This window comes from Dyadobacter sp. 676 (assembly GCF_040448675.1).
Lineage (GTDB): Bacteria > Bacteroidota > Bacteroidia > Cytophagales > Spirosomataceae > Dyadobacter.
This window is the reverse complement of sequence record NZ_CP159289.1, coordinates 2,994,280-3,051,950: the sequence shown is the minus strand read 5'-3', so window position 1 is coordinate 3,051,950 and position 57,671 is coordinate 2,994,280. Positions and strand designations below refer to the sequence as shown.

At 50.9% G+C, this 57,671-nt stretch carries 50 protein-coding genes, 1 tRNA gene and 1 pseudogene (2 of these 52 only partly in view); 20 read left to right on the top strand and 32 right to left on the bottom strand.

The genetic code is table 11. From position 1 onward, the window contains the following. A protein-coding gene (locus tag ABV298_RS13720; RefSeq protein ID WP_353722646.1) for a VWA domain-containing protein crosses the window boundary here: on the top strand, window positions 1-817 show its 3' portion. Its footprint begins 203 nt before the window's first position; 817 of the gene's 1,020 nt are visible here — the last part of the coding sequence; the start codon falls outside the window, past its left edge; the stop codon is at window positions 815-817. After that, window positions 817-1,443 carry a ribonuclease HII gene (locus tag ABV298_RS13715; RefSeq protein ID WP_353722645.1) on the top strand — a complete coding sequence of 209 codons (627 nt, stop codon included), beginning with the start codon at window positions 817-819 and terminating at the stop codon, window positions 1,441-1,443. Before ABV298_RS13720 ends, ABV298_RS13715 begins: the two co-directional genes overlap by 1 nt. Here the strand turns inward: ABV298_RS13715 and ABV298_RS13710 are convergent. The 8 genes from ABV298_RS13710 to ABV298_RS13675 form a co-directional block, all read right to left on the bottom strand. Continuing rightward, entirely contained in the window at window positions 1,404-1,937 is a 534-nt protein-coding gene (locus ABV298_RS13710; protein WP_353722644.1) for a DUF2480 family protein, read from the bottom strand. The genes ABV298_RS13715 and ABV298_RS13710 overlap by 40 nt on opposite strands. Window positions 1,938-2,012: 75 nt before the next feature. Then, window positions 2,013-2,708: a tRNA (adenosine(37)-N6)-threonylcarbamoyltransferase complex dimerization subunit type 1 TsaB gene (tsaB, locus tag ABV298_RS13705; protein ID WP_353722643.1), complete on the bottom strand. Its 696-nt coding sequence runs from the start codon at window positions 2,706-2,708 to the stop codon at window positions 2,013-2,015. Between the two features lie 109 nt (window positions 2,709-2,817). Continuing rightward, window positions 2,818-4,470, bottom strand: coding sequence for a S41 family peptidase (locus ABV298_RS13700; protein ID WP_353722642.1), 1,653 nt, complete (start codon window positions 4,468-4,470; stop codon window positions 2,818-2,820). 6 nt (window positions 4,471-4,476) lie between these two features. Next, a complete protein-coding gene (locus ABV298_RS13695; protein ID WP_353722641.1) occupies window positions 4,477-4,881 on the bottom strand; it encodes a ribonuclease P protein component in 405 nt (134 codons plus the stop codon). 109 nt (window positions 4,882-4,990) lie between these two features. Beyond that, window positions 4,991-5,149 (bottom strand): 50S ribosomal protein L34, encoded by a 159-nt coding sequence (rpmH, locus tag ABV298_RS13690; RefSeq protein ID WP_035333740.1) that lies wholly within the window; start codon window positions 5,147-5,149, stop codon window positions 4,991-4,993. A 124-nt stretch (window positions 5,150-5,273) separates the two neighbouring features. After that, window positions 5,274-6,686, bottom strand: coding sequence for a hypothetical protein (locus ABV298_RS13685; protein WP_353722640.1), 1,413 nt, complete (start codon window positions 6,684-6,686; stop codon window positions 5,274-5,276). Between the two features lie 151 nt (window positions 6,687-6,837). Beyond that, on the bottom strand, window positions 6,838-7,062 hold the full coding sequence (locus tag ABV298_RS13680; RefSeq protein ID WP_353722639.1) for a hypothetical protein: 225 nt from the start codon (window positions 7,060-7,062) through the stop codon (window positions 6,838-6,840). Window positions 7,063-7,446: 384 nt separating this feature from the next. Next, window positions 7,447-7,519 (bottom strand) — tRNA-Met (locus tag ABV298_RS13675). Window positions 7,520-7,628: 109 nt separating this feature from the next. Between ABV298_RS13675 and ABV298_RS13670 the strand changes: the two genes are divergently transcribed. The 4 genes from ABV298_RS13670 to ABV298_RS13655 all read left to right on the top strand — a co-directional run bounded on the left by ABV298_RS13670 (window position 7,629) and on the right by ABV298_RS13655 (window position 12,647). Further along, window positions 7,629-9,584: a sulfatase-like hydrolase/transferase gene (locus tag ABV298_RS13670; RefSeq protein WP_353722638.1), complete on the top strand. Its 1,956-nt coding sequence runs from the start codon at window positions 7,629-7,631 to the stop codon at window positions 9,582-9,584. 45 nt (window positions 9,585-9,629) lie between these two features. Then, a complete protein-coding gene (gene era, locus ABV298_RS13665; RefSeq protein ID WP_353722637.1) occupies window positions 9,630-10,556 on the top strand; it encodes a GTPase Era in 927 nt (308 codons plus the stop codon). A gap of 65 nt (window positions 10,557-10,621) precedes the next feature. Further along, window positions 10,622-11,932 carry a ribosome biogenesis GTPase Der gene (gene der / locus ABV298_RS13660; protein ID WP_353722636.1) on the top strand — a complete coding sequence of 437 codons (1,311 nt, stop codon included), beginning with the start codon at window positions 10,622-10,624 and terminating at the stop codon, window positions 11,930-11,932. 325 nt (window positions 11,933-12,257) lie between these two features. Continuing rightward, window positions 12,258-12,647, top strand: a complete 390-nt coding sequence (locus ABV298_RS13655) for a hypothetical protein (protein ID WP_353722635.1) — start codon at window positions 12,258-12,260, stop codon at window positions 12,645-12,647. 60 nt (window positions 12,648-12,707) lie between these two features. Here the strand turns inward: ABV298_RS13655 and ABV298_RS13650 are convergent, their stop codons facing one another. The 6 genes from ABV298_RS13650 to ABV298_RS13625 form a co-directional block, all read right to left on the bottom strand. Beyond that, a complete protein-coding gene (locus ABV298_RS13650) occupies window positions 12,708-13,544 on the bottom strand; it encodes a fumarylacetoacetate hydrolase family protein (RefSeq protein WP_353722634.1) in 837 nt (278 codons plus the stop codon). Between the two features lie 121 nt (window positions 13,545-13,665). Then, window positions 13,666-14,130, bottom strand: coding sequence for an RES family NAD+ phosphorylase (locus ABV298_RS13645; RefSeq protein ID WP_353722633.1), 465 nt, complete (start codon window positions 14,128-14,130; stop codon window positions 13,666-13,668). An 11-nt stretch (window positions 14,131-14,141) separates the two neighbouring features. Continuing rightward, window positions 14,142-14,576 (bottom strand): antitoxin Xre/MbcA/ParS toxin-binding domain-containing protein, encoded by a 435-nt coding sequence (locus ABV298_RS13640; RefSeq protein ID WP_353722632.1) that lies wholly within the window; start codon window positions 14,574-14,576, stop codon window positions 14,142-14,144. 50 nt (window positions 14,577-14,626) lie between these two features. After that, window positions 14,627-17,506 (bottom strand): excinuclease ABC subunit UvrA, encoded by a 2,880-nt coding sequence (gene uvrA / locus ABV298_RS13635; protein ID WP_353722631.1) that lies wholly within the window; start codon window positions 17,504-17,506, stop codon window positions 14,627-14,629. 103 nt (window positions 17,507-17,609) lie between these two features. Further along, window positions 17,610-18,407: a nicotinamidase gene (locus tag ABV298_RS13630; RefSeq protein ID WP_353722630.1), complete on the bottom strand. Its 798-nt coding sequence runs from the start codon at window positions 18,405-18,407 to the stop codon at window positions 17,610-17,612. Between the two features lie 13 nt (window positions 18,408-18,420). Further along, window positions 18,421-18,972 (bottom strand): hypothetical protein, encoded by a 552-nt coding sequence (locus tag ABV298_RS13625; RefSeq protein ID WP_353722629.1) that lies wholly within the window; start codon window positions 18,970-18,972, stop codon window positions 18,421-18,423. 196 nt (window positions 18,973-19,168) lie between these two features. Between ABV298_RS13625 and ABV298_RS13620 the strand changes: the two genes are divergently transcribed. From ABV298_RS13620 to ABV298_RS13605, 4 genes are all read left to right on the top strand, one after another. Next, window positions 19,169-20,146: a glycosyltransferase family 2 protein gene (locus tag ABV298_RS13620; RefSeq protein WP_353722628.1), complete on the top strand. Its 978-nt coding sequence runs from the start codon at window positions 19,169-19,171 to the stop codon at window positions 20,144-20,146. A gap of 15 nt (window positions 20,147-20,161) precedes the next feature. Next, on the top strand, window positions 20,162-20,914 hold the full coding sequence (locus ABV298_RS13615) for a DUF5672 family protein (RefSeq protein WP_353722627.1): 753 nt from the start codon (window positions 20,162-20,164) through the stop codon (window positions 20,912-20,914). 84 nt (window positions 20,915-20,998) lie between these two features. Then, window positions 20,999-21,508, top strand: a complete 510-nt coding sequence (locus tag ABV298_RS13610; protein ID WP_353722626.1) for a hypothetical protein — start codon at window positions 20,999-21,001, stop codon at window positions 21,506-21,508. Then, window positions 21,450-22,241, top strand: coding sequence for an OmpA family protein (locus tag ABV298_RS13605; protein WP_353722625.1), 792 nt, complete (start codon window positions 21,450-21,452; stop codon window positions 22,239-22,241). The genes ABV298_RS13610 and ABV298_RS13605 overlap by 59 nt, the downstream gene beginning before the upstream one ends. Window positions 22,242-22,472: 231 nt before the next feature. Here ABV298_RS13605 and tpiA read toward each other — a convergent pair whose 3' ends face one another. Next, on the bottom strand, window positions 22,473-23,234 hold the full coding sequence (tpiA, locus tag ABV298_RS13600; RefSeq protein WP_353722624.1) for a triose-phosphate isomerase: 762 nt from the start codon (window positions 23,232-23,234) through the stop codon (window positions 22,473-22,475). Between the two features lie 364 nt (window positions 23,235-23,598). On the opposite strand from tpiA, the gene ABV298_RS13595 reads away from it, so the two are divergent. From ABV298_RS13595 to ABV298_RS13575, 5 genes are all read left to right on the top strand, one after another. Beyond that, window positions 23,599-24,804 (top strand): aspartyl protease family protein, encoded by a 1,206-nt coding sequence (locus ABV298_RS13595; protein ID WP_353723183.1) that lies wholly within the window; start codon window positions 23,599-23,601, stop codon window positions 24,802-24,804. 28 nt (window positions 24,805-24,832) lie between these two features. Beyond that, the gene (mnmD, locus tag ABV298_RS13590; protein ID WP_353722623.1) at window positions 24,833-25,483 is read left to right on the top strand and encodes a tRNA (5-methylaminomethyl-2-thiouridine)(34)-methyltransferase MnmD; all 651 of its coding nucleotides are present in this window, start codon (window positions 24,833-24,835) and stop codon (window positions 25,481-25,483) included. 17 nt (window positions 25,484-25,500) lie between these two features. Then, on the top strand, window positions 25,501-26,085 hold the full coding sequence (lpcA, locus tag ABV298_RS13585) for a D-sedoheptulose 7-phosphate isomerase (RefSeq protein ID WP_353722622.1): 585 nt from the start codon (window positions 25,501-25,503) through the stop codon (window positions 26,083-26,085). A gap of 250 nt (window positions 26,086-26,335) precedes the next feature. Continuing rightward, window positions 26,336-26,779 carry an NUDIX domain-containing protein gene (locus tag ABV298_RS13580; protein ID WP_353722621.1) on the top strand — a complete coding sequence of 148 codons (444 nt, stop codon included), beginning with the start codon at window positions 26,336-26,338 and terminating at the stop codon, window positions 26,777-26,779. 89 nt (window positions 26,780-26,868) lie between these two features. Next, window positions 26,869-30,654: an SNF2-related protein gene (locus ABV298_RS13575; RefSeq protein WP_353722620.1), complete on the top strand. Its 3,786-nt coding sequence runs from the start codon at window positions 26,869-26,871 to the stop codon at window positions 30,652-30,654. 40 nt (window positions 30,655-30,694) lie between these two features. Here the strand turns inward: ABV298_RS13575 and ABV298_RS13570 are convergent, their stop codons facing one another. The 6 genes from ABV298_RS13570 to ABV298_RS13545 form a co-directional block, all read right to left on the bottom strand. Then, window positions 30,695-30,994 carry a hypothetical protein gene (locus ABV298_RS13570; protein WP_353722619.1) on the bottom strand — a complete coding sequence of 100 codons (300 nt, stop codon included), beginning with the start codon at window positions 30,992-30,994 and terminating at the stop codon, window positions 30,695-30,697. 151 nt (window positions 30,995-31,145) lie between these two features. Next, window positions 31,146-31,529, bottom strand: coding sequence for a RidA family protein (locus tag ABV298_RS13565; protein WP_353722618.1), 384 nt, complete (start codon window positions 31,527-31,529; stop codon window positions 31,146-31,148). Between the two features lie 50 nt (window positions 31,530-31,579). Further along, entirely contained in the window at window positions 31,580-33,727 is a 2,148-nt protein-coding gene (gene recQ / locus ABV298_RS13560) for a DNA helicase RecQ (RefSeq protein WP_353722617.1), read from the bottom strand. Between the two features lie 60 nt (window positions 33,728-33,787). Next, window positions 33,788-35,887, bottom strand: coding sequence for a helix-hairpin-helix domain-containing protein (locus tag ABV298_RS13555; protein ID WP_353722616.1), 2,100 nt, complete (start codon window positions 35,885-35,887; stop codon window positions 33,788-33,790). Between the two features lie 36 nt (window positions 35,888-35,923). Beyond that, the gene (gene nadC / locus ABV298_RS13550; protein WP_353722615.1) at window positions 35,924-36,787 is read right to left on the bottom strand and encodes a carboxylating nicotinate-nucleotide diphosphorylase; all 864 of its coding nucleotides are present in this window, start codon (window positions 36,785-36,787) and stop codon (window positions 35,924-35,926) included. Between the two features lie 17 nt (window positions 36,788-36,804). After that, on the bottom strand, window positions 36,805-38,574 hold the full coding sequence (locus tag ABV298_RS13545) for a capsule assembly Wzi family protein (protein WP_353722614.1): 1,770 nt from the start codon (window positions 38,572-38,574) through the stop codon (window positions 36,805-36,807). A gap of 126 nt (window positions 38,575-38,700) precedes the next feature. Between ABV298_RS13545 and upp the strand changes: the two genes are divergently transcribed. Then, window positions 38,701-39,345 (top strand): uracil phosphoribosyltransferase, encoded by a 645-nt coding sequence (gene upp, locus ABV298_RS13540; protein ID WP_353722613.1) that lies wholly within the window; start codon window positions 38,701-38,703, stop codon window positions 39,343-39,345. 13 nt (window positions 39,346-39,358) lie between these two features. Here the strand turns inward: upp and ABV298_RS13535 are convergent, their stop codons facing one another. Continuing rightward, window positions 39,359-42,442, bottom strand: a complete 3,084-nt coding sequence (locus ABV298_RS13535) for a carboxypeptidase-like regulatory domain-containing protein (RefSeq protein WP_353722612.1) — start codon at window positions 42,440-42,442, stop codon at window positions 39,359-39,361. A gap of 284 nt (window positions 42,443-42,726) precedes the next feature. On the opposite strand from ABV298_RS13535, the gene ABV298_RS13530 reads away from it, so the two are divergent. Next, complete coding sequence (locus ABV298_RS13530; RefSeq protein WP_353722611.1) at window positions 42,727-43,794, top strand: mannose-1-phosphate guanylyltransferase; 1,068 nt, start codon at window positions 42,727-42,729, stop codon at window positions 43,792-43,794. Window positions 43,795-43,898: 104 nt separating this feature from the next. Here the strand turns inward: ABV298_RS13530 and recF are convergent. Further along, window positions 43,899-44,997, bottom strand: a pseudogene (recF, locus tag ABV298_RS13525) (DNA replication and repair protein RecF). A gap of 130 nt (window positions 44,998-45,127) precedes the next feature. On the opposite strand from recF, the gene pdhA reads away from it, so the two are divergent. Together pdhA and tatC are read left to right on the top strand one after the other, a co-directional pair. Beyond that, entirely contained in the window at window positions 45,128-46,159 is a 1,032-nt protein-coding gene (gene pdhA / locus ABV298_RS13520; protein WP_353722610.1) for a pyruvate dehydrogenase (acetyl-transferring) E1 component subunit alpha, read from the top strand. Between the two features lie 138 nt (window positions 46,160-46,297). Then, on the top strand, window positions 46,298-47,182 hold the full coding sequence (gene tatC, locus ABV298_RS13515; RefSeq protein WP_353722609.1) for a twin-arginine translocase subunit TatC: 885 nt from the start codon (window positions 46,298-46,300) through the stop codon (window positions 47,180-47,182). Here the strand turns inward: tatC and ABV298_RS13510 are convergent. The 5 genes from ABV298_RS13510 to ABV298_RS13490 all read right to left on the bottom strand — a co-directional run bounded on the left by ABV298_RS13510 (window position 47,083) and on the right by ABV298_RS13490 (window position 51,848). Continuing rightward, window positions 47,083-48,285 carry an aminotransferase class I/II-fold pyridoxal phosphate-dependent enzyme gene (locus ABV298_RS13510; protein WP_353722608.1) on the bottom strand — a complete coding sequence of 401 codons (1,203 nt, stop codon included), beginning with the start codon at window positions 48,283-48,285 and terminating at the stop codon, window positions 47,083-47,085. The two genes, tatC and ABV298_RS13510, sit on opposite strands and share 100 nt — an antisense overlap. Window positions 48,286-48,293: 8 nt before the next feature. Then, on the bottom strand, window positions 48,294-49,316 hold the full coding sequence (locus tag ABV298_RS13505) for a dipeptide epimerase (protein ID WP_353722607.1): 1,023 nt from the start codon (window positions 49,314-49,316) through the stop codon (window positions 48,294-48,296). A 27-nt stretch (window positions 49,317-49,343) separates the two neighbouring features. Then, window positions 49,344-50,219 carry an NAD kinase gene (locus ABV298_RS13500; RefSeq protein WP_353722606.1) on the bottom strand — a complete coding sequence of 292 codons (876 nt, stop codon included), beginning with the start codon at window positions 50,217-50,219 and terminating at the stop codon, window positions 49,344-49,346. 94 nt (window positions 50,220-50,313) lie between these two features. Then, the gene (locus ABV298_RS13495) at window positions 50,314-50,985 is read right to left on the bottom strand and encodes a CBS domain-containing protein (protein WP_353722605.1); all 672 of its coding nucleotides are present in this window, start codon (window positions 50,983-50,985) and stop codon (window positions 50,314-50,316) included. 89 nt (window positions 50,986-51,074) lie between these two features. After that, window positions 51,075-51,848, bottom strand: a complete 774-nt coding sequence (locus ABV298_RS13490; RefSeq protein ID WP_353722604.1) for an alpha/beta hydrolase — start codon at window positions 51,846-51,848, stop codon at window positions 51,075-51,077. A gap of 408 nt (window positions 51,849-52,256) precedes the next feature. Between ABV298_RS13490 and ABV298_RS13485 the strand changes: the two genes are divergently transcribed. Further along, window positions 52,257-53,168 carry an alpha/beta hydrolase gene (locus ABV298_RS13485; protein ID WP_353722603.1) on the top strand — a complete coding sequence of 304 codons (912 nt, stop codon included), beginning with the start codon at window positions 52,257-52,259 and terminating at the stop codon, window positions 53,166-53,168. Here the strand turns inward: ABV298_RS13485 and ABV298_RS13480 are convergent. From ABV298_RS13480 to nuoL, 4 genes are all read right to left on the bottom strand, one after another. After that, a complete protein-coding gene (locus ABV298_RS13480; protein WP_353722602.1) occupies window positions 53,100-54,308 on the bottom strand; it encodes a polysaccharide biosynthesis protein in 1,209 nt (402 codons plus the stop codon). The genes ABV298_RS13485 and ABV298_RS13480 overlap by 69 nt on opposite strands. Window positions 54,309-54,422: 114 nt before the next feature. Further along, the gene (locus tag ABV298_RS13475) at window positions 54,423-55,817 is read right to left on the bottom strand and encodes an NADH-quinone oxidoreductase subunit N (RefSeq protein WP_353722601.1); all 1,395 of its coding nucleotides are present in this window, start codon (window positions 55,815-55,817) and stop codon (window positions 54,423-54,425) included. 9 nt (window positions 55,818-55,826) lie between these two features. Continuing rightward, entirely contained in the window at window positions 55,827-57,275 is a 1,449-nt protein-coding gene (locus tag ABV298_RS13470; protein WP_353722600.1) for an NADH-quinone oxidoreductase subunit M, read from the bottom strand. A 54-nt stretch (window positions 57,276-57,329) separates the two neighbouring features. Continuing rightward, on the bottom strand, window positions 57,330-57,671 hold the 3' portion of the coding sequence (nuoL, locus tag ABV298_RS13465; protein ID WP_353722599.1) for an NADH-quinone oxidoreductase subunit L. The gene runs 1,578 nt beyond the window's last position; the window shows 342 of its 1,920 coding nt (coding positions 1,579-1,920); its start codon lies beyond the right edge, outside the window — the gene reads right to left on this strand; the stop codon is at window positions 57,330-57,332.

Below are 57,671 nucleotides of genomic sequence, written 5' to 3'. Positions count from 1 at the left end.
GTTTGTGCAACCCATTTGCGTCGGACTGGCGATTTGCCTGATCCTCGTCGCGTTGGCCCGGCCGCAGGTGGTTTCGGAGCGCAAAGACCAGTATTCGGAAGGAATCGATATTATGCTGCTGCTGGATATTTCGGATTCCATGATCGAGAAAGATTTGAGCCCTAACCGCCTGGAAGCGGCCAAGAAAATGGCGCGGCAGTTTATCAAAGGCAGGTTGCAGGACCGTATCGGGCTGATCATCTTCGCGGGGGAAGCAGTTTCCCTATGCCCGCTGACGACCGACTACGAGCTGTTGTACGGCTTTCTTGACGAGGTGAACCCGAGCCTTATTCCTACCCCCGGAACCGCCATCGGCAGCGCGCTCGCCGTAGCCGTGAACCGCATGCGCGATATGCCCGGCGAAAGCAAAGTCGCGATCCTGATCAGCGACGGCGACAATACCTCCGGAAACCTGGGGCCTACCACGTCGGCCCAGCTGGCGAATGCATTTGGTGTAAAGGTGTACACCATTTCGGTGGGAAGGCCCAAAAATGTATCGAAAGCCGATACCACCGCCCATGCGGGGGCCTTGATGGATGAAGGAGAGTTGAAAAATATTGCGGGAATCGGTAACGGGAAGTATTTTCGTGCTACCGACAACACGGCGCTGGAAACGGTTTTCAAACAGATCGACCAGCTCGAAAAAGTGAAATCGCGCGATGTACTGTCGCGGGATGTGAAAGATTATTACCGCGTTTATCTCTATTGGGCGGTTACTTTACTGCTTGTGGCGATCGGAACGAAGAGTACATTCATGGCCAATATTCTGGAAGATTGATGCTGAAAGCTTATTACAATTTCGACGCCGTCGAGGCAGGACTGGATGAGGTGGGGAGAGGTTGCCTGGCCGGGCCGGTTGTGGCTGCTGCGGTAATCCTGCCGCGCGATTATAAGCACTCGTTCCTCAATGATTCCAAGCAGCTTACCAGGGCACAACGCCTGGAACTGGAAAAGGAAATCATCCGCGAATCGATATCGTGGGCGGTGGCGGAGGTCGATAACCTGGAAATCGACCGGATCAATATCCTGAAAGCAAGTTTCCTCGCCATGCACCGGGCGGTGGATAAGCTACGGGTACGTCCCGAGCATCTGCTCGTCGACGGCAACCGTTTTACGCCTTACCCGATGATCCCGCATACGTGCATCATCAAAGGCGACGCGCACTACCTGTCAATCGCGGCTGCTTCGGTTCTGGCCAAAAATTACCGGGACGAGTTGATGGCCAACCTTTCCCGGCAATTCCCGCATTATGGCTGGGAGCACAATGTGGGTTATCCCACGATCCATCACCGCAAAGCCATCATGCTGCACGGACCATGCTCCTATCACCGGATGTCGTTTAAGCTGATCCGCGAAGACGACGATCAGTCGGTAGAGGAAACCGAAGATTTGGGCTTTTTATAAAGCGGCACAGTGCTGCAGGGTTCGCCGAACATCAGGCTCTGCACGACGGGTTTCAGTAATTTGCTTACTGCCACGTATGCTGAAACCGGCACATTGACCTTGCTGCAACCCTTTACCACCACCCGCTTTCCTGCAAATTCATCCGCATTCAGCTTCGCGATGGCGTCGGCGAATAGCTTATCCTCCAACGCAGTCAAATCACCGAAAACGAATGCGTTCGCATAAGGTTCGAGATGTACCGCGAGGAGCATGTATGCCCAGGTCGGCACGATGGCGTCTTCCGAGCAGATAATCGCGACGTTCTTGCCCTCGTACTGCGACCAGTCGTGCGATTTGAGAAAATCCCTGAAATCCTTTTCGCGCAGGATCATACCCTGCCAGAGGTTGTCTTTAATGTCGTAAACAATGCGTTCACCGGGGTGATACAGTTCTTCAAGGTCCAGCGAGACAATGCCGCTGGCTGCGACCCGGTTTACTATTTCGTCAGTTTCCATCCTAAAAATCCATTTACAAAAGGCTAACAACAAAAAGCGGACGATTGTTTGTAGAAATCACCCGAAATCCGCAGGTTATTGTACAAGCGCGCCCGCTTTTCTGGGAGCGTGAGACATGAAATCTTTCAGATAGTAAGGTTCAAAAGCCGCCACGTCCTCGAATTGCCCGTTCGCGAATGCAATTGCGCCCAGTTGGCCGACGGTCCGTGCGGATGGTTTGATATCCGCCGAAGGGAAGACGGCATTGGGGTACGGCTCCAGTACCGGCCGGCATTTGGCGGCGCCGTCACCGAAGAACACCACTTTTTGATCCCCAAGCAAGTCCCGAAACGAAGAATCGTTTATAATTACCGCCTGCGTTTGCTGTACGAATGCATTGTTTTCATCGAGCACCGCCGCATAAACTTCCATTCGCCGTGCGTCGATCATCGGGCAGAACAAATGGCCCGGGTAGAACGGCGCCAGCTGCAAAGCCATGGCCTGCAGAGTGTTGATGGCGATCAGGGGCTTGTCGAGCGCATAGCAGAGGCCCTTGGCCGTAGACACGCCCACGCGCAGGCCCGTGTACGAGCCGGGACCTTTGGCGACCACTATCGCATCGATGTCCGGCAACTGGTATCCCGCGTGCGCCACGCTGTCGCGCATGAGCGTTGTAAGCATCGCGGAGGAGGATTTATCGGTAAAAAGATCATAGGCCGCCAGCAGGCCGGAATCGTTGTGAATGGCCACCGAGCATCCGCGGATCGAGGTGTCGATACTGAGTAGGAGCATATAAAAGCAAAAGGAGGTGTATCAAAAGCGGTTAATCCGTCACCCCGAGCGTAGCCGAAGGTAACTGCGAAGTGTGATTTTGCTCTTTTGATACAGCCTCCGGGTGGTATTATTTCTTCTTCAAAATCTGGTTGTAACGCGCAGGGTCCTTAAACAGCGCCAGCGCGGCTTTTATTTCGGGATCTTCATTGAACGAAGCTTCCCGCATGCCTTTTTCCAGATAATAATGTTTGATAATCTCTTCTTCGAGGATTTTTTTGATCTCGGGTTTGAAGATTTGCAGGTCGTTGTCTTTGCTATGTGAAAGCTTTGATTTTAGCGCTTTGAGCTGATCCTCGATCACTTCCAACGATTTTTCCTTCTTCGCCGATGCTTCCAGATCGTTCAGGTCGCGCTCCACCTGGGTCGTGTAGTCGTATTCCTTGTCGCCGAGCCATTTGGTAAATGCGGCATATTCGGCGTCGGTCAGGTGAAATTCTTTGGCCGGTTTGATAGTCGGGTGTTCGAAATGGTATTTCACCGCGTAATCGAAGAACAGCCGGTTGCGGCCCAGCGATACGGCCAATGGCGAGAAATTCTCCTTTTCGGTAACGATATCCGGTAAAATACCGCCGCCATCGAACACCGAACGGCCATTTCGGGTTTTGAACTCGGTCATAAGCGAATCGGGAATTTTGCCCACGCTGCCATCGTCGTTGCGGTGACTGTAATCGATCGCCTGGATACACCGGCCGCTCGGAATGTAATATTTGGCGGTAGTGATCTTCATTTTGGTATTAAATGACAGGTCACGCGTGGTTTGGACCAGGCCCTTTCCGTAGGTGCGCTGGCCGATCAGTACACCGCGGTCGTAATCCTGGATCACGCCGGAGACGATCTCCGCCGCCGAGGCGCTTCGGTTGTTGGTTAAAACAACTACGGGGATTTCGGTATCGAGCGCCGGATTATAGGCGGTGTAGGTCTTGTTCCATTCGCTTACTTTTCCCTTGGTAGAAACTACTTCTTCGCCTTTTGGAATAAATATATTGGAAATTTCAATGGCCATATTCAACAAGCCGCCCGGGTTATCGCGAAGGTCGAGCACAACGTTCTTCATACCCTTGCCCTTCAATTCCTGGAATGCATTGCGAACCTCGCGGGAGGCGGTTGCGGTAAAGTCTTTCAGATCGATATATCCGACATCCTCGTTCAGCATGCCGTAATAGGGCACATTCGTGACCTTTACGATATCGCGGTTAAGTTTGATTTCGAGGGGTTTGGTGATACCGTAGCGTTTTACAGTCAGGATAACGGCCGTCTGTGTCTGGCCTTTCAGCAGTTTCCCGGTATCGAAATCCTCACGCGTCGAGAGATCGATGCCGTTGATCTTGGTAATTTCGTCGCCGAGTTGCAGGCCAGCCTTCTGCGCGGGTGTGTCTTCATATACCATCATCACGGTATGCTTGCCATCGGCGGAGTTGACCATCGCACCAATGCCGTTGTATTTGCCTGTGGTCATGGTCATGTAGTCTTCGATGTCGTCCTCGGCATAGTACACGGTGTACGGGTCCAGCGAGCGGAGCATATTGTCGATGCTGGTTTTAATCAGCAGGTTAGGGTTGATCTCATCGACATAATAGGCGTTCAACTCCTTGAAAAGCGTCGCATAGATGTCCAGATTTCGCGCGATTTCGAAAAGGCGGTCGTCCTGGCGGAACGAAACGAATGCAAGCCCGCCCACTACGGGAGCGGCCAGCAGAATGGAACGAAGATACTTTTTCATCTATGTTCAGGAATTGGATTGTTCTTTGAGAAAGGCTGGCGGCAGTTTTTCGAGCTTTTTGAGCGACTGCTTCATGGCCGTTTCAATAACGTCGTAGGAAGTTATTTCTTTTGCAAGATACAAAAAAGCAATGTAGGAAGGGCGCGTTTCGGCGGGTAATGCGGCAAGTGCCGATTTATGGAGCCGGTAGGCTTCGCGGCAGCGGCGTCTGATCAGATTGCGGTCGACCGCTTTCTTGAAATGTCTTTTGGAAACGGAAAAAAGGACTTGCGGAAGGGGAGGGGGGCATTTCGGGGGCGTACATGTACAGCACCCTGAACGGAAAAAGGTAGAACGTTTGAACCTCCGGACTGCCTTTTTTGAAAAGCCTGCCGATGATACGGAGGTTGCACAATCGCTCGCTCTTACCAAATGTTTGTTTCAAGTTCTTGTAGAAAAAAATGTCTGATAAGCTCGATGTTCTTCAAACTTATCAGACTATGAGAGACAGGCGTCCTCTACTCAAACCTTCAGGCTTCGCTTATTGCTTGTGACGTTTTTCGTCAGAAACAGTCAATTTCCAACGGCCTTTTTTACGACGGCCGGCGATTACTTTGCGCCCGTTTGCCGTGGACATTCTTTCACGGAACCCGTGCTTGTTTCTCCTCTTGCGATTCGATGGTTGAAAGGTACGTTTCATCTCAGTATCAAATTATTGCGATATAAATCTCTGTCTACCCGTAATTTTGGCTTGCAAAGGTAGATAAAAAAATCAATCAAGTCAAAATTTCTGTATTTTTTTCAGAAATAGTCTGTTAACAAAGCTATTTATAGAAAAACTTCTTCTTGAAAAACCACTCCGCACAGCCGTTATTCACTTCCACTGACGCCCACGCAGGATCGGTTTCGTCGTTGACGATCAGGATCGTGTAAGGTACGTTTTTCAATTTGGGCACATAAACCTGCTCTTCCCGGGTATTCAGAACGAGTGCGGTACGTTCGTGCATTTCCTTGTTGAACCGCGCCGCGCGGCCCGTCAGCAAATCCGACCAGGCCGAGCGGTAATTGAAATTACCCGTGAAGAGGAAGAAAAAATACAACCCGACAACCCAAGCTACGGGCTTGCCCGGTTCGACTGGCTTCATATAGCCTTTTTCGAGCGCCCAGAACGTCAGCACGAACACATTGTACGTCCAGCCGATGAGTGTCCAGAACGTGATCACGCATTGTCCCCGCAGATTGGGAGGCTCCGCAATGGACCAGTACGAGGGAAAATAGCTGAGGTACAGGCAACCCACGAAAACCAATATGGAAAGCGCCGGATGTGCGCGGAGGAATTTAAAGTCTCCCTTGTTTTTGAAAAGCTGGCAGGCAATCGGGATCAGCACCAATGCGAGCACACACAATGCAGGTGCTATTTTGGCAAAATTGTGGATCTGCCAGGCCAGGCTGTTTTTAATGGAGAATAGCAGGTTGTACTTCAATGGCGTGGGATAAAGGCCCGATTCCGCCCGTGCCGCATTGCCGGGAGCCGTAACCGACAGCACGCCGAATACCAATGCCACGGCGCTCAGTACCAGATATTTCACCTGCAACTTTCGGGTAACCACACTGCCGAAGAAAAACAATGCGCCGGAAAGGACCACCAGCCACACGAGCGTGTACTCGTTCATACCTACAAGCAGGATAATACCCAATGCAAGCACGACGATGTTGCGGGAGGAAAGCTTGGAATAGTTTCGGAACAAATAGGCCAGCAAATAAAGCGTGCCGATGTCCGCGACAGTGTAATAATAGCCTGTATACCAGTAAAAATAGCCCGAAACAACCGGTAATTCGGCGATCAGTACGAAAACGAGCAGAAAGGCAAGCAGGTAGGTCTGCCATTTGGCCAGCTTATCGCCGGTAATGGCGCCGGCGAATTTTAAGGATGCATGCACATAAAGCAATATCAGCACAATGGGTGCCAGCTTGTAGCCCAGGTAGGAATCATAGGCGAGCGGCTGGGTGGCCGAAATGAGTGTGCCGATGTACCGGCCCGACCATGTTTTCCAGTAATGTACCTGATAACCCCAGTAACCCATTTCTTTTACGGCCAGTGTGTGGCAATAATCGTCGGTGGTGGGAAATGCAAAAAACGAAACCGCTACAAACGGGAAAAGGGTGATGACGAACGCCAGTATGAGCAGTTTGAGTCTGTTGTCGGGATTTTTAAGCCAGGAGAAGTAATGTGTCATATGTCTTTACCCTTGTGAAACAAGTATTCAAACATAAGACATTTATTTTAAACGGGCGTGCAGAAATGCCCAACTGTGAGAATACGGGCACAAAAACCCGCGTTGCACTGCCCGTGCGGCGCACCCGTTTGACAGATGGGGCGTCCGGCGGTCAGGCCGACATCAGATTATAGGCGGAATAGTATTTCGTAAACGACTCGCGCACGTCCTCGATCTGATGTGTAAGGAGCCAGGTCCTGAAACGGGCGGCGTCTTCCGCCTCATGATGAACGATGCGTCCTTCCGACAGCAGAAGGGTAAATGTTTTATGCGTTTGCAGAAAACGGCGGATCTGCGCTGCACTATGTTCGAAGCCGGAGAAATAAGGGTTGGTCATAGTCATAAAGCATGGCATCATGAAGAAATCGGTGGCAAGATACAACATTGTAGGTGTAGTTGTATATAATTGTAGAATAAATTTATTATTTATTCATAATTTTTTTCAAAGATAACGCCAGAAGCGTAAAACAATATGTCACCGATAGCAAATAAATTTTTCCCGCAGGCTATGAACACTGCCGCGAAGGGGCTGATAATGATAGCCGTACGGCTTCAATAAACTTGTGTTGATTTAATCCGCCGAAGGTTATGAATTACGGGGCGTGAAGCCGATGCTTATTTCCGGACGACCGATGGGAAACAAAATTTCCGCTTGCACATTTTGTTTCGGAGAGTCGTGAATGTAAAAAGCCACCTTCTTTCGAAAGTGGCTTTTGCTTTGTAGCGGGAGCTGGACTCGAACCAGCGACCTTTGGGTTATGAGCCCAACGAGCTACCAACTGCTCCATCCCGCGGTGTTGTTGAATTGGAGTGCAAACATACAACAAAAGTTTTGGAGAAAACAACTATTTTTGCGAAAACTTTTTAAAAAAAGTTTGCCTCTAACATACTGACACCAATTTTATGAGTTCATACACAGGCGTATCCGGTTTCGGATGGCGCATTCATCAGGTGCTGTTGATCAGGCTGCTCGGCATCATGATTTTATTTAGTATTTGCCGCGTTCTCTTTTATCTGTTCAATCAGTCGTTTTTTCCCGAAGTAGGCCTGGCCCTCGCGCCGCGATTATTTCTTGGCGGTATCCGCTTTGACCTCGTGGCAGTACTCTACACGAATATCCTCTATGTTTTCCTGACACTCATTCCTTTTACATTCAAGTACCGCCCGCTATTCCAAAGGTTCCTGGATTACCTTTTTATCATTACCAACAGCATTGCCCTGCTGGCCAACTGCGCCGATTTCATCTATTACCGATTTACCATCAAAAGAAGCACGTGGTCGGTATTGCAGGAATTTTCGCACGAAAACAACATGCATAAACTGTTTGGCGGATTCCTGGTGCATTATTGGTACGTTGCGCTGATCTGGGTTTGGTTGGTTGTGCTGGTCGTGTATCTGACACGTCGCTGGCAGGTCGGTCCGAAGCCGCTGCGCCCCGCCTGGCAGGTATTTCTGATCCACAGTGTAGTGATGACCGTTGCGGTTTTTCTGTTTATCGGAGGGGTAAAGGGCGGTTTCCGGCATAGTACCCGGCCGATCACGCTAAGCAATGCCGGAGAGTACGTCAACAAGCCGAAGGAGATGTTTATCGTCCTGAATACGCCATTTTGCATTTTCAAAACATTAAAAAGGTCGGATTACCAGCGGGCCGATTATTTCAGATCGGAGGCAGAAATGAATGCCATTTATTCGCCCATTCACGTACCCGGGCCGGATCTGCCTGCATTCCGTCCGAAAAACGTGGTGATCCTGATCTGGGAAAGTTTCGGGAAGGAAATGGTAGGGACCTATAACAGGGAGCTCGAAAATGGGACTTACAAGGGCTACACGCCATTCGTAGATTCGCTGATGCGCCATAGCAAGGTATACTGGCATTCTTTTGCCAATGGTGCGAAGTCCATCGAAGCGATTCCTTCCGTGTTGACGGGCATCCCGGGAATTATGGAGCCGTTCGTCCTGACGCGTTACACCGATAACAAGCTTCCCAGCCTGCCCGGAATGCTGCAATCGAAAGGTTACCACACGTCGTTTTTTCACGGTGCGCCGAACGGGTCGATGGGTTTTAAAGCATTCACCAACCTGATCGGTATCAGGGATTATTTCGGCAAAAACGAGTATAACAACGATGCGGATTACGATGGTATCTGGGGGATCTGGGACGAGGAATTCATGCAATTCTGGTCCAAAAAGCTGGACACGTTTCAACAGCCGTTCATGAGTACCCTGTTTACGGTTTCCTCCCACGACCCGTTCCAGATTCCCGAGCGTTATAAAGGCAGGTTTCCGAAAGGCCCTTTACCGATTTATGAAACAATGGGGTATACCGATAACGCCCTGCGCAGGTTTTTTGATTCGGTGAAAAACAAACCGTGGTTCAACAATACATTATTTGTAATCACAGCCGACCATGCCGCTACCTTTGCGCATTATCCTCAATACCAGACGTCCGTCGGGAATTTCTCGATACCCATTCTTTTTTATGCGCCGGGGGACGCTTCTATGACCGGGACCGATAGTACGAAACTTGTTCAGCAGATCGACATTATGCCGTCTGTTTTAGGGTATCTGCATTACGATAAACCGTATTTCGGCTTTGGGAAAAATGTTTTCGGGAACCCTCCGATCAACTTTGCTGTCAATTATGACGGGGTATATCAATGGTTCAACGGGCCGTACGTATTGCAATTTGATGGCCGGAAAACCGTAGGTTTGTATAAATATCAGGAAGACAAGCTTTTGAAAAATAACCTTGCGGGCCGGATTCCGGAGGTCCAGGGACCTATGGAATTGCAGGTAAAGGCATTTATCCAGCAGTATTCGAACCGCATGCTGGACGACCGGCTGACGGTAACACCCTAGGTGCCAGGTTTTTGGGAAGCTGAAAAAAGTGAAGAAGTAATTTTTATGGAAGAAAAAGCCGAAAATAGCAATACCGCATTACGCAATCACCGGGCCGGGTTTGTAAGTATTATCGGAAAGCCCAACGTCGGGAAATCGACGCTGATGAACGTGCTGGTCGGAGAAAGGATGTCGATCATCACCTCCAAGGCCCAAACTACGCGTCACCGCATCATAGGGATTTTGAATGGAAAGCACGAAGGCATCCCTTTTCAACTGGTGTATTCCGACACGCCGGGGGTGATCAAGCCATCGTATAAATTGCACGATTCGATGATGACCTTCGTGAAAGGTTCCCTGGAAGATGCGGATGTAGTGCTGTTTGTGGTTGAAATAGGGGAAAAAGCCGCCGAGCATGAGGTGTTACCACTTTTGAAACGGACCGAAGCGCCCGTTGTGCTGGTCCTCAACAAAATCGACCTGTCGAATGACGAGCAGGTGAAGCAGAAAATGGAGGAATGGGAAAACGAGGTCCATCCAGCAGCCATTGTGCCTATATCCGCTTTGGAACAAGCGAACATCGGCACATTGTTCGACGCGATCGTGACGCGCCTGCCGTTCCATCCGCCGTATTTCGACGAGGATGAACTTACCGATAAGCCCGAGCGTTTCTTTGCTTCCGAAATCATCCGCGAAAAAATCTTCCTGAATTACCGCCAGGAGATTCCATACAGCTCCGAAGTCGTAATCACCGAATTCAAGGACAAGGACGACATCATTGTGATCCGCGCGGAAATTCTGGTCGAACGAAAGAGCCAGAAAGGGATCATCATTGGTGAAAAGGGGGAAATGTTAAAGAAAGTCGGTATCCAGGCCCGCCAGGATCTGGAAGATTTCTTTGGCAAAAAAGTCTTCCTCGAACAGCACGTAAAAGTAGAACCGGATTGGCGAAGCAAGGAAAACAAGCTCCGCCAGTTGGGATATCAGGAATAAATTTTAAATAAAACGAATGAAGGGCAGGTCCGGTACCTGCCCGGATCATATTAATAGTAAGAAAAATGGCAAATGTAATCTCGATTGTTGGTCGTCCGAATGTGGGCAAATCCACTTTGTTCAACCGCCTTACCGAAAGCCGGAAGGCCATCATGGACAACCAGAGCGGCGTAACACGCGACAGGCATTATGGTTACGGCGAATGGACCGACCAATATTTCACGGTAATCGACACGGGAGGCTATGTGGTAGGCTCCGAAGATATTTTTGAAGGGGCTATCCGCGACCAGGTAGAGCTCGCGATCGAAGAATCCACGGTAGTACTCTTTATGGTCGACACCATGACCGGCCTCACCGACCTCGATAAGGACTTCGCAAATGTCCTCCGCCGCTACAACAAGCCGGTGTACCTCGTAGCCAACAAGGCCGAAACGACCGACCGTTATCAATCTGCGGGAGAATTTTATGAATTGGGTTTGGGAGATGAAATTTTCCCTATTTCCGCTCAAACTGGTTTCGGGACGGGCGAACTGCTCGACAAAGTAATCCAGCATTTCGAAACGCCGGGCGTCGAAAACCCCGAGGAAGGCATCCCCCGCATCGCGATCATGGGGCGGCCGAATGTCGGTAAATCGTCATTCCTGAATGTACTTACCGGAACTGACCGCAGCATTGTAACGAATATCGCCGGCACCACGCGCGACGCGATACACACGCATTACAAGGCGTTCGGAATGGAATTTATCCTGACCGACACCGCCGGAATCCGCCGTAAATCGCGGGTGAAGGAAGATATCGAGTTCTATTCAACGCTCCGTTCGATGAAGGCGATGGAAGAATCAGATGTCTGCATTATTCTGCTCGACGCCACGTTGGGGCTGGAAGGTCAGGATCTGAATATTATCGGTCAGGCCGACAAAGCGAAGAAAGGCATTGTAATTATGGTCAACAAATGGGACCTGATCGAAAAGGACTCCAAAACGGCCGACCAGTATAAAAAGGCGCTGCTGGAAAAACTCGCACCGATGAATTATATGCCGATCATATTCGCTTCGGTGGCGGAGAAGCAGCGCATCCATCAGGTAATGGAAAAGGCGATGGAGGTTTATCAGAACAAAACCAAAAAAATCTCCACATCGAAACTGAACGAGGTAATGCAGGCCGAGATCGAAAAATATCCGCCACCGGCTTATCGCGGCAAGTATATCAACATCAAATACATGATCCAGTTGCCGACGCCGTCGCCTACCTTCGTGTTTTTCAGCAGCCATCCGAAGCACGTGAAGGAGCCTTATTTGCGCTATCTCGAAAATCGTTTGCGCGAGAACTTCGACTTTTCCGGAGTTCCGATCACAATTTTCTTCCGCGAAAAATAAGAAAGGGCCGATACCAGCCGGAGCGCCGACGAGAATTTTCTCGTCGGCGCTCCGCATTTTATCCGTAACCTGCTACTGTTCAACGGGAAATTTCAACAGTTCGTCTTTTTTAAAGTATCACGAGCAACCTTTTGCATTACTTTTACATCTGTTATCCGGCTAACTACGGTACCTCATGCGGCGCTGAAAAAATTTCAAAAAAATGTTAAAAACAAGGTACTATGTATTGCAAGATACCTAATGAAACATATATATTTGTAAAGTCAATTAGTTACACATAAATCCATCCGGTTTCGTCCGGGATTCTTAACGATTGAAACAAGCCATGAAAACACTCAGACTCTTTATATTACTCGTCCTTGTTAGCCTGCAAGCCAGCGCAACGGGCTACGTGCACAATATGTTTGTAGCGCACAGAAAGTTGCAATCCGGTAAGGAATGTGTAAATGAAAAGGCTGTTTCAAAAAAATTGAAGCCTGCGGCAAAGGCGAAAGCGGCTGTTCAGGTAAAACATGCCGGGCTTATCAGGAATACCAGTACCGGCACGCCGGCATCCGATATTGTCACTTTGAATGCACGGATCCTGCAAGTAGGGCCGGCGGCATTCTTTGAAAGCGAAGCCAGCGAAGATAACGACGACTCCATGGTGAGCAAGCTGGTAGGCGTGGTTCGCTGCGTGATTTACGCCTTTATTCCCAGGCTGGGGCATTCGTAAGCAATACTTCTATCATTTTAAGGAAAAGCTGCATGACAATCCATGCAGCTTTTCCTTTTGTCAGGCCACCGTGTTGGTTAAAGTTCCGATGGGCTCGATCGTGATGTGAATAACGTCGCCCGACTGCAAAGTAAAATCGGAGGACGGGACAATGCCGGTACCGGTCATCAGGTAACAACCGTGTGGAAATGCCATTTCCCGGTACAGGAAATGCAGCAGCTCTTCCGGTTTCCGCTTCATTTGAGACAATGTGACTTCCCCGTTAAAAACTTCCTCACCACCGCGTACGATCGACAGGTCGATCACCGTATCCGGTCCCAACTGCTCTTTAAATACATAAAGGCACGGGCCCAGCGCCGCGCTGCCGGTGTAGGATTTGGCTTGTGGCAGGTACAGCGGGTTTTCGCCTTCGATGCTCCGCGAGCTCACATCATTGCCAATCGTATAGCCCACCAATGCACCCTCCGAAGTCGCAAAAAGGGTCAATTCCGGTTCGGGAACATCCCAGGTCGAGTCTTTGCGGATGCGTACCGTCCCATGATGACCCACAACCCGCCAGGCGGTCGATTTGAAGAATAACTCGGGGCGCTCCGCCTCATATACGCGGTCGTAAAAGCTGCCGCCGCCTGCCTTTTCTGATTCCTCCATCCGGGCTGTACGGCTTCTGAAATAAGTAACACCGGACGCCCACACTTCCTGCGAACCGATCGGGGCAAGCACTTCCGGCATCGGAATGTCGTCGGTGAACGTGAGCGGGATCAGGTTTTTGGTTTGGTTTTCGAGCCATTCGTACAGGTTGTTCCGGTTGGCGACAACGTCCCAATCCGTTTCGTGCAGGCGGTAGAAAATGTCCTCGTGTTCGAGAAGAATACCATTTTCGGTCTTATATAACTTCATGAAATGCAAATTTTGTTTTAGCCTGAATAAGTCCCCCGGCGGGTTTCTTTACTGTTAGATACGGGAAGGAAAGTGTTTCGGGCCACTGACATAGCGGGAATGCCGTGCGAAATCCATTAGCCTAGCCCCGCCACAAACGGCGGTCGATGGGAATAGGCTCCTGGGCCAGGAGTTTGATGCTCGCAAACAGCGGATGGTCGGGATGAAGAATGATATTGGAAGAAAAGGGTACTATTACCGACGGAATACCCACGCCCAGTACACCGGGCTTGACGAGCCAGTCTTTGAGCCAGTATTGGGTACGGTCGTAGGTTTTGTCCTGCCAGTAAGCGGGCAAATCCGTCCGTGAATAATGCCGGATGTCGTCAGGGATCTCGATCGACGAAAGCCAATACTTCGGAAGATCCTCGTAGCGTACGCCCGGCGCATGTGCGAGTGTTTCGACCAGTCCGAGTTCGGGGGATGATGTCGTATAAAGTACGCCGATGCCTTTCGGATTCCAGCGTGCGCCAAACAGCCGGCTGCCTTCTGCCGAAAGTGCGTCGTGCCGGAATTTCTCTCGCGTAATCCTGTAAACCAATGGCATAGGCAGTGCCGTTAGGCAGGTAATCCGTAATCGAGCCGGCCAAGCACATCGTCCACCAGCCCGAAGCCTGTTACCGTATCCATCATTTGGAGCGGAGACTGGTCATTCAGCGCGGAAATCGGTGTCCGCAGCCAATGCCTCACCACACTTTCTTTGCCATCAAAGGTATCCAGCGCGTGTAAAAGGATATTGCGGAGCAACAGCAGCCGCTCCGAAGCATCGGTTCCCAGCCGCCTGTCCCCCTGAATGCGGTGCAGGTTACGGGGCGTCATGCCGAGCACATAGGCAATTTCATTGTCTGTCAGCCCTACAAGACCCGATATTTCATCGGCAGCGGAGCGCAACATCCCTTCCCGCGATGTTTTGATCACCGCAAATTCGGAAGCCGGCTGCTTGCCGTACGGAACGAATTCTTCCTCGAAAAATCGGACGGGTGGTGCTGACATAGCTATTTTGAATGAAGTATGTCACTAAGATAAGTGACATACTTCACGTTTCAAATTTTTTCCCTCAAAAATCGGGCCGTATAATTACCTTCCAGCTTGACCATCTCTTCCGGTGTGCCGGCGAATGTGAGGTTACCGCCGTTTTCACCGCCCTCAGGACCGAGGTCGATGATCCAGTCGGCGCTTTTGATGACCTCCATATTATGCTCGATAATGATCACGCTGTCGCCTTGCTCTACCAATGCATTGATGGCTTTGAGGAGCTTTTTAATGTCGTGGAAATGCAAACCGGTGGTCGGTTCGTCGAAAATGAAAAGCGTTTTACCTTTATTGGAAGAACCTTTTCCGAGGAACGAGGCCAGTTTTACGCGTTGTGCCTCACCACCCGACAATGTGTTTGAAGATTGGCCGAGCCCTACATAGCCGAGCCCTACTTCCTGCAAAGGCAGCAGTTTATCGGCCAGCTTCGGCTCGGCTTCCCTGAAAAACTCGATAGCTTCGTCGACGGTCATGTCGAGGATTTCGGCAATGTCCTTGTCATGGTACCGGACCTCCTGTATTTCCTGCTTGAAACGTTTGCCGTTACAGCCTTCGCAGGTCAGATAAATATCGGCCATGAACTGCATTTCGATTTTCACCTCGCCCTCGCCCTGGCATATCTCGCAGCGGCCGCCGTCGACATTGAACGAGAAATGCGAAGGTTTGTAGCCTCTCGCTTTCGAAAGCGGCTGTTCGGACATCATCTGGCGGATGTAGTCGTAAGCTTTGATATAGGTAACCGGGTTCGAGCGCGACGATTTACCGATCGGGTTCTGGTCGATCATCTCAACGGCCTCGATGCGATCGACACTGCCGGTGAGCTCGTCGAACCTTCCTACATCTTCACTGAATTCACCTTTGAGGCGCATTAATGCGGGATAGAGAATTTTACGGATCAATGTGGATTTTCCCGAACCACTTACCCCGGTGACGACGGTCAGGTTGTTTAAAGGGATTTTGACGTCCAGCTCTTTCAAATTATTCTCCCGCGCCCCTTTAATTTCCAGGAAATGCAGGGATTTTCTCCGTACCGAAGGCACGGGAATGGAATCATGGCCCAGCAGGAAATCCAAAGTATGCGACTGCACCCTGCCCTCACCACTTTCCTGGCCATTCCTGCCCCCCTGACCATTGACCTTCAACTCCTCGATATCGCTTTGATTTCCCTGAAATACAACATGTCCGCCACCGGTTCCGGCTTCCGGACCAATATCGATGATTTGGTCCGCTGCGTGCATTACCTCTTCCTCGTGTTCCACCACGATCACCGTATTGCCCAGGTCGCGCAATGATTCGAGCACGCCCACCAACCTTTGCGTGTCGCGCGGGTGAAGGCCGATGCTCGGTTCGTCCAAGATATACATTGAACCCACCAATGCGCTTCCCAGCGAAGTGGCGAGCTTAATGCGCTGGAACTCGCCGCCGGACAAAGTGCTTGTAAGCCGGTTCAGCGTCAGGTAACCGAGTCCGACGCGGTTCATATAATCCAGCCGCGATTCGATTTCCGTCAAAACACGCCGGGCGATCTGGCGGTCGTGATCGCTGATTTCAAGCTGCTTGAAAAATTCGGAAACATCCTGAATGGGCATCAACACCAGGTCGGTAATGGACTTGCCGCCGATTTTAACATAGGAAGCATCCTTTCGCAAACGCGAGCCCCGGCAATCGGGGCAGGTAGTGCGGCCGCGGAAACGCGATAGCATTACGCGGTACTGGATCTTGTGCGTCTGCGATTCGAGTTCGGAAATGAAATCGTTGATTCCCTGGAAATACTGATTGCCCGTCCAGAGCAATTCCTTTTGCGCGGGCGTCAGGTCCTTGTAGGGCCTATGGATCGGAAAATCGAATTTCACGCCGTTGCGGACGAGGGGGATCAGCCATTCGCCCATTTTTTCGGTCCGCCACGGCGCAATGGCGCCGTCGTAAACCGAAAGGTTTTTGTCGGGAATCACGAGGTCGGGGTCTATTCCCAGTATTTTTCCAAAACCTTCACACCTTTTACAGGCACCATACGGGTTATTGAAGCTGAATAGATTAACGGTCGGCTCTTCGAAAGTGATGCCGTCGAGTTCGAATTTGTCGGAGAAAACCCTTTTCTCTCCATTCACAACGTGGACGGTGCAAGTTCCTTCGCCTTCGAAAAAGGCAGTTTGCACGGAGTCCGAAAGGCGGTATTGCGTGTCTTCGTCATTATGGCGGATCGCGGCGCGGTCTATGAGGATGAAGACCTGGTTGCCGGCTTGCGGAAATTGTTCCGGGTTTTCGAGAATGTCTTCGATCGAAACGACTTCTTCGTTCAGGACTATGCGGTTGTAGCCCTTGGAAAGCAGAATGGTCAGTTCTTCCATTTGCGAACGGCCATCGCGTATGAGCAGCGGCGCGAGGATCATTACCCGCGTGCCCTCGTCGTGCGCGAGCATGTAGTTCACCACATCCGTAACGGTGTCCTTCCGGACCATTTCACCGGAAACCGGCGAATAGGTGTGGCCTATCCTGGCGAAAAGCAATTTGAGGTAATCGTAAATCTCCGTGGAAGTACCCACGGTCGACCGCGGATTGCGTGTATTGACCTTCTGCTCTATGGCAATAGCCGGTGAAATGCCTTTGATATATTCCACTTCCGGCTTCTCCATCCGGCCGAGGAATTGCCGGGCATAGCTGCTGAGGCTTTCCACGTACATACGCTGGCCTTCCGCGAACAGCGTATCGAAAGCGAGCGACGATTTTCCCGAACCGGAGAGCCCGGTAATGACGACCAGCTTATTGCGCGGGATCGCCACATCGATGTTTTTCAGATTGTTAACACGGGCACCTTTGATCAGGATGTATTGTCTCGGATCCAGTTCATCGAACTGATCGGCCTCGATCCGGGGCACAGCTAATTGCATCATAGCAGGGGTTATCGATGGGTTATGATATTAGTTTGAATGATGATGTGATACTGTTATAACCAAAAGCCGCAGTATTTAGTTTGATACCTGTAAAGAGATTGGGCTATTGGTTTTGTGCAAAAAACTCGCCCGCTTTCGCAAATCTCATGCCGCTTCCGGCGGCTTCTTCAAATATCGGATCGGCAAAATGGCCGAAGTTCGGCACGTCAGACATGCAGTCGGTCAACGCGGTTACTTTCGCAGCCAATGCTGGTGCGTATCTGACGATCTGCCGGATGCTCGTCGCCACACAGTGCGACCGCGCCTCGCCGGCGACGAGTACCTGGTCGAATTCATTCAGCTCGGCCAGGAAATGCTCGTTCAGTCCGGTTTCCGGCACATTTTCTACCGGTACTTGCGCTTTAAAAACCCCGAAATGCTCCGTCAGCGGATGAAGGCCCTTCGAAACGGTGCGGTAATCGCGGCGGGTGCGGTGCGTCCAGGCGAGCACTGAGTGCATGATGGTGTCGTCCAGGGCAGCGCCTTTCGATCCGACGAGGCAATGCTCGGGCCAGATGAAATGCTGGAATTCGCCCCCGGCTTCCAGGGCTTGCAGGTATTTCAATGCATATTCTTTATGGTACCGCGGTACCCAATTGCCCGCTTCGACGGATTTAGCCGAAATCAGCGTGAATGGCGCTACCGTGTTGCCATTCGGATCTTCCCAGAAAAGCGGATGTGCGATGTCGATCACCTTGTGCGTATCGAGCGTGAGGAAGATCGAATCGATCCGGTCGCCTTCCAGAGCGATGAGGTTGGCGATACGCTCCACATCCTTTTCCGCCCCCGGCACGTACAGGGTCCCGTCGGGATTACAGAAATCGTATTGGGCGTCGATGATCAGCAGGGCGGTCTTTTTCATAATAATATGGTGTTTAAAATTCCAGCTCGTGCGGCAGCTCCATCTGCCTGGCGTACATTTTGGAACACAGACTGTAGACAAGTTCCAGCATGCGGTTGGCGTCCTTAATATAATCAACCCGGTAATCTTCGTCGAGTTTGTTCAGCCCGTTCAGGATCGTCTGGGCTTTTTTGGCGATGTACAATGCGCAGGTATCGGCCCGGGACGAGTAGGTCCGCAGAATGTCGGAATAGCTTTCGAGAAATGTATTCAGCAGGAAAATATTCAGCTCGATGCCGCCGACCTTATCCTTGGTGACTTTCACATGATAGGCAATATCCGCACTGAGGCTGCGCATGTCCATAAGCACCCAGCCCGGTGTGTTCTGGTTGTATTTCGAAGTGCGCACGATGCGTCCCATGAGCTCTTCCCGTCGCTCGGGAATGGTGGAGCTGTCTTCAATCAGCTCGAAATGAAGCCGGTCGCTCAGTGTTTTGTCTTTGGTGATCAGCCTCAGGAGCAGTTTATCCTTTTCTTTGGCAGGCATCTGGATAATCGCCTTTTTGAGCTGTTCTGGTAATGCCATTCCGGTGCTTTTAATAACTTTTGTTTAATTCCCCGCTCTAAACCATATAACTTTATGGCTCACAAAAAGGGCCGGGAAGCTTTCGACAAAAATATCAGATATGCCTAAATATCTCTCAATCACCGTCAAATCCGCCCGACCTTTCTGCATTAACTGTTATTTTGCGAAATTTTGTAATTAAATAGGGAAACACATTATGATTTCAGTGGCCATGTGCACTTACAACGGGGCGAAGTACTTGTCCGAACAGTTGAAGAGCATTGCTGATCAGACGGTTTCGGTGGACGAATTGGTTGTTTGCGACGACAGATCGAAGGACGACACGATTGAAATCATAAAATCTTTTGCCGCCACGTGCAAATTCCCTGTGCGTATTCACGTGAACGGGCAAAACCTCGGATCGACGAAGAATTTTGAGAAATGCCTCTCTCTTTGCAAGGGCGATATCATCTTTTTGTGCGATCAGGACGACCGCTGGCGGAGAGACAAGGTACAGAAACAGCTCGCTTTCCTGAATGCCCGCCGCGACCTCGATGCGGTGTTCAGCGATGCGGAAATAGTCGGCGACGATTCGCAGCCTACCGGGCGCACAATCTGGGAAGAAATCGAATTCGGCAAGCGGCGGCAGGAAATCTGGCGCGGCGGGAAATCGCACGAGATTCTTTTTAAGGGTTTTGTCGTAACGGGCGCTACGCTGGCGATCCGGAAGTCGTGCCTGGCCCGGCTGATGCCTTTCCCGACCCACGTGCAGGATCTGATCCACGACGCCTGGATAGCCATGGTGCTAAGCCTGGAAAACAAGATCGATTTCATTCCCGAAACGCTCATTTGCTATCGCATCCATTCGAGCCAGCAGGTAGGATTTGGTAATAAAGTCGAAAAAGTGGAACTGAAAGACCGCTTCAACCGCGACCGGCGGTTGAAGCTCGTGCCTTTGCAGCAAAAAGCCAAGAAGCTGCACGATATGTACCTGCTCCTTCTTGCACTTCCATTTATTCGGCACGAAAAGCTGAGAAAATTGAACCTCTCGCAAAAACACTTTCATACCCGGGCCGCATTGCCGGAAAACCGCTTAAAAAGGATTATACCGGTGCTTAACCAGCTGGTCCGCGGGTATTACCAATTTAGTAGCGAGGATTGGTGGCTACCGGCGGCAGGTGATTTATTGGAATAACAGATTTCGTATTAAATGGCTGATAACAAGTCGCTTGTGGCTGTGGTGATACCGGTTTACCAGTCGGTAATGACGGATGCGGAACGAATGTCGCTGAAACAGTGCATGACGGTGCTGGGGAAATACCCGGTGATCGTCGTTAAACCCGCCGGGCTCGATTTGTCGGCATTGCAACAGCAATATCCGGCGCTCGCATTCCGGTCGTTCGACGACAGTTTCTTCACCGGGGTCGCCGCCTACAACAGGCTGATGGTTTCCATTGATTTTTACAAAACCTTCACAGCCTATGAGTATATTCTGGTTTATCAGCTCGATGCATTCGTTTTCCGGGATGAGCTCACTCAATGGTGCGCGAAAGGATATGACTATATCGGAGCGCCGTCGCTGCATCAACATGAGTTCGACGCCGTTCCGGCCGAATCCGCCGGGATATTCGCCAATGCGCTGTCGACCCGCCGTGTCGTACTGAACGGCGGACTTTCGCTGCGCAGGATTCCGGCATTCATACGTTACCTGAAAATTTACAACACTTTTTACCCGGCATGGAAAGGAAACGAAGATATGCTTTTCTGCCAGGAAGCCACGCGCCTCAAACCGATGAAAATGTTCATGAAATTACCCCCGTGGGAGGAAGCGCTGCGTTTCGCGTTTGAGAAGAGCCCGGCAGCTAGTTATAAACTCACAGGCCACCATTTGCCCTTCGCATGCCATGCCTGGGAGCGCTACGAGCCTGCTTTTTGGAGCAGTTTTATTCCTGTAAACCAGTGACTTTCCGGGTTTAACAATTTTTAACAAACTATCGTCCGGATTCCGGCGTTCTTGCTGATATTTGTTTTAAACCCCAATATCGTCATGAATTTGAAGTTGCTTTCAGCCAGTTTTGGAGCCATTTTGCTATCCATCCATACCAGCTTCGGGCAAATTACTGAAAATCCCAAAGTAGACGAATCGTCGGCGCCGTACGTGAAAATCAAGCGTGTCGAACTGACGGACGATTATACTATCATACACCTCCAGTTTATCGACAAAACGCCCAAACAGCCTCAGTTCCGGTCGCAGCCCAGAACGCTTCCCATGCCCGATTCGCGGATCCCGCGCGGACTTCCGCAGATCGGTGAAAGCCAAATCTGGCTCGACCCCGAAACCCGGCTTTATAAACCCGGTGAAATCGATAAAAAATTCAAATTCGTAAAGGCTGAGAATATCCCTACCACTTCAAAAATGAACGTATCTTCCGGCGACACCGTCGATTTTGTAGCGTATTTCGAGCGGCTGACACCGGGTATCGAGGAGTTTGACTTTTATGAGGGAAGAAGCCAGGGGGGGATTACAATCCTGGAATTTTTATGGGGTCCACATTAAAAACCCATCAAAGAAAGAGGCCGCGGCCAAGTCGTCGAAGCCCGCCGCGAAAGCCGTGACGCCTGCGAAAAAACCGGCCGCGAAAGCGCCCGAAAAGCCGGCTCCGGCACCCGAGGCTAAGAAAGAAGCCACAGTAGCGGTTTTGAAAGGGACCGTTTATAGCGCCAAGACCAAAGAACCGGTGCCCGCACAGATTTCCTATGTGGAAGGCGGTGATACGCTGCAGGTGAAATCGTCGTCAGGCAAATACCGGATAGGAGTGGATGCAGGGCAAAATTATAAGTTCCGCGTGCAGTCGCGCGGGTATTATGGCTCGTCGTTCAGTCTTGCGCCGGCTGATTCGAGCAGCCAGTCGTTTGACCAGGACGTTTATCTCACTCCGCTGATCGTCGGCGAAACGATTTTGCTGCCCAATATCTATTTCGAAACATCCAAATACACATTGCTTCCGGAATCCTACGAGGAATTGAACCGGCTCGTGGAGGTAATGCTCGATAACCCGACCATTAAAATCCGCGTCGAAGGCCACACGGACAATGTAGGCGATTTTGACAAAAACCTCGAACTCTCGCGTCAGCGTGCGGAAGCTGTGAAAGGATACCTCGTGGAAAAAGGCATCGCCGGCAGCCGTATAGAGGCGAAAGGTTACGGCGGCACGCGGCCGATCACAAAAGGCAGCGAAGAAGAGCGGAAGAAAAACCGCAGGGTGGAATTTGTGATTACGGAAATGTAATTCTGCGGCGGCGATGTAGGTCGACGCCAGGCGTATTGTCAGGTGTGGTCATGTATTGTCAGGTATAGTCAGATGTGGTCATGTATTGTCAGGAATGGTCGATAGTTAAGTATTGTTGCTATATGTACGACATCCGGCCACTTTTGACCATGCTTCGACAACCTTTGACTACACCTGACTACTCTTGACAACCAATGACCACACTTGACCACACGGCCATCGCCAGCCGCTTTACCGCGCCTTAATAATATTTGTAAACTCCCTCGATTTCAGAGAAGCGCCACCAACCAGGCCGCCGTCGATATCCGGTGCCGCGAACAGCTCGGGTGCGCTGGCGGCGGTTACGCTTCCACCGTAAAGGATCGAAATCTCGTCCGCTACTTCCGCGCCGTATTTTGAAGCGATGTGCGCGCGCAATGCGCCGTGCATTTCCTGCGCTTGCTCTGCGGACGCCGTCAGGCCGGTTCCGATTGCCCAGATCGGCTCATAAGCGATCACGACCGATTTCAATTGCTCTTCCGAAAGGTGGAAAAGGCTCTCGGTCAGCTGGTTCTTTACAAAACCGATATAGTCTTCGTTCTGACGCTGTTCAAGCGATTCGCCGCAGCAGAAAATAGGCGACACGCCGAAAGAAAGCGCTGTGTTCACTTTTTCGGCCAGCAACGCATTGGTTTCGTTGAAATACTGGCGACGTTCGCTGTGGCCTATCAGCACGTATTCCACGCCGATCGATTGCAACATTTGCGCCGAGATCTCCCCCGTGAACGCGCCTGACACTTTATCCGAGCAATTTTGAGCTGCCAATGCGAAGTTGGGCTCTGTCCCGATATATTTTTTAATGGTAGTGAGATAAATCGCAGGAGGGCAAAGGATGATTTTGGCATCATTACGGACCTCGTCTTTGGCCATATTTACGAGCTCGGAGGTAAGCGCAACCGCTTCATCCAGAACCTTGTTCATCTTCCAATTGCCGGCAACAATTTTTTTTCGCATGAGAAAATTTTTATTGTGGAAAAAGTCTTTTTTACGCAACAAAAGTACCATATTTTCCTCATTTGCATGATTATATAAATGCGATCAAAAAAATGTCGGAAAATTTGCACATACCGGGATTTTTTTGTGTTTTATTAATGCAAAATCGTTTAATTTTACTTGATTAACCGATTGGGCTGAATCCGATACTTAGCGTACACCGAAGGATATAAATATTAATAGTTAAGTCATTTATAATCAGAGTGTTTATAATGTTGCATGCGGAACTTGATACATAGCATTTAAAGAAAGGAGGCCACGATGAAAACGTCTAAGTGGTTTATAGCAGCGATCATACTTTTTACTCATTCCCTAACATTCGGCCATTCCAGCGACGTTCCCCCCCGTATCAGAGGAAAAGTATGGGTATTTTTTAGATAAAAATTACAAAACAGCACGCATCCCGTTCGAGCTGCATTCCAATCTGATCCTGCTCTATGCGAAGATCAACGACAATGATTCACTGCGCTTTATCCTCGACACGGGCGTCAGCTCGATTATCATCACCGACCCGAACGTTCTCAAACCCGACAAGCTGCGTTTAACCCGCAAGGTTAATCTTACCGGTGCAGGCGAGGGCACGTCCATTTCTGCGCATGTCGCGATCGACAACCGGTTTCAAATGGGGCGCCTCAAAGCGAATCACCAGAACATCGTTATTCTCGAACAGGATTTCCTGCGGCTTTCGGAGTACGTGGGCGTGCCGGTTCACGGTATTTTCGGCTACGAGATTTTTAACAACTTCGTGGTAACCATCGATTTTGCCAAAAAGGAGATCTTGCTGATGCGGCCGGACAAATACCGCTATAAAGCCAGGAAGGGCGACAAACATCCCCTGATTATCGAAGATACCAAGCCATTTACCGACGCCGTAACGCTTTTCGCCGACGGTCGTGAACATCCTATCCGTGTGCTGATCGACACCGGTGCCGGCCATGCTTTGCTGTTGAACAATACCCCGAAAGAAACCTTCCGGTTGCCCGAAAAAGTGATCCGCGCGCAGCTGGGCCGTGGCCTCAATGGCGTGATCAACGGAAACCTGGGACGTGTGGATAAAATGCGGTTGGGACGTTTTGAGCTGAACAACGTCGTAGCTTCGTTTCCCGACAGTATCGCATTCGGGTCCAAAATCAAGGCAGGCGCCGAACGCCAAGGTAATATCGGCTGCGAGTTGTTGCGCCGTTTCAAGGTCACATTCAATTACGGCGAACGATATATGGTGTTGAAACCAATCAAAAGCCGTCTGCGCGAGAAATTCGAACACGATATGAGCGGCATGGAGATACGGGCGGAGGGTGTTGACCTGCGTTCCTACATCGTCAATCATATTGTAGCGGATTCGCCCGCGGCACGGGCCGGGCTCATGGAGGGCGACCAGCTGCTTTTCATCGACGACCATTCGGCCGCGGAACTCAATGTGAGCGACATATACAAGCTCATGCAACGGGGCGATGGCAAGAATATCGATCTGCTCGTGAAACGTAAAGGCGATATTTTCTTTACGCAGATCACACTGCGCAGAATGATTTAGTACTTTTGGCCAAACCAAAATCCGGCCATTGGAACGCTTTATTATTACCGAGGACGGCTCGCACTCATTGTTCAGCGCGCAGTTCAATCAGCAATACCATTCCCTGCAAGGTGCTTTGAACGAATCGGAGCACATTTATATCAACCTTGGTTTAAGGCCGGTCCTCGAACATGGGCCGGTTTCTGTTTTTGAAATGGGTTTCGGCACAGGACTGAATGCGTTTTTAGCCTGGAAACTCGCCGATAATCTTCAAAAGCAGGTTTTCTACACTTCCGTGGAGGCTTATCCCGTTTCACTGCTGGAAGCCTCGCAACTCAACTATGAGGAAGCGACGGGGGAAAAGGGTTTTATGGAGCTGCACCATGCACCGTGGGGCACGGAAGCGGCTATCTCTCCTTTTTTTGTGCTGCGCAAAGAAAAGACCACCTTACAGCAATTCACTCAGGACCGGTTTTTTGACGTCGTTTTCTATGACGCTTTCGACCCGCAGGCCCAGCCCGAACTCTGGACAGAAGAAATTTTTACCCAAATAGCGGCCCAAACCCGACCAGGAGGCGTATTAGTAACATATTCGTCCAAAGGCATCGTTAAAAGAGCGCTCGCCGCGGCGGGGTTTGAAGTGGAGCGGCACAAAGGCCCCGGCCGGAAAGCACACGTATTGAAAGCCATCAGGCTCTGACTTATTTATATACAAACATGAATTACCAAAACATTATCAGCCAGGAACTGAAAGAAGCACAGACCGTGCTCGACAATTTCCTGAACGATCCTGAGCAGGTTGAAAAGATCGAAAAAGCGGCAGGACTGATGGCCGACGCGATTATTCATAACGGCAAAATCCTGTCGTGCGGTAACGGTGGTTCGCATTGCGACGCCATGCATTTCGCCGAAGAACTGACCGGCCGCTATCGCGACAACCGGCGCGCATTACCCGCCATCGCAATCTCCGATGTAAGCCATCTGAGCTGCGTCAGCAACGATTTTGGGTATGAATATGTGTTTTCGAGGTATATCGAGGCATTAGGCCGGCCGGGCGATGTGCTGCTGGGATTGAGTACGAGCGGAAATTCCGCCAATATCATCCGCGCCGCAGAAGCTGCGAAGGCCAGGGGGATGAAGATTATCATTATGTCGGGCAAGGACGGTGGTAAACTGGCCGGCGTGGCCGATGTCGAGATCCGCGTGCCGCATTTCGGTTACGCCGACCGCATTCAGGAAATCCACATTAAAGTCATCCACATTTTCATGCTGCTGATCGAAAAAATGGTGCTACGCGATTGACATGGTGCTGTTCAGCGACATTGTCGTGGTCAGGTGTTGTGGTGTGTGGTCAGGTGTTGTCAAGTATGGTCAAGTATAGTAAGGGATGGTCAGGTATAGTCATGGGTTGGTCATTTGTGGTCAGGTGTTGTTATTTTTCGGAGGAAGTTTGTTTATTGAGGAATAATCATTCATTTCCTGATCACAAATGACTATTCCTGACAATACTTGACTAAAAATCAACGCTACCAACCTGCACATCCGTACCACCATGAACGTCCGTCCATCCGCCATCATCCTCGACAACGACAAGATTCTCACGCTGCGTTACCGTTATGGAGAAAAGGAGGTTTTCGCATTGCCTGGCGGTAATCCCGATCCTGGCGAAACGTTGTCCGCCGCCCTGGCGCGCGAGCTGATGGAAGAGCTGGGTGTGGAAGTTACGGTTGGCGAAATGGTATCCTGTGGTGAGGTAATCTGGCAGGAAGTGCGGAAGGAAACCCTGCACATGGTATTTAACGCAAATATAACAAAAGGCACTCCCGTGCTCGACCCGGCGCATACTACGGCGCTCGAAATCGTATGGTTACCCGTTTCGGCGCTTTCCAGTACACATTTGTACCCCAATGTCGGTCCGCAGATCGCCGCATTCTGCAACGGGGCGCAGCGTTCGGGACATATCGGCTTGATCGACCAACCCTATCTGCGCTCATAATCGCATAAGTGCGAGCCAATACTTCTTCATTCGTTTCTATAAGACAGAAACATACCGTACTTTTGCGTTTTTAATAGGCAGCAGGGTAAATGGAAAACGAAAAGAAGGAGAAACTATCCAACTTCTTACTGAGACGGGCGGAGCGGGATGTATTATCAAGAGGGCGTTCCATTTATAGCAGTGGCGGCTTAAAAGTTTCCAAACTCGATTATAATGGCCCCGGTAATGCTGAATTCAAGGTCAAAAGCGACTATTCGGTTCAGTATTACCAGATTTTCATCCGCGATTTCCTCACACCGCAGATAACCACCGAATGTTCCTGTCCGGACAAAGCCGGGCTATGCAAGCACCGGGTGGCAGCTATTTTATACATTCTCGACAAAATGCCGACGATCAAACAGGTTGTCCATGATATGGCCGGCACGACGATCGAACTTCAGGAGATACGTGAGGCGCAATTACGCGTCATGGTACTCGACGAAACCTGGCAGAACCGCGAGAATGTAGGCCCGGTGGAAATTGTTTCGGCCAGGGAAGGCGAGGCGGAATGCCGGGTGACGGACAAAGGACAGGAATATATAACCACGTTCCGGCGTGTTAAGGGCACGCGGCAAATCCAGACATCCTGTACCTGTAACCAGAAACTTTGGGTGCCGCTTTGCGAGCACAAGCTCGCCGCGTTGCTGAAACTCCGAGAGGAGCTGGGCGAGAAGGCGTTCGAGGTAATGCGCGACCTGACAGCCGAGAAGAGCAACCTGCTCGCCGAATATGGTTATTCGCTGGAAGATCCTTACAAAGATAAATTCGAATTCAGGCTCGATGAAGACGGTGGGCTGCATTTGATCAAGCTCGATCCGGCGATTCAGAAGGTGGGCGCTTATCAGGATTGGCAGTCGTTGCGCGAGCGCATATTGCCTGCCCAGGAGTCGACGTTTGCCGTGACGTTGACGGACAACGGGCAGGACGACGAGGACCGTGTTTCCATCTTTGTTTTCTGGCCAAAAGGAAAAAATCACCTGCTTGACATCGGGTTCGGTGTTTTTTCGGTCAAGTTCAGTTCCAAATCCGAGAAGGTTACCAATATCCGTAACATTGCCGGCGGTTCGAGCCACTATTATAATGCGGATGAAATTCCGGTACTCAGCGAGTCGGACGCGCGCCTTGTGCGTATGGCGAAGCATTGGGAAGAGGGTTTGCAAAAATTCATCCGCAAGCAAGGTTGGGCATACAATGCCTATCTGCATTTCGACGACGTCGAAGCCGAGCAACGTTACGAGGCCCGGAATTATGTGGGCAAGCAACTTACCCGCGTTTTCAATGACCTGGACGGCGACCGCCTGTTCCTGGCCGACGGCGACTATGTGACCAGCAATCATCAGCTTACACAGCTCGAATTGCACCGCGAACCGGTAAAACTGTTTTTTGTTCTTACCGAAGACAAGGAGTTTATCACGCTGAACCCCTATGTAGAAATCAAGCCGGGAACGCCGGTGGAGTTGCAGAAAGTGGTTGCGCTCGACAGTTTCTGGCTTGGACTTTATAACGAGAAGACATTATTCCGCTGGGCGGGTATCAGCGAAGCGGAAATGGTCGCCTACCTGAGCCAGAACGGATTTAAAATACGGGTTAAAAAAGATTTTGGCGACGATTTTCTGAAAAACTGGATCATTCCGGTTTCGGAAAAGTTCGATGTGATTTTTCAGACCCGCCACGAAATACAGGCATCGTCGCTGGTATTTCAGAAGCCGAAGTTTTACCTGAAAGAAGACGAGGCGAACCTGTTAATAGTGCCTTCCTACGTCTATTTGGAAGAGGATGGAAAAACCGGGGAGCTGGAATTCCTGCACGATCAGCGCCGGACCCGGACCAGCTTCGGAGATAACCAGATCACCATGCTGGAACGGGATGTTCAGGCCGAGAATGCGGTTTGGGAATGGATGAAGGCACTGCACCCAAGCTTTGAACACCAAACCGGGCAGCCATTTTTTTACCTCCCGTTTGACCAGGTGATGAAGAACGGCTGGCTGTTCAGTTTCGTGGATGCCGCCAAAAAGAAGCATTATGAAATTTTCGGGTTCAAAGACCTGAAAAAGATGCGCTTCAATCCCAATCGCGGGGTGGTCAAAGTGCATACTTCCTCCGGTATCGATTGGTTCGATATGCGGATCGAGATCACTTTTGGGGATCAGACGGTAACATTGGCGGATGCGAAAAAAGCATTGCTCAAAAAGCAGAATTATATTCAGTTGCAGGACGGCTCGCTGGGCGTTCTGCCGGACGAATGGATCGCAAAACTGGAACCGGTCATGCAGTTTGGACGCGTTCATGACGATCAGATCCATTTGTCTAAAATCCACTTCTCGCTGATCGACGACCTGGTTTCCGAGATCGATAACGAGGAAGTTTACCGGGAGCTTTGGGAGAAAAAACAAAAGCTGCTCAATTTTAAGCAAATTCCCTCAGTACCGCTTCCGCAAAACATCCGGGCGACGCTCCGGCAATACCAGGAAGAGGGTTATAAATGGCTGCATTTTCTGGACGAGTTCCAATGGGGCGGCTGTCTGGCGGACGATATGGGTTTGGGTAAGACCCTGCAAATGCTGACGTTCCTGCAAAACCAGAAAAACCTGAACCCGGAATATACGAACCTTGTCGTAGTTCCTACAACCCTGATTTTCAACTGGCAGGCGGAAGCCGCCAAATTCACACCCGATCTCAAACTATACGTGCACAGGGGTATGGCGCGACGGAAAGACATTGAATTTTTCCGTGAATACGACATCATCCTGACAACCTACGGCACCATGCGCAGCGACGTAGAGCTATTGCGCGGGTTTGATTTCAATTACATCATCCTCGACGAGGCGCAGGCGATCAAGAATCCGGATTCGCTTACATCCAAGGCATCGCGCCTGCTCCGCGCGCGCAACCGCCTCACGATGACCGGCACGCCGGTGGAGAACAATACATTTGACCTCTATTCGCAATTCGAGTTCCTGAATCCCGGAATGCTCGGCCACGCCGACTTCTTCCGAACCGAATACGCGACACCGATCGATAAATACCAGGATAAGGAAAAGGCCGCGGAACTGCGTAAGCTGGTTTACCCGTTTATGCTGAAACGCACGAAGGAGGAGGTAGCGACCGATTTGCCCGACAAAACCGAGACCATCCTGTTCTGCGAAATGGGTAACAAGCAGCGGAAGGTTTACGATACATTCCGCGAGCGTTACCGCCAGGAAATCGCCGAAAAGCTCGCTACCGAAGGGCTTAATAAGAGCAGTTTCCTTATTCTTGAAGCATTGCTGAAACTGCGCCAGATATGCGACTCGCCTTCTATTTTGGCGGGAGATGAAGATTTCGGCAGCGAATCGGCCAAGCTGGAAGAGATCACCCGTGAAATCGAGGAAAACGCATCTAATCACAAGATATTGATATTCAGTCAGTTTCTGGGAATGCTGGACCTGATCCGCAAGCATCTGGAGAAAATGAATATCCCTTACGAATACCTCGATGGCCAGACCGTCGACCGCGCCGGCCGTGTAAACCGATTCCAGAACGATGATACCTGCCGGGTGTTCCTGATGAGTCTCAAGGCTGGTGGTGTCGGGCTCAACCTCACGGAGGCGGACTACGTTTACCTCGTCGATCCGTGGTGGAACCCTGCCGTGGAACGCCAGGCGATCGACCGGACGCACCGCATCGGGCAGACGCGCAAGGTATTTGCCTATAAAATGATTTGCAAGGATACGATCGAAGAGAAAATTCTGCTTTTGCAGCAACGGAAGCAGGATTTGGCGGAAGACCTCGTAGGAGGGGAGTCAGGCTTTATCAAGAAATTGAGCCAGGAGGATATTATGGGACTTTTCAGTTAAACCACCGATGTCGGCTAAATTACTGAATCCGTTCGTTGGTTCAGTAATTTAGCATTTTACTGTTGGCCGAAATGTGCAACAACCGTTGATTGGCCAGCCGGGCGGTTGGTTCCGCTTTCAAGGTAGTGTCCGCCGATGCGAATTCGAATGATTGAGAGTCGGTTAATAGCTGGTCGGCATATTGTGATCCGGAGCTCTTGCCCTGCGCCGTGCCGACTGGTGAAGCATTGTACATTTTTTCTACACTTTCATGCTGAGCCGTTCCGTATCTCGCCTCTTTTTGCATTACACAAAGCAGCAGTAAAACTGAGGCGATTATAAGAGTAATTCCATTTTTCATGTCAAGAGATGTCTTTTGTTTAGGGTTCCAAATCAGACAACACCTCCACAAAGAGCAAAATCCGCGCCAAAAGGTTGGAAACCGCGCAAAATGGCGATAAAAAAACCTGCGTCCGTATTGGGCGCAGGTTTTTTTTGATATTTTCAATAGCTTACTGGATTATTGCGGTAAATTCGATCTCTACCAGGTAGTCGGCGGAAACCAGTTTGCTGATCTCGTAAATCCCGGTAGTGGGCTTGATGTCCCGGAAATACGCACCATGTGCGCGCGCGATCTCGTCGAAATAGGTAATATTGGTCGTGAAGATGCGTGTGCGGACCACATCGGCGAGGCTTGCGCCGGCTTCCTGCAACACTTTTTCAATGCGTTCGATAATGTTGTTGGTCTGCGCATAGGCGTCATCCGCCTTCACCTTTTCTCCGTCCACGATAGCCACCGTTCCGGCGACCTCGATGATATTCCCGATCCGGACAGCCCGGCAATACCCCATTTTGTCTTCCCATGGAGAGCCTGAGAGTATATTTTGTCTTGACATTATTGTTGGTTAAGAATTAAAAAAGTAAATATAACGAGCTGCGGCTACTTTTACCTCTCACTCTCCCAAATCGCCAGGGCCAGTCTGATTTGCCCGTAATCGTACTGTTCATTCAATAGCTCGAACAGGGGTTTCAGCGGATCATTTTTTCCTGTCCGGATTTCCTGCGCGGCGGCGATAATGGTTTTGTATGCTGCGGGCTCTATAAGCGATTTCAGATTGATGGCGTGCCCGTCTTCTTTCAGTTTTACCAGATGTGAAATGATCGTCACCGGGTTCAGGTTTCGTTTTTCGGCAATTACTTTCACTGAATAGCCTTCTTTATAGAGATCGAGGGTTTCGACAAAGGTCATGCCTTTCATTACCCGCGTGCCGGGGGCATTGTTTTCCCTTGCAAAATCGAGGATTTCGTTGATAAATGCTTCGCCATACCGCCTGAATTTTTCGGCTCCAACACCCGAAACAGCCTTCATTTGCCCCTCCGACACCGGTTTTTTCTGTGCCATTTCCGAAAGCGTCGCGTCGCTGAATACGACATATGGCGGCACGCCCAGCGCGTCGGCCAGCTGTTTGCGAAGCTGGCGGAGGCGCTCGAAAAGTGCGTCGCGGATGATTTCCTGCCTGGGCTTTTCCTTTGGTACAAGCTCTTCTTCCCTGGCTTTCCGTTCGCTGAGAGGAATGAATTTGACAAGTTCGATCTGTTTTTCGCCTTTCAGGACTTGCCAGCTTACAGGGTTCAGTTTGAACGAATGTGCCTCGTCGTAAGCAATGTCCATAACGCCGGAGTTCAGCATTTGTCCCAGGTATTCAGCCCATTCGTCGCTCCGCAGTTCGTGCCCCACACCGAATGTGGGCAGGCGTTCATAGCCATGTTGCAGGACGCTCCGGTTACGACTGCCGCGGAGGATGTCGATCAGCATGCCCATTGCTACCTTCTGCTCCGTACGCGCGATGCCCGACAGTGCTTTTTGGGCGATGACCGTGGCATCGAAGCGCGTGCGCGGGTTCCGGCAGACATCGCAATTGCCGCAATCGTGATCGATGGGCTCGTTGAAATAGCTCAAAAGAATACGGCGACGGCAGATATCGGCTTCCGCATATTGTTTCATACGGTTCAATTTGGCATGCAGCAACTCCTTCTGTTCCGCCGACTGGTCCGAGTTGTTGATCATATCCTGTCTTGTAATAATGTCCAGGTAGCTGTAAAACAGCACTGTATCCGCACTGGCACCGTCGCGGCCGGCCCGCCCTATTTCCTGGTAAAAGCTCTCCACATTCGAGGGCAGATTGTAGTGGATTACCCAACGGACGTTGGATTTGTCGATGCCCATTCCGAACGCAATGGTCGCTACAATCACCTGAATGTCATCCCTTAAAAAATTTTCCTGCACTTGCGAGCGCTTGTCGGCCGGCATGCCTGCGTGGTAGTACGCTACGCGGAACCCCGCTTTCTGCAAGCTGGCGGCTACGGTTTCAGTGCCTTTGCGGCTGAGGCAATAAATAATGCCAGGCTGGCCTTCATGCCGGTTGATGAAGCGCTGGATTTGTTCGATGCGCTTTCGCCCGGGCAGCACATTCAGGCTCAGGTTGGGTCTGTCGAAGCTGGAAATAAAAACCTCGGCATGCTCGATATTGAGTTGCTTCAAAATATCGCGGCGCGTTACGCGGTCGGCGGTGGCGGTGAGGGCTACGATCGGGACGTCGGGAAAGCGTAGTTTGAGTGTATTCAGGCTGCGGTATTCCGGCCGGAAATCGTGGCCCCATGAAGAAATGCAATGCGACTCGTCGATCGCGAACAGCCGAACGTTCCATTCACGCAGCATATCGAAAGTATTTCCCGCAAAAAGCCTTTCCGGTGCAATGTAAAGCAGTTTCAATTCGCCAAGTTTGGCCTGCCACATGATCCGGTCCTGCTCGGCGCCCGATAGCGTCGAGTTCAGAAAGGCAGCTGTGATACCGTTTCCGCGCAATGCCTCGACCTGGTCTTTCATCAGGGCGATCAGTGGCGATATCACAACGGTTAACCCCTCGCGAAGCACCGCGGGGATCTGAAAACAGACCGATTTTCCGCCGCCGGTGGGCATCAGCACCAGGCAATCGCGGTTGGCCATGATCGTGTCGATGATTTCGGATTGCCGGGGGCGAAAGGAATCGTATCCGAAATATTTCTTTAATGCTTCAAGTTTGCTGGTGGACATGGTGTACTGGTTAATGTTCTTTACTTCAAAAAATTCCTTTCGCGCTGCAAAAATACGGGTTCAAAACTGATACATCACCTGTACTTTCGCTTCGCTTCGTTTGTTACCGTCGATTTCGCCGAGGCCCGAGCTGATCTTGTCGATGTCCGAATACCGCGTTTGCGACCACCTGAGCCATATTTTGAGCCCCTCCGAAACCATGTATCGCGCCATCAGATAATGCCGGGTGCCGGTATTGTAATAGGCCGGAACCGAGAATGTGTAGAGCATATCTTTCTCATACACATATTGCCGGCTATCGTAATCGTCGGTTTTGAAGAACGCGACGCGGCCACTGATTTCAATTTTTGAAAAATGCCAGGTGAGGTCCTGCACAACCGTGAAACCGTTAGAACCTCTTGCATGCCCGTCCTTCAACCTGCCATATTGCAACCGCGTCCGGAATGCGCATTTGAGCGGAACTTCGTAGTCACAGTTAAGCATCGCCGTCCGTTTGACAGATCTTAGCAATGGATCACCAGCGCCCGCATCCGGATCATTAATCTGTTTATGTTTTTCGTGAAACAGGAGGTATCCATTCAACCGCTTCGATGGTTTCCAGAGCAAATGCAGGAAATAGTCGAAGCCGCCCGACGGTTTATCGACCTGGTATTTCAGCCAGGGAAACCGGAAATAATCGAAATAGCCGCTCCATTGCCATTTTCGCGACGGCGACCAGCGGACGCCGGCATAAGCACCGCGCTCGTTGATCGGCCGGGTGGCCTCGCTGGCGGCATTGCCGTAGAATGTGTGAAAATTGCGTGCATAATGCCGGGCCATACCCGAAACGTCGAGCTTCCTGCCGATGCCCGCGATGGCACCGCCGATCGCACCGATGCCGCCGCTTCGCGATATAGCCGCTTCGGTAAAGAAGTGTACATTCTGCCATCGATAATCGCCGTGCAGGCCAGCGACGAGGTTTTGTTTGCCCGAAAATTCGTAGCGGTTGTAGGGCAGGTCACGTTTCCGGATAAATGAATTGTAATCGGTAAAAAGCGCCGTGAGCCCAACCTGGCCTTTTTGGGAGCCGGGCCTGTGCAGCAAATGGAAACCGATGTTCTGCTCGCGAAGCAAGTTGTGCTTTTCGATTTCCGAGGGCGTGCGATGGTAGCCGGTAACGGGAAGTGAAGTGGTGATGCCCGAATGAGTACTGTCCGCCTCCTGGGTCGCGTCGCGTTTGGTTCGGGAAGCTAAAATGGCCAGATCGGTTTGCTTCGTAATGCTCCATGTGGCCGTAACGCCCCTGAAAAAGTTGGCTTCGGTGGCCGAAGTATAAGGTTTGGCGCCGGTTGTGCTTCTGTAAACGGTGCGGATCACTTCCGAGCCCTTGCCTAGCGAGAGGCCCGCGCCAAAGAGCATTCCCTGCCCGGCTTGCATTTGAAAGTCGCCGATTATCAGGTTTTTAAGTTTGCCGCGGTTGGCGAGCTGGACGTGAAACGAAGTAAAATCGATACCCCAAATCTGCCTGTGCGCATTCCAGCACCATATTTTTTCTCCCGAATCCTTTTCCAATGTGATCCCGAAACTGTATGCGCCGCTCCTCGCATTCCGATAGCGGAGATAGCCATTGAACGGCGGCCCCTGGTATCGGGTACCTGCGCCGGAGTTGGAATCCTGCGGTGTGAAACCTTTCTGCCGTTCCAACAACTTCGCCGAACGGTACATCAGGAAATGCTGGCCCGGATTTCTCAACGCTTCCTGAACGGAAACCGCCCTGGTGCTGATTGTCACAAAGGGTAACAACCGCCGAATAGTGTAAATATCGAAACCTGGAATGGCTTGCAATTCATACAATGAAAGCAATGCACCGGCTTTGACGCGATAGTCGAAAAATGAACGGAGTTGCTCCTCGCTTAAAATAAATGTAGCCGCAAGATCGTCGGGCGTAGCCGTATTGAGGTCGAGCGGGTTGGTGTAAAGCTGTAAAAGCGATTCGTAAAGTTCTTCCGAATCGTCGGGCGGGATCGGAAAGAGCTCGGCGATGAAGCGGTTAATGTCGATTTCTCCGCGTGGCGGTTCTTGTGCAATGGAAGGCGCTGCCTGAAAGAAAAGCAATATAGTTACCCACAGGAAATACGCTGCATATTTCCCTTGAAGATCAAAAGCGTATGTGGTTTTCATCGATCTCGGCATACGCTTTTGATATGAATGAAAAGGTTAGAAGGCTTTCAAGCTTAAATCCAGACTTCGCGCCTGGTGCGTGAGCGCACCGCTGGATATGCCATCCACGCCGGTTTCGGCCACTGCGCGCAATGTTTTTTCGGTAATGTTGCCCGAAGCCTCGGTTTCGTACCGCCCGCCGATCCTTTTCACCGCTTCGCGCAGGTCGTCCAGATTGAAATTATCCAGCATGATAATATCCACCTGTCCCACGCGCAGCACTTCATCCACCTCCGCAAGGTTCCGCGTTTCGATCTCGATTTTCAGCTTCCTGCCTGTTTCTTTCAGGTATTTGTTGGCCCCCGTAATGGCCGCTTCGATGCCGCCGGCGTAATCCACGTGGTTATCCTTCAACATGATCATGTCGTAAAGGCCCATCCGGTGGTTCACGGCCCCGCCGATTTTCACCGCCATTTTTTCAAACAGCCTGAAATTGGGTGTCGTTTTGCGGGTATCGAGTAGTTTTACGGGCAATTCTTTGATCAAATCCGACATCTGCCTCGCATAGGTGGCGATACCGCTCATACGCTGCATAATGTTCAGCACCAGCCGCTCGGCTTTCAGGATCAGTCGCGCATTTCCTTCTACCGTAAAAACAATGTCTCCTGTTGATACGACGGAACCGTCGAAAAGTAACACATCAATTTTCGGACGGGGATGGTTGTAATATTTTGCGGTCTCATCGAAGATGATCTGCGCCACTTCCACTCCTGCGAGCACGCCGTCCTGCTTCACCAGCAGTTTGGCGCGTCTGGTGGCATTTTCGGGTACGCTGGCCAGGGATGAATGGTCTCCGTCTCCAATATCTTCCAGCAATGCAAGTCTGATAAGATTCCGGAGCTCGTGTGGATCAGTTTCCATTTTAATTAAAATTTACATCAGTAAGTCTGCTGCCGGTACGCCATGTTGTAGCGTATGGCAAACGTAAAAACATTGGAGTTGGTGGCCACATGCACATCCTGCGACCTGACCTTCCTGATCTGGTACCGGCCGTCGAGGAACAGGTTGTGGGCCAGGGAATAGGAGAGGCGTAAATCTGTAAATAATGTTCTCGCTTTGATGCCCTGACCGATCTTCTGATTCAGCTCGCTTTCGCCTTCGCGGTTCACGTGGCGGGTTTCGTAGCTCTTCGAAATATCGCCTCCATAGTTCATCAAAGGTTTGTCGGACGGGTCTTTACCCTGCATGGCCGACATTACGGTGCCGTAAATGGACAGTCTCGGGGTTACTTTATAACGCAAAATGCCCAGGTATTCCCGGAAATTCGCGCCCAGCGGGTGCGCGAGCGCCTGCCCATAATGCATATAGTTGCGCCCGCCATCCTTATGCGAGTAGGTATAGGGGCGCACGACGTTATATTCGGCCTGCAAATCCAGGTTTGGTATGCCAAAGGCATCCACATATTTGGCGCCGAGCTGGAAACTGTATTTGTTGGTCCAGGAGCCGCTGCCGTTGAAAAGGTATTTGGTCAGAAATTCATCCAATACAAACTGGCTGTAAATGGAAGCCGTTTTGCCTACGAGCCAGCGGAAATCGAAGCCGAGCAATGCGTTGTCCTGGCTACCGATGTAGGACTCCACGTAGCGGTAGAAGATAATGGGATTTAAATAATTCAGGTCGTAACCGCCGCCCACCGAATCGCGGTTGAAAACTTCCGCTTCAAATACGCCGAAATTGATTTTATCCGTGAGATTGACACTCAAATGGTGAATAGCCGCGAATTTCTTTCTTCTTAAAAATTCCGAGAATGCGTCCTCGCCGCCATCTATCATGCTGGTCCAGAGATTGGTATAATGAAACCGGCCGAGCTGGGTATCCAGGCGCAGGAACAGGTATGGGCTGCTGTTGTCCGAAAGGATCAGCGAGCGGTAACCGCTGCCGAATGTGTTGTAATCGTGCCCGAGTTTGACATTTACCGCTTTAAGCGGGCGGAAAGTAATATAACCGCGTGCCGAGAGGAAATCGGTGCCGTGGTTGCGCGTCTGCTTGGCCAGACCTTCCCCAGGGAAACTGTATTTGGGCGCAAAGCCGTTTACATACCGCGGAAAACGCCCCTGGTTATCGGAAACAAATGTGTAGAACCCAAGTTTTTCATTAATCATACCCCGGATTTCAACGCCCCGGCCGGTAAACCACAGCGTTTGCTGCGAAGTGGTGTCGTAGCTGTTGTCCTTTCCGATGAAATTGGTGGTAGTAAAATTGAAATGCAGGTCGAAATCTTTGTTGTGAATGCTGTACAGATCCGCGGGATGATGGAAAAACCTGCGTTTGCGGCCCGGCGGAGGTGATTTGAACCAGCCAAGCCGCGCGAGTTTGTTGTATTTGGCCGAATCGGTGGAGATCATGCCGTTGGTCCACTCCCAGCTGTCTTCCCTCAGATAATCGATCGTCTCCCAGTCCCGCTCGGTGAGGTCCACGGTACCTTCTTTCAGGATCGAATCGGTGAGGGCCACGACGGCCTTCCGTTCGAATGGCCTGGCATTGTAATGAAAGCCCTCGGAAAATTTGCCCCTTTTGATTTCCAAGCGATCGATAAGATGGTAATAATCGTCGTTTAGCGGAACGAATGAACTTTGCGCGTGTACGTATACCGAGGATACCAGTGTTAAAAGCAGTATTTTAAAATGCCGGATAATTCCTTGATACATAGGCAACAAAAATCTTCTAAACCCGCAATAAGCGCTTTTGCACGTAATTTTTAGAAATGGTCTTCCAAATTACGTCAATGAATTTGTATTATCTTGCATGGAGTAGCCTAAAAAACTGTCGCTTCCATGTTTTTACTTTCCCAAAAGCCTTCCATAGCAGATCATTACCTGGCCGAATTGCGTGACGTAAATTGTCAGAAAGACCGGATGCGTTTTCGCCGGAATATGGAGCGCGTGGGTGAGTTGCTGGCCTATGAATTGTCGAAAACGCTTACCTTCAAAACGGAAAAAGTAGAAACGCCCCTTGGTACCGCACCCTGCCGTTCGATGTTGCAACCTTTGGTACTTGCCACGATTCTCCGGGCCGGGTTACCTTTCCACCAGGGCTTCCTTAATATTTTCGATAAAGCCGATAATGCCTTTATAGGGGCTTACCGGGGGCATCATATCAATGCGGAGGAGGAATTTACAGTCGAAATGGATTACATCACAAGCCCCGACCTGACGGGTAAAATCCTCGTGATGATCGATCCCATGCTTGCCACCGGACGTTCGATGGAAAAAGTTTATCATGCATTATTACGTTTCGGGATTCCTTCGCAAACCCATATTGCATCCGTTATCGCCAGTCCGGAGGGCGTCGAATACCTGCAGCAAAGGATTCCGCAATGCCGCCTCTGGCTCGGCGCGGTGGATCAGAAGCTGAACGAGCAATATTATATAGTACCGGGCCTCGGCGACGCCGGCGACCTGGCTTATGGTGAAAAATAGCTCCGGCCGCGGCTCAGTTCAGCAGCTCGTCAAACATAATGGACACGTAGTACGTGCTGCCCACATTCGGACTTGCGTACGACTGGAAGTACGATTTCCCGAACAGGTTCGTCCCTCCAAGCTTGACGATCGATTTGATCGTCGGGAGTTTCCAACTTACCTGCGCGTCGAGGTTGTTGATCGCCGGCACCCGTGTATTAGAGAATACCGGCACATCGGTAGTGGTAGGCACCACGAAACTCGATTCCCACAAGAATGACTGCTGATAACGGTAAACTACATTGAAACCCCATCTGTTGGCGCTCGTAATGCGGCGGCCAACGCTTACATTGTACCGGTATTTTGGTGTGTTGAACTGCGAATACTGCACTTCCGGCGATGGTGTAAAATCTTTCAGTTCGTTATTCGCGAGATTTCCGCCGATATTGAACCCCTGTGGTAATGCGTAGTTTAAGCCAATGGCGAATCCGCGCGTGGTGATGGTCTCGGTAGTATTAACCGTCCGCGCGAATCCCTGGTAGTTTCCCACCCCGATACCCGATTCGATAGGCAGGCCCGGCGCGGCGGCGGCGGTAGGTACCACAATCACCGTTCCACCAATCAGGTTTTTGTATTTGCTGATATAATAATAGGCGTCGACAAACAGCTTGTTCGCGATAACGCCCTTATAACCGATTTCATAGGAAGCAATGCGTTCCGGTTTGAGCTTTACAGGCTGGTATTTGGGAAGTTTTCCCAACGCATATGCCTTGGCGAGGTCGGGAACGAGCGCGGGTACTTCCTTTGCCAGGATGCCCGGAAGTTGTGCCGCGAGCACGCCCGGAAGTGTCTGGTTTACCCCCGCCGTAATAGCCGCCTGTATGGCCGCCGGGTCGTTTGGAATGGTCCCCGCCTGCACCGCCTGGTTAACTTGTGCGGTTACCGCGGTAGTCACCTGCTGGGTTATGGTGGCCGTCGCTTGCTGGGTAACCACCACGGTAGCGTATTGCCGGGCGCTTTGAATCAGGGACGGGTCGCTCTGCACTACAGCTGCCACAGTGGCCTCCGACAGGTTTTGGCGGAGAATGCCGTTCGACAGGTTGTAACGGGCATCAAATTCCGGCAGGCCGCCTACGAGGGTGCCCGAGGGTGTCCTGAGGTCGATATACTGGTTTTGCGTAGTCGGAATGCGGAAGCCGGTCTGGTAGGAAAGCCGGATGTTGTGCTCCCCGAATGTGGTTACGGCCGATACCCTTGGCGTGAATTGGCCGTCAAAGTTCTCGTTTTTGTCGTAGCGGATCGAGCCGGTCAGTTTCAAATGGTCGGAAAGCAAAGTTTTGCCAGCCTGCGCAAACGCGCCCCATTCGTTGATCGGGATCGTTCCGTCGCGCCCTTCCTTGGTGTCGGCAAACAATGTACCGGCGGAACGCAGGGTGTAAAGACGATAATTAGCACCCGCGATCAGTTCCAGGAAGCGGATCTGGTTTTTGAAATTATAAAAGCCTTCGGCGTGGTACATATTGGTTTTATCGGCAAAACCGCCCCCGCCGTTTACAATGGGCATATTCCGGTACTTATCCAGCAGCTGGTCGAATGCCGCGCTGCCCGGCTGTGGCATTCCCTGGTCCGCTGCCTGTCGCGCAAGTACGTGCGCGTCCGCCTCCGCAGCGCCCGCGCCACGCGCAGTCACGAATGCCCCCACGTATTGCCCGAACCATGCATTGTTCGGCTTGATCTCGCCCAGCATCGACACCGCGGCCAGCCCCGAGAGGTAGGACTTCCCGGAACGTTCCTGCGTGGTATATGCCCGGACCGTAAAATTGTCGCCACGCAGTTCCAGTTTGGCCTGCGTAAGGTTGAAATCACGCAGGGAATAGCGGCCGGTGCCGGTGTAAACCGTCGTACCATAGCCATAGTTGACCTGCGCGATGGCTTCCACTTTCTCGTTCAGGCGGTAATGGAGTGCGGCGTTGGCTTTAAGGCTTTTAGTGTCGTAATCAACCAGGTCCTTTTCGCGGTAGCCCGTCCGGCTCACGAATGTATTCGGGACCAGGCCTACCGCTGCCTGCGGAATCTGCCCTGCCGCAGCGAGTGCCCTGGCGACCGCATTGATATTGGTCTGTATTTCGTCCCCGTATACATTCGTGCCGTCATAGTCCGGATCGGTACCTTTTCCGCGATTCGGGTCGGCGTTGCCGCCCACGTTCAGGTTGGTATAGTTGGTAGCTTCCCAGTCTTTGGCCTGGATGTAAGAGATGTTTACCTTGAATGCAAATTTGTTATTGAATGCCTTTGCATAGCGGATCGTCGCGTCGGCGAATGGCGTGGTGGCTTTCGAGCGGTTCTTTTCGTGCATGATGCCACCTTTCAGGTTCGCGCTCAATCCCTGGTACAGGAATGGACTTTTGCTGTTCATCAGGATTAAGCCATTCACCGCATTGGGACCATACAATGCCGACGCCGCGCCAGGGAGCACTTCCACACTCTCGACGTCGAGTTCGGACATTCCGATAATGTTGTCGATCGGAAAGTTAAGTCCGGGAGCCTGGTTGTCCATGCCGTCGATCATTTGAACGGTACGTGGGTTACCGGTAGCACCGAAGCCGCGCATGTTGACGGATTTGAACAAAACGCCCTGAGTAGTCATGTCGATGCCTTTCAGGTTCGCGAGCGCATCGTAAAAGTTGGCAGCCGGCGTATCGCGAATGCCCCTGATATCGAGCTTCTCCACAGCAACCGGCGATTTCATCACGCTTTCCTCCACACGCGAGGCGGCAACGACGATTTCCTTGCCCAAAATCGGTTGCTCTACCAGGCGGACGTCGAGGTTCGACATGCTGGCCGTCACCGGTATCTCCTGCGACTGGAAGCCAACCGAGCTGATAATGATGGTGAAAGGCGGGTTGGACGTTGTGGTCAGGGAAAATTCGCCTTTTGTATTCGTGATCGTGCCGGCCACTTTGCCCTGTATACGAATGCTTACGCCGGCGAGCGGCTCCTGAGTGACCGATTCGGTGACTTTTCCGGTTAAACTAATCTGTGCAAAAGAATGTTGGCAAAACAACAATGCAAAGAGAAAGAGAAGCGGATTTCTGCGGAATGGAGAAGTCGTTATCATGGTTCTTAATGGGTTGATGTTTAAAACAAGTTAGCAAGAAATCACATGTTTTATCAGAATGTCCTACTTTTTCTTTGCGTATTAATAATAATCGAATGTGAAATAAAACTCCCGGAAACGGACGCGTACAAGCTATTTAGTGAGCGGGTGAAGGATCGTTTTCTTGGCCACCAACTAATTTTCCGAAGCTTTTTAACCGGAACAGGTAGAGCATACTGGTGCTTTATCATTAGTTTTGAGGGATTTTATTTGACGTTATACAAAATATACCTTACACAACACAGATGCAGGATACTTATGTAATTATCATGGCGGGCGGTGTCGGGACACGTTTCTGGCCTTTCAGCCGGACAGATTTTCCGAAGCAGTTCCATGATGTGCTCGGCACGGGCCGGACGCTTTTGCAGCAGACAGTCGACAGGTTCGAAGGCGTTTGTCCGATTGAAAATGTCTATATAGTGACCAGTCAGGAGTATAAAGATCTGATCAAACAGCAGATTCCCGAGCTCACCGAAGATCAGATCCTCCTCGAACCGCACCGGCGGAATACCGCGCCTTGCATTGCCTATGCTTGCTACAAGATCGCGGCACGCAACCCCAATGCCAATGTGGTGGTGGCGCCCGCCGACCATATCATTTTAAAAGAGGATGTTTTCAAGGACACCATCAAAGTGGCGCTCGGCGCGACCCGTAACGAGGATATTCTTGTCACGCTGGGTATTCAGCCGACCCGCCCGGACACAGGTTACGGTTACATTCAATACATTCCCGACAAGCTGACGGTCAAGAAGGTAAAGTCGTTTACCGAAAAACCGCACCTGGAACTTGCATTGCAATTCCTCGACAGCGGTGATTTCGTCTGGAATGCCGGTATTTTTGTCTGGAACATCAATGCGTTCAAAAAGGCGCTGACGCAGTTCCAACCCGACATTGCGGAAATTTTCGATGGTGGAAACGAACATTACTATCTCGATTCCGAGGATGCGTTCGTTCAGCGGGCCTATCAGCATTGCGGCAGCATTTCCATCGACAATGGCATCATGGAAAAAGCCGAAAACGTGCACGTGGTACTCGCCAGCTTCGGTTGGTCGGATCTGGGAACCTGGAAATCGATGTACGAAGTGTCTGAAAAAGACGGCAACCTGAATGTTACCGACGGCAACCTGATCCTGCATAATACGACAAACTCGATCATCAAAACGCCGAAAGACAAGCTGGTGGTCGTTAACGGCCTCGACGGCTTCATTGTAGCCGAATTTGATGGCGTGCTGCTGATTTGCAAAAAAGACGACGAACAGAAGGTGAAGGAGTTCGTGGCGCAGGCCAAGGAGCTTGATCCGAAATATGTTTAATGTGGTTGGTTATTAAATGCATGCCGCAGAGAATCCAGGCCATATCGGCCTGGATTTGTTGTTTTAAAATAATGAAGAGTTTAATCAGGCGCCCTAATTAAAACTCATTCCTTCAACACCTTCTCGATCTCAAAAAACCTCACATCTGCCTTTACATGCTCTAAAATCCGCTGCGAGCGCTCCGGCCTGGCATCGGTAATGAAAACTTGCGCTAAAAATCCGGTATCGATCAGTTCGATCAATTTATGAATGCGCCGGTCATCGAGTTTATCAAAAATATCATCGAGGAGCAAAATCGGCGTTTTGCCTTTTTCTTCTTTCAATAGTTCGAATTGCGCCAGTTTCAGGGCGATCAAAAAAGACTTCTGCTGCCCCTGCGAGCCAAATTTTTTGAGGGTTACCCCGTCTATTTCGAACACATATTCATCCTTATGCACGCCCTTGCCTGTGCGCTGCGCATGTAGGTCGCGGCTGCGGTTGCGACGGAATTCGGCAGGGAAATCGCGGCTGGCTACTTCGCTTTCGTAAATCACATCCACTTTTTCATGGCCGCTGCTGAGAAATTCGTAATACTTATGGAACAGCGGGACGAATTTTTGCATGAACGTCGCACGGTATTCGTGAATGCGCTGTGAGAGGACGATCAGCGGTTCGTCGTAGGTTTCGAGCAGGTCTTCGTCGAGGTAATTGCGTTCGGCGAAGAGCTTCCAGCAAACCGTTTCGTTGGGTGAGTATTTTGTTGTATTGTAAAAAATCGGTCAGGTAGCCTGGTACCGCCTGGCCTAATACACCGTCGAAAAAACGGCGGCGCTCTTCGCTGCCTTCGCGGATCAGGTCGGTGTCGTCCGGGGCGATCAGGACCACCGGAAAAAGGCCGATATGGTCGCTCAGGCGTTCATAATGCTTTTTATCGGCCATGAATACCTTCCGCTGGCCACGTTGCAGGCTGCATGTGATCTGGACATGCCTGCCGTGTTCATTGAAGACGCCGTCGAGCAGGAAAAAATCGCTGGTATGGCGGATGCCAAGGGCGTCCTGGTTATGAAATGCGCTTTTGGTAAGAGTCAGGAAATAGATTGCGTCGAGCAGGTTGGTCTTGCCGCTGCCATTCTCGCCCACGATGCAGTTCACATGTTGCCCGAAAGTGAAGGCTTTCTCCTCATAGCTTTTAAAGTATGTAAGGTGGAGCTTTTCTAGCCACATGAACTTCTTTGTTATTTAGTTTATGCTTATTTTCGCAGATCATTGCGTGAGTACGGCAAAAAACAGACTCTGTTCAAACCACTACTAACTTTAAGACAAAGTTCTGTCTTTATAAACGAGAACCAAATACATGGCCACCGTTACTGAGAAAAAGAAAGCATCAGCCCCCAAAAAGTTACAGCATCCGAAGGAGCAGTATATGTTCTGGTTCGAGAATATGCTTTTACAACGCCGTTTTGAAGAGAAATCAGGCCAGCTGTACGGTCAGCAGAAAATTCGTGGTTTTTGTCACTTGTATATCGGCCAGGAAGCCTGCTCTTCCGGCGCGGTGAGTGCCTTGAAGAAGGGCGACAAATACATTACCGCTTACCGCGACCACGGTATCCCTCTCGCATTGGGCACCGATCCGAAAGCGATTATGGCGGAGCTTTACGGCAAAAAGACCGGTACTACCAAAGGTAAAGGCGGTTCCATGCACATTTTTGACAAGGAAAATAACTTCATCGGAGGTCACGGCATCGTAGGCGGCCAGATTCCCCTCGGCGCGGGTATCGCATTCGCGGAGAAATATAACAAAACCGATAACATCTGTATCTGCTATTTCGGCGACGGCGCGATCCGCCAGGGCTCTTTCCACGAAACGCTGAACATGGCGATGAGCTGGAAGCTGCCTGTGATTTTCGTGGTTGAAAACAATGGTTACGCAATGGGTACTTCGGTAGCGCGTACCTCCAATGTGACCGAGCTTTATACCCTTGGCGAAGCTTACGATATTCCTTCGGAGCCGGTTGATGGTATGAGTGTCGAAGCGATTCACGAAGCGGTTTCCCGTGCGGCAGAACGCGCACGCAAAGGGGATGGCCCGACTTTCCTTGAATTCCGCACTTATCGCTACCGCGGACATTCGATGTCCGACCCGCAGAAATACCGTTCGAAAGAGGAGGTAGAGGAATACAAACACCGCGACCCTATCGAGCAGATCCGTGCGGTGATCCTCGAAAACAAAATCGCTACCGAAGAAGAACTCGAAAACATCGATAAGAAAGTAAAAGATATCGTTGCGGAAGCCGTGCAGTTCGCCGAGGAATCGGAATGGCCGGATCCGAAAGAGGCGTACACCGACGTGTATGTTGAAAACGATTATCCTTTCGTAATGGATTAATCCATTCAGAAACACATGAATGAAAAACCCGCCGGATTACTTCGACGGGTTTTTTAAGTAATTTCAGCTTTTAGTAAACAGGCAGTGATCCTGTTTTGAATTTTCCACGTAGATTGAGTTCTAGTAATAATTTAAAGTATGTCCCTGGACCAGGATTTTGAACGAGAAGAAGAGGAGGATGGCGATGGCAAGGAGATGTCGTTCCTCTCGCATCTCGAAGAATTAAGATGGCATGTAATCCGTGCCGGCGCTTCGATTCTGGTGTTTGCTATCATCGCATTTATCTACATTCAGGAAATCTACCATTATGTGATCGTAGCGCCTTCCCGGCCCGATTTCTGGACGTACCGGATGCTTTGCAAGCTGTCGGAAATTACGGGCTATGATGACCTTTGCGTTAAGTCGCTGAATTTCAAGTTGCAGCTTATCGGTATGGGCGACGCGTTTACGATGAGTATGACGTCGGCGTTGATTGCCGGTCTGGTGTTTGCGTTTCCCTATGCTTTCTGGGAGCTGTGGCGGTTTATCGAGCCGGGTTTGAAGCCGTCCGAAAAGCGTTCGGCACGCGGGGCGGTATTTTATGTGACATTCCTGTTTTTTTCCGGTGTGCTTTTTGGTTACTACGTCGTGTCGCCGCTCGCCATCAACTTCCTCGCAAATTATACGCTCGATCCCTCGATCATCAACGAGTTCAGCCTTGCTTCCTACATATCGCTGGTATCGACGCTGACGCTCGCTTGCGGCGTTGCGTTCCAGTTGCCTATTGTAGTATTTGTATTGTCCAAAATCGGCGTGCTGACACCGTCGTTTATGAAAGAATACCGCAAGCATTCCATGATCGTCATCCTGATCGTAGCTGCGATCATTACACCTTCACCGGATATTTACAGCCAGATCCTCGTGGCAATACCGTTGTTCCTGCTTTACGAGGTGAGTATCATGGTGTCGGCAAAAGTGGAACGCGAGAAACTGCGCGAGGAGAAGCGGCTCGCCAAACTGGGAGGGACAACCACCGAAGATTGATAAGCTATTAAGCGATAAACCGCATACAGACCTCGGCCAGCCGGTCGAGGTCTTCTTTTTTGGTGCAAACCGGTAATCGCAATCCGCGTTACCGGAGCATCTGCTGGCGAAGGGTAGGGGAAGCACGAGGCCATAATGCCGTTTTCGAGCAGATGATCGAACAGCGCCGCGCTGGATGAGCAGAATACCGGATATCCGGGTATCGTTCTGAAATGCATGTCGCCGCTTGTATGCCGATTGAAATACGCTATGTTCTCCGTCAGCAATGTATGTGCAGCCACATATTTGTTTTCTTTGAGCAGCATTCCCAGCGCGAATGCGTACGCAGGTGCGGGTGGGGAAGCGCCGGCGTACCAGGGCGATTTCCGCACCGTTTCCACCACGCTGTCGGCTCCCCAGATAGCTCCTGCCGGAATTCCCAGGGCTTTGTTCAGCGACGAAACGAAAATGGTTTGCGGCAATAGCTTTTCGCCGATGCCCGAAGCGACGCCCCTGCCTCCCATACCGAGCACGCCTAGCGAATGCGACTCGTCGATTATCAGCCACACATCCGATGGGTTTTGAAGCGTATCGAAAAGAGTAAAATCATAGGTCTCTACCATCGGCGAACCTACCGCATCCGTGCATATGATGTGTGAAACGCCGGAATCGGAAGCGTTGATTTCCCCGACCGTTTGTACTGCCCACTCCCGCCATTCCGCATTGGTTCGCTGGAACGCATTGCCCCATAGTGCCGGATGAACCCCCGGAGCGTAGTGGTAGACGATCTCTTTTGGACGGGAATTCCTTCGGGCGATGTCCTCTATTTCTTTCATGAGCAGTTGCCCGGCCCACATACCCGAAGAAACGATCAAGGCGGCGCGGGTTTGCAGAAAATCGGATAGTTGTTGCTCCGTCTCATTATAGATATCGAGCCTCAAACTGTTGTTTCTGGAACCGCCGTAATGATTTCCGAAAGTTTCCGTAGCTAACAGCATATATCTACGAAGGTCTTCGTTGTGCCCCATTCCAAGGTAATCCGTTCCACTGAACCATAAAAATTCCCGCCCGTCGGATGTCTCGACGGTCCTGCCCGGGAGTTTGCTGGTGTGGTAGATTTTCACGGCGCGGATTACTGGAATTCCGGTTTCAGGGCAGCGCCCGTGCCGTTTCCTCCGGCATAGATCACTTTGCCGAAATCGAAGGTTACGCCGGTAGCCGGATCGTTACGAATCAGCAGAGAGCCGTCCATATCCACATAATCGAGCAGCGGAAGTAAATGCGCGATGACGGAAATGCCTACACTGGTTTCGGTCATGCAGCCGACCATCGTTTTCATACCGAGGGTCCTGGCTTTGGCGAGCATCCGCAGCGCGGCGGTAGGCCCGCCGCATTTGGTAAGTTTTACATTAACCCCATGGAACAGGCCGTGGCATTTTTCAACGTCATCTTCGGTAATGCAGCTTTCATCGGCAATAACGGGCAATGCGCTCTCCGCAAATACTTCTTTCATGCCCCGGATATCGTCGGCGGGAAGCGGCTGTTCGATAAACTCTACGCCTAATGCAGCCAGCTTCGGTGCTACCTCAATGGTTTTTTTCGCTGTCCAGCCACAATTGGCATCGACCCGGAAGATCGCGTCGGTATTTTTCCTTAATTCCTGAACAATGCGGAGGTCTTCGTCGGTCCCGAGCTTGATCTTATAAATAGGCCAGGGGAGTTCGCGCATCTTGGCTACCATTTTCTCCACGGTGTCAATCCCGATAGTGAAATTTGTCATGGGAATGCGCTCCGGAGAAAGGCCCCAGCTTTCGTACAGCTTCCGGCCTTTCTTTTTGGCAAAATAATCCTGTGCCGCTTCGTCCAATGCGCATTGTGCGAAAGAGTTACCGAGAAGGTAAGGGTGTGTAATCGTCCAAAGTTCCTCCGCCGAGCTGTAATCGCCTTTTTCGACAATTTCCTTCACGGTTTCCAGCGCGGCGATCATGTTTTCGATCGTGACGCCGTAATAGGGATTGGAAGTAGCTTCGCCCAGCCCCGAATATAGGCCGTCGTTCAGTTGCACGATCAGCGTCTGCTGCACATCGCGCGAGTCGTGCGCGATGGTGAAGGTGTGTTTCAGTTGCAGGTCAAAAGTGTGGTAGGTAAGCTGCATAGGTGTCAGAACTGAAATTTCATAGGCCTAATTCCGCATATCGAGGCCCCACGATAGCTTGTTTCTTAATGTATTCAAAAAACTGTCGTCTTTCATTTTGATCAACCGGGCAATGAAACCGGCTTTGCGTACGAGCAGCTGCGTATTTTCGTCGACAATGCGAGACCGAGCGTCGAGCGAGACGAGGAAGTTGCTGCTGCGGCTTTTTACTTCCAGGCGGATCACGGCCGTATCTTCGACCACGAGCGGACGCACGTTCAGGTTATGCGGACTGATAGGCGTAACGATAAAATTCTGTGAGTGCGGTACGAGCACCGGTCCGCCGCAGCTCAGCGAATAGCCCGTCGAGCCGGTAGGCGTAGATACGATCAGGCCGTCGGCCCAATAGGAGTTGAGAAATTCGTCGTTCAGGTACGTGTGCACCGTAATCATCGACGATGTATCCGTTTTGGTGATCGTGAAATCGTTCAAACCGAAATTCAGGCCGTCGAAAAGATCGATATTGGATTCTACCTCTACTAATGTACGTTCGTCGATGCGGAACTGGCTGGTTTCGAGTGCGGCGATCATGTCGGTAATGCGCTCGGGCGAAACGGTTGCCAGGAACCCCAGGCGGCCTACATTGATCCCGATGGCGGGTGTCTGGCGTTTGCCGACGTGCGAAATCGTTTCCAGTAATGTGCCGTCGCCACCCATGCTTACCACCAGCCGCGCGTCGAAAAGTTCCTCCGGCTTTTCGTAAACGAGCTCGGAGTGATGCGAAATGCCGGCCTGATCCAGGAACGTCCGGAAAGACTTTGACAGCTGAACCTCAACTTTCCGGCGTGACAGTTCATCAAACATGTTTTCAATGAAAGGTCTTGCGGACTCATTAAAGTTGCGTCCGTGAATGGCGATCTTCATGCAGAAAAAAGTAAAACTTGTGGTTTCACCCGAAAGATACGCGACAAATATGCCGATTCAAAAGCCGCAGGAACATTTGCCGGTTGCGGGATGCCTAGGTAGCCAGGTACCGCAAAAGCATATCCAGGCGTTCCTGATCGAGGCTTTCGATGGGGTCGTTGGCGTGCGCTTCCTCGATTTCATACCCGAAGCGTTCCAGCGTGGCGATAATAGGAGTAATGTGGGTCCGGTTCAGTTTCAGCGTTAGCCGGGCCTCGTTGGTGGGGTTATAAACTTCTCCGGAAGAATAGTAACTGCTGAGCACTTTCACGCCATTGGATTCGATCAAACGGCTGACTTCGGAAAGCGAATAGCTTCTTTCCTCAATTTTGAGCACGATAACGGCGCCTTTTTCCTGAACGCCCAGCTCGTTTACGAAGCGTTCGACAAGGTCGTTGACGAGAATGCTGCCGGCAAATGTGCGGTCCTCATGCAACACGGGGATAACCACCAGCCCGAACTGGTTCACAAGCCGCAGCAGTTCGTAAGGGTGCTGGTCTTCCGTCGCGAAAATGTCCTTATGCTGGATGATGACCTTGGAAAGATGCTCGGCGATATCGGGGATGTCGAAAAGAATGTCTTCCGAAACAATGCCCTGGTAAACGCCCGAATCGGCAACGACAAGCTGTTTTACCCCGAATTCATCCATCCAATCCAAAGCCGTACCCACCGAATCGGTCGGTTTCAGCACGGGGATCATGGGATTTATCAGAGTGGCTGCGAGCATGGGTCAGAACGTCATTTTCCGAAGCTATAAAAAAACAATATACAGATCAACTATCGTAACAAAAGAAATTTCACCGGAATTCCCTGGTTTTAAGCCATCGGCACTGTCACGTGTTTTTCGAGGAAGCTTTCCAGGATCACATTGAACTCGTGCGGGTGCTCCATCATCGGCGCATGGCAGCATTTATCGATAAAATACAATTCCGAATTGGCAATCAGCCGGTTGAATTCATAGCCTACATGTGGCGGCGTGATCGTGTCGTTCAAACCCCAGACAAGCAGCGTAGGAACCGTGATCTGGTGCAAATCCTTCGCAAGATTGTGCCGCTGAGCCGATTTGGCGATGCCCACGATGCTCATGCACTTCGGAATACTGGATGTAGTTTCAAAAACTTCGTCGATAAGCTCTTTCGTGGCCACCTCCGGATCGTAGAAGGTATAGGCTACACGTTCCTTGATATAATCATAACTTCCACGTTTCGGGAAGGAGCCACCCATCGAGTTCTCGAACAGGCCCGAACTCCCCGTGAGAACCAGCCGTTGTACGTTGTCCTGGTTTTTGAGGGTGTACAGCAAGCCGATATGCCCGCCCAGTGAGTTACCGATAACCGTAACGTTAATTAGATTTTTAAATGAAACAAAGTCTTCCAGAAAGGCGAGCAATGCTTCCAGACCGGCCTCGCGCGGCGGAAGTTCATAGATCGGAAGCAGTGGAATAACCACCCGGTAGCGACTTGAAAAATGGTCGATAATACCATCCCAGTTACTCAATGCACCGAAAAGGCCATGCAAAAGCAGTAATGTTTCGCCCTTTCCCTCGTCGATAAACTGAAACCTGCCTTCTGCATGTACTGTATATTTCATTCTTTTTGTGGATTTAAGACCATTTATAACTTATCAAAGAAACTAGTGCATGATTAGGATACTCTACAAAACTAGTTATTTTTTTGATTGTTCAATGAGCCAAAGTAAGAAACGCTTTCCGAATTTCTTGTAAATATTATATTAATAATAAAAGAATTAGTCGAATAACATAGAATGGTGCAATTCTGTTCACTTGCTGCTTCCGCCGGCCGGCGTTGTTGAACCGGGTATATTTTGGTTGGTCCTGTCTTAAACCAATTATCCACCGGTTACAGGACGAAGCGCATAAACACGTCCCGGCTCGGGGTAGCCGCGTTTCTGAGTGTAACCGAAATTTAGCCAGAAATACTATTCAAAAGGTATTAGAAAAAAATTAAATACGACTGCAAATTCTTCGATTCCATAGAAATGGCCAAGATATCCTGCCTGTTAACTGCCGTTTGCGCTACCCTGTTCGTCTCCGTCGCGCTGCATGCGCAAACCGAAATGCCGCTTTATCCGGGGAAGATTCCCAATGCGATCGAGGCGGAGAACCAGGAGACGAGCAAGGACAACGTCGTCCGGGACGTGTCGATACCTACGCTTACCGCGTTCCTTCCGCCGGCAGGTATGGGAAACGGCACGGCGGTGATCGTATGCCCCGGAGGCGGCTACGGCGTGCTGGTGATCGAACGGGAGGGCTACCGCGTGGCAAAGGAGCTGAACAGGCAAGGTATTGCCGCATTTGTACTGAAATACCGCCTGCCAAGCGACCGTACGATGAAGGATAAGTCGATGGGGCCATTGCAAGACGCGCAGCAGGCCATCAGGACGGTCCGTGAAAGAGCGAAGGAATGGCACGTAGATCCTGCGAAGATCGGCATTATGGGCTTTTCGGCGGGCGGGCATCTGGCGTCCACGGCCGGTACGCATTATGACAGCAGTTTTATCGACAATCCTCAAAAAACGAGCCTCCGTCCCGATTTCATGGTGCTTGTTTACCCGGTTATCAGTTTTGAGGGAAAAATTGGGCACAAGGGTTCTTCCGCCAATCTGCTGGGGCCGTCGCCATCTGCAGAGCGTGTGCGGTATTTCTCCAACGATTTGCAGGTTACGGCATCTACGCCCCCGGCATATCTCACCCACGCGGGCGACGATACGGTCGTGCCGGTATCCAACAGCCTTCGCTTCTACGAAGCATTGAACGCCAAAGGTATTGCCGCCGACATGCACATTTACGCCAGGGGGCAACATGGCTACCCAAAAGTGCCTTCATTCGACGAATGGTTCGGACGGTGCCTCCAATGGATGCGGATAACCGGCTTCCTGCCTGAAAAGTAACCCGGGCAACGGCACGCTACGCTTCAAATCCAGTTTTGTAAAGGCCGAGTTGACGCTGATGTAGTCCGGGATGGCCATTTTCAGGATGGCGACCATACGTTCGGCCTGGCCGGAATCCAGTGCTTCCTGTAAAACAGACATGCATTGACGCATGCAAAAACCGATTGATTTGGAGAAAGGAATGCTTTTTATCTGTCCACATTCCTTTTCAAACGCACCAACCTCCACGGCCGGTTCTTCGCATAGTTTTTCACCGGGCCTCAATCCGGTGAACTGAACCTCGATATGAGCCTTCCCCGAAAGGCGGATCATTCTTTTCGCCACATCCATAATCTTCACCGGCCAGCCCATGTCGAATGACAGAATTTCACTGCCCTGGCTGGTGGCAGCCGCTTCCAGAACGAGCTGGCAAGCTTCGGAGACGGTCATCATATACCGCTGCGCATCAGGGTGCGTAACGGTTACCGGCCCGCCCTCGCGGATTTGTTGTGCAAAACGCAGCAGGAATGAGCCGTTCGAACCCAGTACATTTCCAAAACGGGTGACAACGAACTTTGTCTGGCAGGGATATTCCTTACTTAAATGTTGAAGATAGATTTCCGCCAGGCGCTTCGTGGCGCCCATTACACTGCCGGGTTTCACGGCTTTATCGGTTGAGATGTAAACGAATTTGTCGACGCCGTGGGATAGTGCGAGGTCTGCCAGGATTTCGGTGCCCAGGATATTGGTTTTAATGGCCTCGTAAGGATGCCGTTCCATGAACGGGACGTGCTTGTACGCGGCGGCATGGAAAATGACGCGGGCGCCCGATTGCGCAAGGATTTGCGCCATGCGCGAGGCGTTGGTGATATTCGCTACCTCGCTGAGCACGTGCACCCGCGGGAATTTGTGCTTGAGAAAAAGGTCCAGATCGTGCAGCGGGGTTTCTGCCTGATCCACCAGAATGACCTTCGCCGGGGCGTATGTGCATACCTGTGAGGCGAGCTCGCTGCCGATCGTCCCTGCGGCACCGGTAATCATGACTATCCGGTCCCGCATTTCGCGGATGATATTGCGAGGATCAAGTACAACCGGTTCGCGGCCGAGGAGGTCTTCCGGCGCGAATGTGCCGAATGGATAGGTGTGCTGTTTTGTTTGCATCGGGATATCGTTTAAGATAATGGATATCCTTGATACGTCCGATCGGACATTTGGTCACAAAAAAAGAGCTGCAAAAATGTACAGCTCTTTTCGCAAAGTATTAATTACAAATCTTTATATCAGTTTCTCGAAAATACCGGGGGCCAGACCGAACAGGATTGTCAGGAAGGTAGCCAGGACCAGAATGATCTGATAGAATGGCGCCACGCGGATTTTCACCGTGTCGCCCTCTTTAAAATAAGAAGAAATGATAACGCGGAAATAATAGTAAATACCGACAGTCGACATCAATACGGCGATCACCGTTATCCACATAATGCCGCGCTCGGCCGCGCTGGTAAAGATGAAGAATTTCCCCCAGAAGCCCGCTGTAAGCGGGATACCTGCCAGCGACAGCATGGATACTGCCAGTACGAATGCCAGCAGTGGATTTTGCTTTGCCAAACCATTGAATGCTTCGTAGCGATCATTCGGTTGGCCTTCGATGCTTTTCTCTTTCGAAACGAGTATCAGTACCCCGAACGCCGCAATGGTGGAAAGCGAATAGGCGAGGGAGTAAAAAATAATGGCGTTCTGGCTGGGTTTGGTAAGAGCAGTCAATGCGATGAGCAGGTAGCCGGCATGCGAAATACCCGAGTAAGCGAGCATTCTCTTGAAGCTGGCCTGGCTCGTTGCGCCGATGTTCCCGACAAGCATCGTAAGCACCGCGATGGCCGCGATTACGATCCACCAGAAGTTGTAGATGGCGAAGGAATGATTCAGCAAGCGGAATAATGCCGCAAAACCGGCCGTTTTCACGATCGTCGACATGAAGGTCGTGAAAATCGTAGGAGCTCCTTCGTAAACATCCGGCGTCCAGAAATGGAACGGCGCGGCCGACACTTTGAAGAGCATACCGATCAAAAGCAGCAGCAAACCTGCGTAGAAAATGTAAGACGGTGCGCTAGCAGGCATGTTGGACGCGAAGCCCTGGATGGCAACGAGTTTGAAGGAGCCTGTCGCACCGTAAAGCAGGGTCATGCCGAAGAGCATGAAACCCGTGGCGAACGCACCCATCAACAGGTATTTCAACGCCGCCTCATTGGAGCGGAGATTACGCTTATTGCTTCCCGTGAGCACGTACATGGCAACGGAAAGGATCTCGACCCCGATGAACAGCATGATCAGGTGATCGAAACCGATCATCATGATGGCGCCTACGAGCGAAAACAGCATCAGTCCATAATATTCGGCCGGTTCGGAATCCGTATTGTCCTGGAAACCACCCGAAATGGCCGCGATCATGAATGCCGACAGCAAAACGATCCCGTTGAATGCGAGCGTGAGGTTATCTACCCGCAACATGTCGTGGAAGTAGAGAAACGGCCCCTTTCCCCATTCGATGAAGTTGCTTCCCAATGCGATTGCGAGGAAAAGCAGGGTAGCTGGCAAGAGGATGTTCTTGGATTTTGAAAAGCCCAGGAAAAGCGTTAACACTCCAAAAACCGACAACAATATAATGGGATACATATTCTTAACTTAGTTATTGACCAGTTGCAACAGTTGGTTTACAGCGGGCTCTGTTATTTTCAGGAATGTGCTTGGGTAAATACCGATCCAGAATACCATGATTACCAGCGGCAGCAGAACGGCGCGCTCGCTGGCGGTAAGGTCCTGGAAGCCTTCCACCCATTTCGATTTCGGCCCGAACATGGATTTTTGGAAGAGACGGAGCATGTACACCGAACCGAGAATGATCGTCAGACCGGCCACCGCGCCCAGCCAGCTCTTGTATTGGAATACACTCGAAAGCAACAGGAATTCACCTACAAAACCGTTGGTAAGCGGCAATGCGACGCTGCCAAGCAGCAATACCATAAAATACACGCTCAAATGCGGCGTGCTTTGGGTGATGCCCCCAAGCTGGTCGAGATAGCGGGTTTTGGTTCTTGAATAAATGATATCGACGATAAAAAACAGGCCGATCACGTTGATGCCGTGCGCGAGCATCTGGATCAGCGCGCCTTGCAGGCCATTCAGCGAAGAAGAGAATACGCCGGCAGCCATCAGTCCTACGTGCGCGAAGGACGAATAGGCGATGAGTGTTTTCATATCGCTTTGCTGGATCGCGATGATCGAACCGTAAATGATGCCGGTTACAGCCAGGATCATCGCCAGGAAGCCCCATTGCTCCATACCCGCAGGTACAATGGGCAGCAGCAGGCGGATCAATCCGTAAACTCCCATTTTCAGCATAATACCCGATAGCAGCATGGTGGCCGGCGTAGGCGACTCGGTGTAGGTGTCGGGTTGCCAGGTATGGAACGGAAAGAGCGGCATTTTAATCGCGAACGCAATGAAAAACGCCCAGAACAGGAAGCCTTGCGCCGCCGGGCTCAGTTGCAGCTGATAAAATGCCGCGATTTCGGAAGTATGCGTGCCCGGTGTCTGGTAATACAAATAAACCAATGCCACGAGCATGAACAAGCTCCCGAAAATGGTGTAGATGAAGAACTTGAAAGTGACCTTGATGCGGTTTTCGCCACCCCAGATCGCCGACAGGAAGTAAACCGGTATCAGCGCCGCCTCGAAAAAGAGGTAGAACAGGAACGCGTCCGTAGCGGTGAAAACGCCGATCAGCGCGGCCTCCATAAAGAGGATCAGCGAGTAGAACGATGCCGGGTTTTTGTATTCGTTTTTAAATGCCGAAAGAATGATTAGCGGCGTCAGGAAGGTTGTCAGCAATACCAGCAGCATGCTGATGCCGTCGATGCCCGCAGCGAAAGAAATGCCTCCGGAAGCTACCCATGCGTATTTAAACCCAAATTGAGAACCGGCTGCGGGGTCGAATTGCAGCCAGGTGAAAATAGCGACGCCCAACGAAGCAAGGCCACCAATCAGCGCGAGCTGCTTTGCCAGGCGTTCGCCGGACAGGAGGGTGATAACGCCTGCCGCTATCGGTAAAAGTATTAAAAGAAGAGTAAGCATATTTTCAAGTCGACGGTCCGAAACTAGTATTGAACGGATTGATGAATGATCGGATCAGAGTAACAGCTTCCAGAATAATATCAACACGATACCTATCACCATCGCGAACACATATTCGCCGGTGGAGCCGGTTTGTGTTTTTCTCAATAGCTTCGCTATCAGGTTGACCAGCCCGGTAAACGCCTCGATGATCAAATCGATCGTGATCTCGCCGAAGCTGTACAGGATGTTGGAAAGCGTTTTGATTGGTTTTACAAATACCGCATCGTATAGTTCGTCGACATAATACTTGTTATAAACCACACGCTGCAAGCCTGATTTTTCTTCTGAATCGGGGGCTGGTACCGCACCTTTTTGTACGTACATCACATAAGCGGCGATGGCGGAAATCAATGC

Bases quoted from the DNA above. Each gene is read 5' to 3' on its own strand.
- ABV298_RS13715 (WP_353722645.1), top strand. From the start codon at position 817: ATGCTGAAAGCTTATTACAATTTCGACGCCGTCGAGGCAGGACTGGAT.
- ABV298_RS13710 (WP_353722644.1), bottom strand. From the start codon at position 1,937: ATGGAAACTGACGAAATAGTAAACCGGGTCGCAGCCAGCGGCATTGTC.
- tsaB (WP_353722643.1), bottom strand. From the start codon at position 2,708: ATGCTCCTACTCAGTATCGACACCTCGATCCGCGGATGCTCGGTGGCC.
- ABV298_RS13700 (WP_353722642.1), bottom strand. From the start codon at position 4,470: ATGAAAAAGTATCTTCGTTCCATTCTGCTGGCCGCTCCCGTAGTGGGC.
- rpmH (WP_035333740.1), bottom strand. From the start codon at position 5,149: ATGAAACGTACCTTTCAACCATCGAATCGCAAGAGGAGAAACAAGCAC.
- ABV298_RS13685 (WP_353722640.1), bottom strand. From the start codon at position 6,686: ATGACACATTACTTCTCCTGGCTTAAAAATCCCGACAACAGACTCAAA.
- ABV298_RS13680 (WP_353722639.1), bottom strand. From the start codon at position 7,062: ATGACCAACCCTTATTTCTCCGGCTTCGAACATAGTGCAGCGCAGATC.
- ABV298_RS13670 (WP_353722638.1), top strand. From the start codon at position 7,629: ATGAGTTCATACACAGGCGTATCCGGTTTCGGATGGCGCATTCATCAG.
- era (WP_353722637.1), top strand. From the start codon at position 9,630: ATGGAAGAAAAAGCCGAAAATAGCAATACCGCATTACGCAATCACCGG.
- der (WP_353722636.1), top strand. From the start codon at position 10,622: ATGGCAAATGTAATCTCGATTGTTGGTCGTCCGAATGTGGGCAAATCC.
- ABV298_RS13655 (WP_353722635.1), top strand. From the start codon at position 12,258: ATGAAAACACTCAGACTCTTTATATTACTCGTCCTTGTTAGCCTGCAA.
- ABV298_RS13650 (WP_353722634.1), bottom strand. From the start codon at position 13,544: ATGAAGTTATATAAGACCGAAAATGGTATTCTTCTCGAACACGAGGAC.
- ABV298_RS13645 (WP_353722633.1), bottom strand. From the start codon at position 14,130: ATGCCATTGGTTTACAGGATTACGCGAGAGAAATTCCGGCACGACGCA.
- ABV298_RS13640 (WP_353722632.1), bottom strand. From the start codon at position 14,576: ATGTCAGCACCACCCGTCCGATTTTTCGAGGAAGAATTCGTTCCGTAC.
- uvrA (WP_353722631.1), bottom strand. From the start codon at position 17,506: ATGATGCAATTAGCTGTGCCCCGGATCGAGGCCGATCAGTTCGATGAA.
- ABV298_RS13630 (WP_353722630.1), bottom strand. From the start codon at position 18,407: ATGAAAAAGACCGCCCTGCTGATCATCGACGCCCAATACGATTTCTGT.
- ABV298_RS13625 (WP_353722629.1), bottom strand. From the start codon at position 18,972: ATGGCATTACCAGAACAGCTCAAAAAGGCGATTATCCAGATGCCTGCC.
- ABV298_RS13620 (WP_353722628.1), top strand. From the start codon at position 19,169: ATGATTTCAGTGGCCATGTGCACTTACAACGGGGCGAAGTACTTGTCC.
- ABV298_RS13615 (WP_353722627.1), top strand. From the start codon at position 20,162: ATGGCTGATAACAAGTCGCTTGTGGCTGTGGTGATACCGGTTTACCAG.
- ABV298_RS13610 (WP_353722626.1), top strand. From the start codon at position 20,999: ATGAATTTGAAGTTGCTTTCAGCCAGTTTTGGAGCCATTTTGCTATCC.
- ABV298_RS13605 (WP_353722625.1), top strand. From the start codon at position 21,450: ATGAGGGAAGAAGCCAGGGGGGGATTACAATCCTGGAATTTTTATGGG.
- tpiA (WP_353722624.1), bottom strand. From the start codon at position 23,234: ATGCGAAAAAAAATTGTTGCCGGCAATTGGAAGATGAACAAGGTTCTG.
- lpcA (WP_353722622.1), top strand. From the start codon at position 25,501: ATGAATTACCAAAACATTATCAGCCAGGAACTGAAAGAAGCACAGACC.
- ABV298_RS13580 (WP_353722621.1), top strand. From the start codon at position 26,336: ATGAACGTCCGTCCATCCGCCATCATCCTCGACAACGACAAGATTCTC.
- ABV298_RS13575 (WP_353722620.1), top strand. From the start codon at position 26,869: ATGGAAAACGAAAAGAAGGAGAAACTATCCAACTTCTTACTGAGACGG.
- ABV298_RS13570 (WP_353722619.1), bottom strand. From the start codon at position 30,994: ATGAAAAATGGAATTACTCTTATAATCGCCTCAGTTTTACTGCTGCTT.
- ABV298_RS13565 (WP_353722618.1), bottom strand. From the start codon at position 31,529: ATGTCAAGACAAAATATACTCTCAGGCTCTCCATGGGAAGACAAAATG.
- recQ (WP_353722617.1), bottom strand. From the start codon at position 33,727: ATGTCCACCAGCAAACTTGAAGCATTAAAGAAATATTTCGGATACGAT.
- ABV298_RS13555 (WP_353722616.1), bottom strand. From the start codon at position 35,887: ATGAAAACCACATACGCTTTTGATCTTCAAGGGAAATATGCAGCGTAT.
- nadC (WP_353722615.1), bottom strand. From the start codon at position 36,787: ATGGAAACTGATCCACACGAGCTCCGGAATCTTATCAGACTTGCATTG.
- ABV298_RS13545 (WP_353722614.1), bottom strand. From the start codon at position 38,574: ATGTATCAAGGAATTATCCGGCATTTTAAAATACTGCTTTTAACACTG.
- upp (WP_353722613.1), top strand. From the start codon at position 38,701: ATGTTTTTACTTTCCCAAAAGCCTTCCATAGCAGATCATTACCTGGCC.
- ABV298_RS13535 (WP_353722612.1), bottom strand. From the start codon at position 42,442: ATGATAACGACTTCTCCATTCCGCAGAAATCCGCTTCTCTTTCTCTTT.
- ABV298_RS13530 (WP_353722611.1), top strand. From the start codon at position 42,727: ATGCAGGATACTTATGTAATTATCATGGCGGGCGGTGTCGGGACACGT.
- pdhA (WP_353722610.1), top strand. From the start codon at position 45,128: ATGGCCACCGTTACTGAGAAAAAGAAAGCATCAGCCCCCAAAAAGTTA.
- tatC (WP_353722609.1), top strand. From the start codon at position 46,298: ATGTCCCTGGACCAGGATTTTGAACGAGAAGAAGAGGAGGATGGCGAT.
- ABV298_RS13505 (WP_353722607.1), bottom strand. From the start codon at position 49,316: ATGCAGCTTACCTACCACACTTTTGACCTGCAACTGAAACACACCTTC.
- ABV298_RS13500 (WP_353722606.1), bottom strand. From the start codon at position 50,219: ATGAAGATCGCCATTCACGGACGCAACTTTAATGAGTCCGCAAGACCT.
- ABV298_RS13495 (WP_353722605.1), bottom strand. From the start codon at position 50,985: ATGCTCGCAGCCACTCTGATAAATCCCATGATCCCCGTGCTGAAACCG.
- ABV298_RS13490 (WP_353722604.1), bottom strand. From the start codon at position 51,848: ATGAAATATACAGTACATGCAGAAGGCAGGTTTCAGTTTATCGACGAG.
- ABV298_RS13485 (WP_353722603.1), top strand. From the start codon at position 52,257: ATGGCCAAGATATCCTGCCTGTTAACTGCCGTTTGCGCTACCCTGTTC.
- ABV298_RS13480 (WP_353722602.1), bottom strand. From the start codon at position 54,308: ATGCAAACAAAACAGCACACCTATCCATTCGGCACATTCGCGCCGGAA.
- ABV298_RS13475 (WP_353722601.1), bottom strand. From the start codon at position 55,817: ATGTATCCCATTATATTGTTGTCGGTTTTTGGAGTGTTAACGCTTTTC.
- ABV298_RS13470 (WP_353722600.1), bottom strand. From the start codon at position 57,275: ATGCTTACTCTTCTTTTAATACTTTTACCGATAGCGGCAGGCGTTATC.